Source organism: Edaphobacter aggregans DSM 19364, from assembly GCF_000745965.1.
Classification (GTDB): Bacteria; Acidobacteriota; Terriglobia; order Terriglobales; family Acidobacteriaceae; genus Edaphobacter; species Edaphobacter aggregans.
Window position 1 is genome coordinate 111544 of record NZ_JQKI01000002.1, and the last position, 57671, is coordinate 169214.

A 57671-nucleotide genomic window follows, 5' to 3' on the forward strand; every position below is an offset into this window, starting at 1 on the left:
GGGCTGATTGCGGAGCTGGGGCCGGCGGCCGAGGCGATCAATCGCGCGGCGCTGACCGCGGAACGCACAGCGAAGGCCGCGATCGAGACAGCAGTGGTGGGCATTGGCGGGACGCATGTACGCGGGGTGAACTCGCGCGGCGGCATCAGCCTGGGAAGCAGAATGCGCGAGATTACGCGCGAGGAGGTACGTGCTGCCGTGGACCGCGCGCGCAGCGTTGCGCTGCCACCGGACCGCGAGGTGCTGCACCTGCTGCCGCAGGAGTTCATCCTGGACGACCAGCCGGGGATTCACGATCCGGTGGGGATGGTGGGGAACAAGCTTGAGGTGAACCTGCATCTCTCGACCTGCTCGGGCGGCGTGGCGCAGAGCGTGATTACGTGCGCGAACCGCGCGGGGCTCGAGGTGATAGACACGGTGTACGAGGGCATCGCCGCGGCGGAGTCGGTGTTGAGCGCCGACGAGCGGGAACTGGGCGTATGCATCGCCGACATTGGGTCGAGCACGACGGAGCTGGCGGTATTCTTCGAGGGCTCGGTGGCGCACACGGCGGTGCTGCCGATCGGCGGGGACCACTTCACGAACGACCTTGCCGTGGGACTGCACGTGACGGTGGAGGAGGCCGAGTATCTGAAGCGGACGTATGGTCACTGCGTGGTGACGGCAGTTCCGCAGATGAACGAGATCGAGGTGGGCGGCGATCTGGCGATCTCGGGCGGGCAGCCGGCGCGGATGGTGCGGCAGAGATTCCTGGCGGAGATTCTGGAGCCGCGCGCGCGGGAGCTGTTCACGATGCTGCGCGACAATCTGCGGCACGGAGGCGTGCTGGAGGCGCTCGGCGCCGGATGCGTGGTGACGGGCGGTGGCGCGCTGATCTCAGGACTGCTGGATAACGCCGAGAGCCTGCTGCGTGTTCCGGCTCGGGTGGGGTATCCGGTGCCGCTGTCGCGCATGCCAGAAGATCTGGCGCGGCCGGAGTTTGCGGCGGTGATCGGTATGCTGCTGTACACGCACAGGACGCAGGTGCGGAAGGCCAGCGAGGAGCAGGGGCTGCGGGCGAAGCTGAAGTCGATCTTTGCCGGGAGTTTCTAGGAGCAGAGTTCACTTTTCTTTTTGGGCTCAGGTTGAACCAGCGATGGTACGTGTCAGTGGAAAACGTGGATGATTTGCGTGCGGCGATGATGGGAGAATTGGAGTGAAGGAGCACTGCATCCATGCCGAATCTGCCTGAAGACGACATCCGCATTCACTATCATGACGAGGTCCCGCGCGGGGCGAAGATCAAGGTGATCGGTGTGGGTGGAGGCGGCAATAACGCCGTGAACCGCATGATTGCGGCGAAGGTGGAGGGCGTCGAGTTCATCTCGGCGAACACGGATGTGCAGGCGCTGACGGTTTCGAACGCTCCGGTGAAGCTGCAGCTTGGGGTGAAGCTGACGAGCGGCCTGGGAGCGGGCGCGAACCCCGATGTGGGGCGGAGGGCGGCGCTCGAGGATTCGGACAAGATCATCGAGGCGCTTGAGGGCGCGGACATGGTGTTTGTCACCGCCGGTCTGGGCGGAGGCACGGGAACGGGCGCGGCACCGGTGATCGCCTCGCTGGCGAGTGAGATGGGCGCGCTGACGGTGGCGGTGGTGACGAGGCCGTTTGGCTTCGAGGGCAAGCGGCGCATGATGCAGGCCGAGCGCGGGTTGCAGGAACTGCTGGATTCGGTGGACACGGTGATCGTGATTCCGAACGAGAAGCTGCTGGCGGTGGCCAAGGACGCCGGGTTCTTTGAGAGCTTCCGGATTGCGGACGATGTGTTGCGGCAGGGCGTGCAGGGAATCTCGGACATCATTACAATTCCTGGCGTGATCAATCGCGACTTTGCCGACGTGAAGACGACGATGGCCGGGATGGGCTATGCGGTGATGGGAACGGGCGTGCGCTCGGGGCAGAATCGCGCGGTGGAGGCTGCGATGGCCGCGATGGCCTCGCCACTGCTGGAGTCGGGCGCGATCGATGGGGCGAAGGGAATCCTGATCAACATTACGGGTTCGAGCAGTCTGAAGCTGAGCGAGGTGAACGAGGCCTCGACGATCATCCAGACCGCGGCGCACGAGGACGCAAACATCATCTTCGGCGCGGTGCTGGACGAGACGATGGGCGACGAGGTGAAGATCACCGTGATCGCTACGGGCTTCCGACAGCAGGAGATGCCGGAGCGGAGGGAGCGGATGCTGGCCGAGGCGACGCTACCGACGGTGCGGTACGAGGTTCCGATCGAACCGCGGGTCGTGGCTCCGCGTGCGCAGGCGGCGCAGGTCTCGGCGCCGCAGTCGACGGTGTCGATGCCGAAGTTTCTGAGCGACGCGGAGGCGATGAAGCCTGCGCCAATGTCAATGGAGCGTCAGACGGAACGTCAAATCGAGCGTCACGAGGTGTCAGCGCAGGAGGGCGCGGAGCTGATTCCGGTGCCGGCGTCGGTCTTCGATGACGATTTTTTCCGGGCTGCGCCGCCCCGGGTGGCTCCGGCGCACCTTCCGCACGAGTCGGTGCGATTAGAGACGGGATTGCGGGAACAAGCTTACTTTCAGGCGGTTGAAAGCGTCCAACGTGAGGGAACTGTCGCTGATTCAGGAATTCGGGGTCCGTTTGGCGGAGCGGTTGCGGAGAGTACGGAGCCGGATGAACTTGATATTCCCGCATTTCTCCGTCGCGGGCACTAGAATAGAGATGTAGACGAAAGGGGGATCTCCCTTTTGTCTTGGAAGATCTGAATTTAAGGGCGATCTGCGATTTGCCGGAGAGATTTGGCAGCTCGATTGCATTTGTGTTTTCTGATTTGAGAAGAGGAGTCGCCTGTGTCGAAACTTGTCAGGGTGATTGTGTTATTGGTGGTGGCCTTGATGTTGGATGCCGGCGCGTGGGCGACGACGTCGTCAAGTGCCACAAAGCGCCGGTCCGCGGGGACGGCGCACGTTTCGCCAACTGGAAAGGCCCGCACGGCTAAATCGACCAGGGCAAAGACAAAGACGGCAGCGACCAAGCGTGTCTCGAAGACAACGATCACCAGAAAGCGCGGTCGCGGTGCGAGGACCCAGCTGGCAGTACGGCGGAGCCGGTACCGTGAGCACTTCTCGGCGAGCTCGTTCGCGGACAACCTGACGCTGGGCGACGTGACCGATGGCGAGGATCCGGTGGTTCGCGCGGCGGCGATCGAGGCCCTGGGCAATATGAACGGCACGGCGGTGGCGATCGACCCGTCGAACGGGCGGATTCTGGCGATGGTGAACCAGAAGCTGGCGCTCTCGCGCGGAGCCGAGCCCTGCTCGACGATCAAGCTGACGGTGGCGCTGGCGGCTCTCGAAGAGGGAATCGTCAAGCGCGATACGCCGGTGAACCTGGGCGGACGTTACCGCCTGACGCTGACCGAGGCGCTGGCGCACTCGAACAACGCGTACTTCGAGACGATCGGACGCACGCTGGGATTCGAGCGGGTGAAGCACTACGCGAACGAGTTCGGGCTGGGCGAGTTGGCGGGATATAACATCCAGGGCGAGCAGCTGGGAGTCTACCCGGACGAGGAGCTTCCGGCGAAGCTTGGCGGCGTGGGACGGATGTGCTCGTTCGGCGAGAGCGTCTCGATGACTCCGCTGCAGCTGGGCGCGCTGGTCTCGGCGATCGCGAACGGCGGGACGCTGTACTACCTGCAGCATCCGGAGAATGCGATCGACATCGCGTCGTTTGAGCCGCGGGTGAAGCGGCAGCTGAACATCGCTCCGCTGATTCCGGAGATGCTGGACGGCATGCAGGGCGCGGTGATGTATGGCACGGCGCGGTCGCTGCGGGCGAGCTTCAACGAGTTTCCGGTGATGGGCAAGACGGGAACCTGCTCGAACAACGGAACGCGGTTCGGGTGGTTTGGGTCGTACGCCGATACTCCCAATGGCCGCATCGTCACGGTCTTCTTCCTGGAAGGCGGAAGGCCGACCTTCGGACCGAAGGCGGCGGAGCTGACGGGGCAGTTCTATCGCGCGCTGTGGGACAAGAGCTACTTCACGCCGAAGAGCCAGCAGTCAGCGGGCGTGACCACGCTGGGCGCGTCTGAGTAAAAGTCATTGCGGTTTCGGATTGGCCCTGCGCGACGCAGGGCCTTTTCGTTTTGCAGCGACTCTTCGGTTACGCTTTTTGCCCCGCTGGGCGGAATCAAGTAGAAGGGTGGAATGAGAGTTCTAACCGCAGCGGAGATGGGGGAGACGGACAGGCGCACGGTGGAGGAGTTTGGGGTTCCGCTTGGGGTTCTGATGGAGGCGGCGGGCGGAGCGGTGGCCGCGTTCTGCAAACGGCAGTATCCGGCGGCAAAGCGGGTGCTCGTGCTGTGCGGCAAGGGGAACAACGGCGGCGATGGAATGGTGGCGGCGCGTGTGCTGGCAGGGGTCGGATTAACCGTGAAGGTGGCGCTGCTCGGAAAAATGACTGAGGTGAAGGGGGAGGCGGCGTCGGCGATGGCTCGGCTTCGCAGAGAGGCTCCGGACGTAGCGGTGCTGGAACTGGAGGACGAAGGCGAATTGCGTCCGGCCTTCGAGTGGGCGGAGCTGCTGATCGATGCAGTGGTGGGGACGGGATTTCGGCCTCCGCTGCGCGGGCTGGCGGCGGCGGCGCGCGAGGTCGTGAACTGGGTGGCCGCTCCGGTGGTTGCGGTGGATGTTCCGAGCGGATGGGATGCGGACTCGATGTCGCAGACGGTCGAGGGAGCGTTTCGCGCGGACGCTGTGGTGACGTTCACTGCTCCGAAGCTGGCGCATGTGTTTGGGTATCTGACGGCGGGGCCGGTGGTGGTGGCGGGGATCGGGTCGCCGCATGCGGCGGTTCCGCGGGGCGATGGGCTGAGCTGGACGGGAGGCTCGAAGGTGCTGGCGGAGAGGCCGAGGAATCCCAACTCGAATAAAGGGAAATTCGGGCACGTGCTGGTGGTGGGTGGGAGCTACGGGACGGCGGGGGCTCCGGCGATGGCGTCGCTGGCCGCGCTGCGAACGGGTGCAGGGCTGGTGACCGCGGGGGTTCCAAAGTCCGTCGTGGATGTGGTTGCGGGGGTGACGCCGGAGCTGATGCTACGGCCGCTCGACGAGGGAGCCGAAGGCGCGGTGGCGATGGCGAATGTGCAGGGCCAGAGGCTGGAGGCTCTGCTCCAGCGGATGACCGTGGTGGCGGTGGGACCGGGCCTCTCGCAGCGTGGGGAGGCGCCGGATGTGGTGCGAGAGCTGGTGGCGAAGACGACCGTCCCGATGGTGGTGGATGCGGACGGGCTGAATGCGTTCGACGGCAGAGCGGATCTGCTGGATGGCACCGGAAGAGTGCTGGTGCTGACGCCGCATCCCGGCGAGATGGCTCGGCTGACCGGGATGACGGTGAAGGAGGTTGAGGCGGATCGCATCGGGCTGGCGCGGCGCTTCGCGACGGAGCATAAGCTGACGCTGGTGCTGAAGGGGTGGCGCACGCTGGTCGCGCATCCGGATGGCCGCGTGGCGGTGAATACGACGGGAAATCCTGCAATGGCCAAAGGTGGCAGCGGCGATATTCTGACCGGGATCGTCGCGGCGATGCTGGCGCAGTATTCGGATGACCCGGCGGCGGCGGTGGCAGCGGCGGTATACCTGCACGGGCTGGCGGCGGACTTCGCCGCACGCGCGATGGATGAGCACACGGTACTTGCAACCGATACGGTTACACATCTTTCCGATTCGTTTCGGTACCGGGTGAAGGATGAAGATGGATTGACGTGGGTTTGTGGGTTGCGGTGAGAAGTTCGTCACTGCAAAGCAAAAATACAGGGTCTCTCCACTGCGCGCTTCGCGCTTCGGTCGAGATGACGTCTCGCAGGAAACGCGGTATTGGCTACAGGAGAATGAGTGAAGCAGTTTTCGAGAGAGAAGAAGTTTAAGACGCGAAGTGTGGACGGCACCCTTGCGCTGGGGGAGAGGATCGCGGAGATCCTGCTGCCGGCTCCGAAGCTGGTGGTGCTGCGTGGCGAGGTAGGCGCGGGAAAGACAACGCTGGTGAAGGGAATCGCCGCCGCACTGCACGCGGCGAGTGAAGAGGACGTGACCAGCCCGACGTTCACGCTGGTGCATGAGTATGCGGGGCCGAAGGTGAGGATCTATCACCTCGATCTCTACCGGCTGGAGACAGAGCGCGAACTGGCGACGCTGGGAATCGACGAGATGACCGCGGAGCCCGACGCGCTGGTGCTGGTGGAGTGGGGCGAGCGCTTCGAGAGCATCGTCTCGCGCATGGACGCCGAGATCGCGATGGAGCATGGCGAGGGCAACGAGCGCGGCATGATGGTGCGTTGGGGATAAGTTCAGCTAGGGCTCTCGCTGGTCCGAGAGCCCCGGTTTTTTTTGCGTTTTACGAGATGACGGCACCGCCGTCGATCACGACGATCTGACCGGTGGTGAAGCCGGACTGCATGAGGTAGAGATAAGTCTCTGCGATGTCTTCGGGCTCACCGATGCGACCTGTGGGCAGCTTGCTCGCCGTGTCGGCGTACATCGCCTCGCGCTCACTTTCTGATATTGGTGACCACAGTGGCGTTCTCACCATGCCGGCGCATACCGAGTTGACACGGATGGGGGCGAGATCGAGGGCGAGGCTGCGGGTGAGCGATTCGACGGCACCGGCGACTGCGGCCGTAGCGCTCCAGCCCTTCCAGGGGCGGATTGCAACGATGCCGTTCGTCAGCGTGATGGAGCCGCCGGGACGGATGTGTGGCCCGCTCGCTGTGGCTGCGAGATAGGCTCCCCAGAAACGGACCTCGAAGGCCTGGCGCGCCTGTTGGAGGTTCGGCTGGAAGGCGGGCATGGTATCGCCGGCGGTGACGACGAGGTGATCGAAGCCGTTGAGGCTGGCGAAGAAGCGTGTGAGCGAAGCTTCGTCGGTGACGTCTACAGTGGCTCCCGTGACTCCGGCGGGAAGTTCGGCGAGCGCGTTGTCGACGTTCGCCTGGCTGCGTGAGGCGATGATAACCTGCGCGCCTGCCTGCGTGGCGGCACGTGCAGTGGCGAGGCCGAATCCTGAGGTGCCGCCGAGAATGACGACCTTCTTGCCTTCGAGTTTGTTTCTGAGTGCGGACATGGTTACTGTTCCTTTTCCTCCGGCCCGATCGCTTGGGGAACCGGATGTAGGGTTATAGATGGATTCAGCATGTATGCGAACCATGCATAATGTGCATCATGACCATGCGTTGGATGCAACTGCGGCAGGCGGACCTGAATCTGCTAGTGGCGTTTATGGTTTTCGCCGAGGAGTTGAATGTGAGCGCGGCGGCGAAGCGGCTGTTGTTGAGCCAGCCGGCGGCGAGCCGGACGCTGGACCGGCTGCGCGCGCTATTCAACGACGACCTGATGGTGCGTGGGCCAGGTGGATACCGGCTGACTCCGGCCGGAGAGCGGCTGCAGAGCGAGTTGGGACGGCTGCTGCCGGAGCTCGACGCGGTGATGGGGAGGCCGGCGTTCGATGCGATGACGGAGGAGGCAACGTTCCGGATTACAGGCCCGGACAATGTGTGCGCCGTGCTGGGACCGCTGTTGTGCCGCAATGTGCTGCCGAAGGCGCTTGGCGTGAGGATGTTGTTCGTGCCGTGGAGTGAGAGTGCGTTCGAGGACCTCGACCGCGGGCGTGTGGATGTGGCGCTTTCGAACGATGACGTGCTGGTGCCGGAGCATCTGCGGGCGCAGATGCTCTATCGCGAGCGGTGGTCGTGCGTGGTGGCAAAGGAGAGCAGTCTGCCGGAGCGATTGACGCTGAAGCAGTATCTTGAACAGGAACATATTGTGGTGTCGGTGCTGGATGGCGTGCAATCGATTCCAGACAAGCGACTGGCGGCTCTCGGAGAGGCGCGGCGGTGGTCCGTGCGCATGCCGTACTTTGGCGCGGCGCTGGAGTGCATTCCGCGGACGCAGCTGGTGCTGACGGCGACGTCGGGTGTAGCAAGGGTTGCGAGGGCGCGGCGCGAGCTGAGGGTGATTGAAGCGCCACAGGAGATTACGGGGTTTGGATTCCAGGCGGTGTGGCATCCACGGCTGGACTCGGACCCTGCTCATACCTGGCTGCGCGAGCAGTTGGTCCGATTGGCCGCGGAGTTGTGAGAATCAAGGCAGTGAGAGAGGAGGCAGTGATGCAGAGTGGACCGGGAAAGACGTTGGTGATTGTGGTGTACCGGCCGAAGCCGGGTATGGAGGCTGAGTTGTTGCAGCTTACTCGCGAGCATGTTCCTCTGCTGCGGAGAGAAGGGCTGGCCACGGATCGGCCGGTGGTCGCAGGACGAGCAACGGACGGCACGGTTGTGGAGGTCTTCGAGTGGGCTGAGGGCGGCGTGGAGCGGTCACACTCGAACCCCGTGGTGCTGAAGCTCTGGGAGAGGTACGCCGCTGCCTGCGAGATCGTGCCGCTGAACCAACTGGCCGAATCGTCCACCATGTTTGCATCGTTTGCTCCTTTGGATTTGGGTTAGCGAGTCAGCGAGTCAGCGAGTCAGCAAGTCAGCGACTGGCGACGTGATGCCCGGGCTCTTCTCATGCGAAGAGCCTTTGCTGGGTGGGGCCTTCGGTTCGGTGAGGAGACTTCTTTGCGCCTGCCGGGTTTGGAGGGGTGTCGTCGGCGGAGTCGCTGAAGCGGCGGTTGAGGCCATGTCGTTCGCGAGCCTGGGAGACGAGGCGGCTGAGGTGCAGGGCGTAGTCGCGCGAGGCGAAGTCGGCGTGGTCGAAGCGGCGGTGGTAGTCGGCGACGAGGTGAGGGAAGTGCTCCCGAACGAAGCTCAGGTAGGTAGGACGGGAGCACGGCTTGAGGAAGAGAGGGTTCGCGGTGAAGAAGCTGGCGTTGACTTCTGCGGCGAGCCCGGCCATGCGGTCGATGGCCTCTTCGGTGTCGGTGATTCCGGGCAGTAGCGGCGAGCAGAGAATCCCGGTGGTGATGCCGGCCTGGCGGAGGCGGCGGACGGTGTCGAAGCGGAGGTCGGGGCGCGGGGCGCGAGGTTCGAGCAGGCGGGCAAGAACGGCGTCCGGCGTGGTGATGGTGATGTGGACGACGAGATGGTTGCGGCGGTGAATCTCCTGAAGCAGGTCGGTATCGCGCAGGATGAGGCGGGACTTGGTGACGACACCGATGCGAAGTCCGGCGTGGCGGGCGAAGACGTCGAGCAGGCTGCGCGTGATGCGGGCTCGGCGCTCGACGGGCTGCCATGGGTCAGTCGCGGTGCCGATGGCGATCTCGTCGTACGAGTGATGGCGGCGCAGCTCCTGATCGAGCAGCCAGGCGGCGTTCTGCTTGAGGAAGATGAGCCGCTCGAAGGTGGCGGGGTCGTGGAAGTCGGGCTGATTGGCCTGCTGGGTGGGGAACTGGGGCTTACCGGGAGCCGGAGCCATGAACTCGTGGGTGTAGCGGGCGTAGCAGTAGCGGCAGGCGAACTCGCAGCCCCGGTAGGGATTGATCCCCCAGGCCATCCATGTCATGCGTTTGGACTGGATGCGATTGAGGATGGAGCGGACCTTGAGGGTGCGGAACTCGATGAGGTGTCCGTCGTCGGCGTGGGTGGACTCGAAGGCCATGCGGGCGATGCCGGTTGGGGCGGACGAGGGCTGATTGAGGATGGGGAAGAGGGGTTCGGCGGTTGGTAGTATTTTCGCCATTTGTTCGCCTTCGTGTATCGAGCATAGGCCGGGGCGACGGCGGCGTCAAGCCCGGAGTTCTGAAACAGGCCAGCCGCCTGGAATGGGTGGCCGAGGCCGCTGTTTTCATGTTGTTTGGCTGGACCGGTTTAGTACACTTCGGCCATGAACTTCACTCTCTCAGGGATGCCGGTTCCGCTTCGCTTTCGGCCTGAGACGCCGATGAGCGACGAGGAGCTGATGCGCTTCTGCGCGGAGAACGACGGGGTGCGCGTTGAACGCGAGGCCAATGGAGAGATTCTGGTGATGACACCGGCGGGTAATCGTACGGGACGAATGAATGCAGCCATCATCGCGGCCCTCGGGATCTGGGCGGAAAGAGACGGCCGTGGCTATGTCTTCGACTCGAACACTGGATTCACGCTTCCAGATGGATCGATGCGCAGCCCGGATGCAGCGTGGGTGAAGGCGACGCGTTGGGATGCTCTGAGCGGGGAGGAGAAGGAGCGGTTCTCGCATATCTCACCGGAGTTCATCATCGAGCTTCGTTCGCCGTCGGACCATCTGGATGATCTTGAGGCAAAGATGGTCCAGTGGATTGCGAACGGCGTGCAGATGGCGTGGTTGATCGATCCGGAGCGGAGAGTCGTGGTGATCTACCGACCAGGCGATGGGCCGGAGGTCCTGCATGATCCGAGCTCAGTGCAGGACAGCGGCGTGATTGCGGGGTTTGAGCTGGTGATGGCCAGGGTTTGGAACTGAGGAGAGATTGAGAGAGTGCCTGCTTATATCTTGCAAGAGGGCCAGTTAAACGTATTCAAGATTGGGCGTACCACGGGGAATGTAGAAGACGTCATTCGAGCCCTGCACCGGGGAAACTCCCAGCCTCTCTCCTTATTCGACATCGTTGTGACGGACCAGGAGAGTGTCTGCGAGGCCTTCTTTCACCGGCGTCTCCGTTCGAAGCGAGTGGCGCGAGGCGGTGGACGGGAGTTCTTCGAGCTTGAACCAGGAGAGATGCGCAGAACGATCTCTACCTTTTGGCAGATGTTTGAAGAACTGGAGGAAGCTCAGCGGGCCGTTAGCGATTTGAGCAGGCTGCAGAGTTCCGATCAAATGCTGGAGCCTACCGCTGAAGACGAGCAGCTCCTGCGGCGGCTGATCATGAACAAAGAGGAGCAGGAGTATCTCCGGTTCGAGTGCGAACTGATCGAAAACAAGCTGAAGCAGCGCATCGGAACTGCGGCGGGGCTGCGGGGGGGGGGTGGCGACCTGGAAGACGCAGGTGATCCGTCGGTTCGATGAGAGTTTGTTCCGGTCTTCGGATCGGCAGCGGTACGAGGAATTATTGGAGCGGTATCACCGTCTCGATACTGCGGCATGGGTCTCGATACTGCGGCATGGAAGGATGCTCGGCCGGACGAGTACCGATCCGTCCAGACGACGTATTTCACTCCGGATGTCCGGCGGACGTTCAGGCCAGAGCGATAGAATCTCTATTGCGGCGACGCCCGATCTCTGGCATACTCAAGAGAGCGTCTCAACTCGCCGTTGAGACCAGTCGATGACCACGCCCCGGAGGAACTTCTTCGAGAGGGGTGGGAGATGAGGAAAGATGGCTAGGAAGATCTCCAAGAATCTGGCGAAGGCGCGTGCGCTTGTTGAGTCCCGTCCTTACGTCTTGGCGGACGCGGTTCCGCTGCTCCAAAAAGCAAAGTACGCAAAGTTTGATGAGACGGTCGACCTGACGCTGCGTCTGGGGGTCGACCCCAAGCACGCCGACCAGATGGTTCGCGGCACCGTCGTTTTGCCGCACGGCCTGGGCAAGACCAAGGTTGTGGCTGTAATCGCCTCGGGCGACAAGGTGAAGGATGCCGAGGCTGCGGGCGCTGAGTTCTTCGGCGGCGAGGAGTTGGTCGAGAAGATCCAGAAGGAGAACTGGACGGCGTTCGATGCGCTGATCGCGACTCCCGACATGATGAAGTCGGTCGGTCGTCTCGGTAAGGTTCTCGGACCGAAGGGCCTGATGCCGAACCCGAAGACGGGCACTGTGACCACGAATGTGGCCGACGCGGTGAAGGAGATCAAGGCCGGTAAGGTCGAGTTCCGCACCGACAAGACGGCTCTGGTTCACGTTCCGGTTGGCAAGCTCTCGTTCGATCCGCAGAAGCTGATCGACAACGCGACGACCGTGATCACCAGCGTGGTGAAGGCGAAGCCTGCCGCGGCGAAGGGCAAGTACATCAAGGGCGTGACGCTGAGCTCGACGATGGGCCCCGGGATTCAGCTGGACTACGCGGCGGCTGAGGCTGCCGGCAAGGTCTAAGAGGCCGGTTCGGGATTAGCCGCGGCTGGAGACAGCGGATGCGGCGCACATTTTCAGCTGGCGAATGAGGGCCAGCAGTGAAGGCTAGGATTTTTATGGCACTGTCCAGATCACAGAAGTTGGATAAGGTAAAGAAGCTTGCGAGCGAGCTGGAGACCTCGACCTCGGCCATTATCGGTACGTTTACCGGGCTGACGGCGTCGAAGGACTTCGACCTGCGCAAGGCGGTTCGCGCGGCCGGCGGAAGCTACCACGTGGTGAAGAACAAGCTGGCTGCGAAGTCGGCTGAGGGAACGAAGATTGAGGCGGCTCTCAAGGGCCTGAAGGGCGTCAACTCGGTCGCCTACACCTCGGGAGATCCGGTGGCTCTGGCCAAGGCGCTCTCCACCTGGGTGAAGGACAACTCGGAGTTCACCTTCAAGCTGGGCATCGTTGACGGTAAGGTCATCAATGTCCAGGAGATCGGCGATCTGGCGAACATGCCGGGCAAGGAAGAGCTCTTTGCCAAGCTGCTGTTCCTGATCAACGCTCCGGCTCAGCGGCTGGCAACGGTGATCAACGCGACCGGACGCAATCTGGCCGTGGTGATCAACCAGGGTGTCGAGAAGGAGAAGTTCACTGGTTCGGCTCCTGCTGCGAAGGCTGAGGCAGCGGCTCCGGTCGTTGAGGCTCACGTCGAGGAGTCGGCGGCAGGCGGGCAGCCCTCGGGTGCGGCGCAGCCGGAGAATGCGACGGCGTCGCAGGCTGGCGAGGCGGCTGGTGCGGCTCCGGTCGAGGGGTAAGGTTTCGTCCGGTCTTGTTCGGGTGCGCTGGTCTGGGCGCAACGGAAACCCGAAAGGGGCTGGGCAACGGAGGCGGAACAGGGCTTCCGGAGAGGTAACGGCAGTACAAAGTTCAGAAGTACATGGAGAGAAAAATGGCGGATATTCAGCAGTTGGAAGATCAGATTGTCAGCCTGAGCCTGCTTGAGGCTTCGGCTCTGGTAAAGAAGCTTGAGGAGCGCCTTGGCGTCTCGGCTGCGGCTGCGGCCGTGGCGGCTGCTCCGGCGGCTGGCGGCGGCGCTGCGGCGGCTGCTCCGGCTGAGGAGCAGACCGAGTTCACCGTCATCCTGAAGGATGCGGGCGCGAATAAGATCAACACCATCAAGGCTGTGCGCGAAGTCACCGCCCTTGGCCTGAAGGAAGCCAAGGACCTGGTCGACGGAGCCCCCAAGCCCCTGAAGGAGAACATCTCGAAAGACGACGCTGCTGCAATCGCGAAGAAGTTCGAGGGTGTTGCGACGGTCGAGATTAAGTAATCAGCCGGTCAGTTGCACTTCCGGGCGGAACGAGTTATTCTTGGAAGAGATTCGTTCCGCCTCGTTGTGCTATTGGCGGGCCATAACTTGCAGCGGCGGTTCACTACGCGGTTCACTACTTAGATATACGGTTGTACTCCGGCCCATCCTCTCATGGAAGAGGGGTTAGGGGGCCGGCCATTATGCGTCTCTAGCGGCGGATGCGCATAGTGCCACAGGTTTCAGGCGGACAGCAGCGAATTTGGGGCAAGGCGAGCCTCAAACTGGCGGCAGGCATTCATATTATTTCGATCGAAATAGTGCACAAGTCGACCTTTGCGCTCGCGGGACACGCTGTCCCTTCGAGCGCTTTGCCGCGTTTTCAGTTCGTTTCACCCTGCAGTGCAGGGCTTGAGGCAGAAGCACGCGTTCCTTATAGCAGATTCGGTGAGCGGCAGACGAGTTGGACGCTGTGAAAAGTTTTTGAAAAGTTTTTGAAGAGTTTTTGAAGATCGGAAAAGAGAGAAGTGCCGTCGGCGAGTGGCGGCGAGAGATTTGCGCACGGGATGGCCATCATCGAGGGCGGTCTGAACCGAAGACGACAGAGGCGCAAGAGAAATAACCAGGAGGGCCTAAACCGAGGCTCTCCCCTTCGCGAAGGAGATCCTTCCGAAGGTCCTCGAAAGGTACTGATTCAGGGAGAGAGCATGTCCAGCGAAATGCGCGCGATCCGCAGCCGTCTTGATTTTTCCAAGATTCCAACCGCAATCGAAATTCCCAACCTCATCGAAGTACAGCGCCGCAGCTACGAGCGCTTCCTGCAGATGGACAAGCTTCCGCAGGAGCGTGAGGACAACGGCCTGCAGTCGGTCTTCACCTCGGTCTTCCCGATCACCGACTTCCGCAATGTGTCGGAGCTGGAGTTCGTCGACTACTCGATCGGCAACTGGGAGTGCAAGTGCGGCTACCTCAAGGGGCTGAATCACCTGCGCACGGCCTGCGTCAACTGCGGCCACATGGTCATCACCGACCCGTTCCACCCGGGCGAGGTCCTCTGCAACTTCTGCGGAACCTACAACAAGAACACCCCCGACTTCTGCACCAAGTGCGGCGACCCCGTGGGTCTGCAGCTGAAGTACGACCAGGCCGAGTGCGAGGAGCGCGGCATGACCTACTCGGCGCCGCTCAAGGTCACCATTCGCCTTAAGATCTATGACAAGGACCCGGAGACCGGCGTCAAGAGCCTGCGCGACATGAAGGAGCAGGAGGTCTTCTTCGGCGACATCCCGCTGATGTCGGCCAATGGCACCTTCATCGTCAACGGCACCGAGCGCGTCATCGTCTCGCAGTTGCACCGCTCGCCCGGAGTCTTCTTTGAAACCGCGAACAACCGCACCTACTTCCTCGGCAAGATCATTCCGTACCGCGGCAGCTGGGTCGAGTTCGAGTACGACCAGAAGAACACCCTCTACGTTCGCATCGACCGCAAGCGCAAGTTCCTCGGCACCATCTTCCTCCGCGCCCTCGGTCTGCGCACCGACGAGGAAATCCTCAAGACCTTTTACACGGTCGACACCATCAACGTGAAGGACGGCAAGCTGAGCTGGAAGGTCGCTCCTGAAGGCGTGCACACCAACCTGCAGGGCACGCGTCCCGCGACCGCGATCGTGGTCAAGGGCGAAGAGCTCGCTCCCGCGACCCGCAAGATCTCCGCGCACTCGCTCAAGGGTCTGCGCTCGCATAAGATCGAGCAGGTCGAAGTCGAGACCTCCGAGTTCGATGGTGCGATGACAGCCGCCGACGTCGTCGACCTCACCACCGGCGAGCTGCTCTACGAAGCCAACCAGGAGCTGACCGCCGACAAGCTGCACAAGATTCAGCAGTCGGGCGTGACCCGCTTCGAGGTCTTCTTCCCCGAGCGCGACGACGTGGGCAACATCATCACCAACACGCTGCGCCGCGACTCGGTACGCAAGCCCGAAGAGGCTCTCATCGAGATCTACCGCAAGCTGCGTCCGGGCGACCCGCCGACGCTCGACACTGCGACGGCGCTCTTCGAGGGCATGTTCTTCGATCCGCGCAAGTACGACTTCTCGCGCGTGGGCCGTCTGAAGTTCAACATTAAGCTGTACGAGAACCAGGACGCCACCGGCCTCGACAAGCGCACGCTGACGCCTGAGGACTTCTACGGCACCATCCGCTACCTGCTGAAGCTGCGCAAGAACATCGGCGTGGTGGATGACATCGATCACCTCGGCAACCGCCGCGTCCGCGCCGTCGGCGAGCTGATGGAGAATCAGTTCCGCATCGGCCTGGTCCGCATGGAGCGCGCCATCAAGGAGAAGATGTCGGTCTACCAGGAGATGTCGACGGCGATGCCGCACGACCTCATCAACGCGAAGCCCGTCATGGCCGCCATCCGCGAGTTCTTCGGCTCCTCGCAGCTCTCGCAGTTCATGGACCAGACCAACCCGCTCTCCGAGATCACGCACAAGCGCCGCCTCTCGGCCCTTGGGCCGGGTGGTCTCTCGCGTGAGCGCGCTGGCTTCGAGGTCCGCGACGTGCATCCCACGCACTACGGCCGCATCTGCCCGATCGAGACGCCGGAAGGGCCGAACATCGGTCTTATCTCCTCGCTCAGCTGCTTTGCGCGCATCAACGAGTACGGCTTCATTGAGTCGCCCTACCGCCGCGTGAAGGACGGCCGTGTGCTCGACTACGTCGCAGTCTCGAACGCCGGTGAGAGCGGTCTGCGTCAGGGCGACTACCTCGAGGTAAGCGAGGCCAAGAAGCTCAACGACCAGCTGAAGAAGGACAAGAAGCGCACGATGGACCTGGTTCCGTTCAGCTTCTACCTCTCAGCCTGGGAAGAGGACCGCCACACCATCGCGCAGGCGAATATCGAGCTCGACGAGCACCAGCACATCGTGCAGGACATCGTCGATGCCCGCCGCCAGGGCAACTTCGTCCTCGTCAACAAGGCCGAGGTCGACTACGTCGACGTCTCGCCGAAGCAGCTTGTCTCTGTCGCCGCCTCGCTCGTCCCGTTCCTCGAGCACGACGACGCGAACCGCGCTCTGATGGGTGCGAACATGCAGCGCCAGTCCGTTCCGCTGCTGGTCTCCGAGGCTCCGTTCGTCGGAACCGGCATGGAGGGCGTCACCGCCCGCGACTCCGGCGCCGTCATCCTTGCCAAGCGCAACGGCATCGTGGATTCAGTCGACTCCGAGCGCATCATCGTGCGCGTCGAAGGCGAGCATCACCCCACCCAGCTCTCGCGTGAGGTCGGCTCCGACATCTATCAGCTCACGAAGTTCAAGCGCTCGAACCAGAACACGTGCATCAACCAGAAGCCGGTAGTCCGCAAGGGCGACCGCGTGCTGAAGGGACAGGTCATTGCCGACGGTCCGTGCACGGAGCAGGGCGAGCTCGGCCTGGGCCGCAACGTCCTCGTCGCCTTCATGCCGTGGCGCGGTTACAACTTCGAGGACGCGATCCTCATCTCCGAAAAGCTGGTCCGCGAGGACTATTACACCTCGATCCACATCGAGGAGTTCGAGATCGAGGCCCGTGACACGAAGCTGGGACCGGAAGAGATCACCCGCGATATCCCGAACGTCAGCGAGCACGCTCTGCGTGACCTCGATGAGTCGGGCATCATCCGCATCGGCGCCAAGATCGGCCACAACGACATCCTCGTCGGCAAGGTCACGCCGAAGGGCGAGACGCAGCTTACTCCCGAAGAGAAGCTGCTCCGCGCCATCTTCGGTGAGAAGGCCGGCGACGTTCGCGACGCCTCGCTGACCTGCCCTCCCGGAATCGAGGGAACGGTCGTTGACGTCCGCATCTTCTCCCGCAAGGGACAGGAGAAGGACGAGCGCGCCAAGCAGATCGAGCAGGAGCAGATCGAGAAGCTCGAGCGCAACCTCGCCGATGAGATCCGCATTCTCACCGACGAGCGTCTGAAGCGTCTCGAAGCCATCCTCGGCGGCAAGGAGGTTCAAGCCGACCTCCACGACGAGCGCACCAACAAGAAGCTGCTCTCGAAGGGAGAAGTTCTCAACCGCGACACCATCGAGCTGATCTCGACGCGTAACCTGAAGCGTATCCGCTACGCCGACAAGGATCCGCGCGTCAACGAGCAGATCGACGAGATCGAAGAGATGACCTCGCGTCAGATCGACGTTCTGCGCAAGATCACCAACGAGAAGATCGGCAAGATGTCCAAGGGCGACGAACTCGCTCCTGGCGTCATCAAGATGGTCAAGGTCTACATCGCCATGAAGCGCAAGCTCTCGGTCGGCGACAAGATGGCCGGACGCCACGGGAACAAGGGCGTCATCGCCCGCATTCTGCCGGAGGAGGATATGCCGTACCTCCCGGATGGAACGCCGGTCGAGATCGTTCTGAACCCGCTGGGCGTGCCTTCGCGTATGAACGTCGGACAGATCCTCGAGACGCACCTGGGCTGGGCCGCGCACGAGCTTGGCAAGCAGGTCGCCGAGGCCGCGGAGAAGATGGAGTCGGCCAACGAAGTTCGCGAGCTCTTCAAGGCGCGCTTCGTCGGCACCGCCGCTCTCAACCAGCTCCTCGCTCTCGACGACGAGCAGACCCTGCGCGTCGCCGCCGGCATGAAGCGCGGCATCTGGTTCGGCACGGCAGTCTTCGACGGTGCGCGTGAGACCGAGATCAAGGCGCTGCTCCAGGCCGCTGGTCTTCCCAGCTCCGGCAAGAGCCTTCTGCATGACGGCATGACGGGAGACGAGTTCGAGCAGCCCGCAACCGTTGGCTACATCTACATGCTGAAGCTCTCGCACCTGGTCGACGATAAGATCCACGCCCGTTCGATCGGACCGTACTCGCTCATCACCCAGCAGCCGCTCGGTGGTAAGGCGCAGTTCGGCGGACAGCGCTTCGGTGAGATGGAGGTCTGGGCGCTCGAAGCATACGGCGCAGCCTACATCCTGCAGGAACTGCTCACCGCGAAGTCCGACGACGTCTTCGGCCGTACGAAGATCTACGAGGCCATCGTCAAGGGCGAGGCAGCGATCGAACCCGGCGTGCCGGAGTCGTTCAACGTTCTCATCCGCGAGTTGCAGTCGCTCTGCCTCGACGTCGAGCTGATCAAGCAGGCCGACCAGAAGAAGCAGCCGCTGCCGTCGATCGCAGCAGCCGACTAACCGTACGGAAGCCTGAGGAGGCGCAAACCTCCTCAGGCGCCACTCACCTTATGCAGTGGCAAGACAATCGAAATCGAGCTTCAGATCCAGAACCACCGGTAACGCGATACGCCGAGAGTTATCGCAGAGATTAGCAACCGCAGCACACGCTGCACCCCTGCAAGCGCAGGAAAAGGGAGACGCCAAATATGTTCCGCTCCAGCCCCTTCGAACTGACCGGACCGATCGCTGACTTCGACGCGATCAAAATTCAGCTCGCCAGCCCCGAGAAGATCCGCAGCTGGTCTCACGGCGAGGTCACCAAGCCGGAAACCATCAACTACCGCACCTTCAAGCCCGAGCGCGATGGCCTCTTCTGCGCCCGTATCTTCGGCCCCATCACCGACTGGGAGTGCCTCTGCGGCAAGTACAAGCGCATGAAGCACCGCGGAGTCATCTGCGATAAGTGCGGCGTCGAGGTCACGCTGTCGAAGGTCCGCCGCGAGCGTCTCGGCCACATCGAGCTCGCCTCCCCCTGCTCGCACGTCTGGTTCTTCAAGGGCCTACCCTCGCGCATCGGCCACCTCCTCGACATTTCGCTGCGCGAGCTTGAGGCCGTCCTCTACTTCGAGTCCTACGTCGTCGTCGATCCAGGCGACGCGCCGGTCAAGGAGCGCGAGGTCATCAAGGACGAGACCAAGTTCCGCGAGCTCGACCAGCAGTACCGCCCCACCGGCTTCAAGGCCATGATGGGCGCCGAGGCCATCAAGGAGCTGCTCAAGCGCGTCGACGTCGCCGAGCTGGCGACGGAGCTGCGCGAGCGCATGAAGCAGGAGTCCTCGCTTCAAAAGAAGCTCAAGTACTCCAAGCGCCTTAAGATCGTCGAGGCCTTCCGCAAGTCCGACAACCTGCCGCAGTGGATGATCCTCGACGTGATCCCCGTGATCCCGCCGGAGCTTCGCCCCCTCGTGCCGCTGGACGGCGGCCGCTTCGCGACCTCGGACCTCAACGATCTCTATCGTCGCGTCATCAACCGTAACAACCGCCTCAAGAAGCTCATGGACCTCCATGCGCCTGAAGTCATCGTGCGCAACGAGAAGCGCATGCTCCAGGAGGCCGTCGACGCTCTGTTCGATAACGGCCGCCGTGGCCGCGTGCTGCGTGGCGCCAACAATCGTCCGCTGAAGTCGCTCTCCGACACCCTCAAGGGCAAGCAGGGCCGCTTCCGTCAGAACCTGCTCGGCAAGCGCGTCGACTACTCCGGCCGCTCCGTTATCGTCGTCGGTCCTGAGCTCGCGCTGCACCAGTGCGGTCTGCCGAAGAAGATGGCGCTCGAGCTCTTCAAGCCCTTCATCTATCACCGTCTGGAGCAGACCGGCCACTGCACCACCATCAAGCAGGCCAAGGAGATGGTGGAGCTGCAGGAGCCCATCGTCTGGGACATCCTCGAAGAGGTCATCAAGGATCACCCGGTCCTTCTGAACCGCGCCCCGACGCTGCACCGCCTCGGCATCCAGGCCTTTGAGCCTGTGCTCGTCGAGGGCAAGGCCATCAAGATTCACCCGCTCGTCTGCACCGCCTTCAACGCGGACTTCGACGGCGACCAGATGGCCGTGCACATCCCGCTCTCGCCTGAGGCGCAGATTGAGGCCTCCGTGCTGATGCTTGCATCGCACAACATCCTCTCCCCCGCCAGCGGTCAGCCGATCACCGTCCCCACGCAGGACCTCGTTCTCGGTCTCTACTACCTGACTAAGGCCAAGGTGAATGCGAAGGGTGAAGGCCGCGTCTTCGCGAACATCGAAGAGGTGCTGATGGCGCTCGAGGCCAAGCAGGTCGAGACGCTGACGCCCATCCGCCTGCGCTACACCGGCCCCGTGCTCGACATGACGACGGCCTACGACGACCAGGACATCACCCACACCGAGCCGGTCGAGTTCAACAAGCAGTACATCAACACCACGGTCGGCCGCGCGATCCTCAACGACGCGCTCCCCGAGGGCATGCCGTACATCAACGGCCTGCTCAAGAAGAAGGGAATCGGTCAGCTGGTGAACTTCTGCTACCTGAACCTCGGTCTTGAGACCACGGTGAAGACGCTCGATCGCATCAAGGACCTCGGCTTCCGTTACGCCACGCGCTCGGGTCTCTCGGTCGGCCTCGACGACATGGTCATCCCGGAGTCGAAGTACACCGTCGTCTCCGAGGCCGAAAAGCAGGTCATCAACGTCCAGCAGCAGTACCTTGACGGCGCCATCACCAACGGTGAGCGCAACAACAAGGTCATCCAGATGTGGTCAGCCATCACCGAGAAGGTCGCTGACGAGATGTTCAACAACATGAAGCGCGCGGACAAGGAAGGAGCCATGAACCCGATCTACATCATGGCCGACTCTGGCGCCCGCGGTTCGAAGCAGCAGATCCGTCAGCTCTCCGGCATGCGCGGACTCATGGCCAAGCCCTCCGGCGAAATCATCGAGACCCCCATCACGGCGAACTTCCGTGAAGGCCTCACCGTGCTGCAGTACTTCATCTCGACGCACGGCGCGCGTAAGGGGCTTGCCGACACCGCGCTCAAGACGGCAGACTCGGGCTACCTGACCCGCCGCCTGGTCGACGTAGCGCAGGATGTCATCATCTCGCAGAACGATTGCGGTACGGTTGAGGGCATCTACGTGACACCCATCATCGAAGCCGGCGAGACCATCGAGCCACTCCGCGACCGTATCATCGGCCGCGTATCGCTCGAGAAGCTGAAGGACTATGAGGGCAACGTCATCGTCGAAGTGAACCAGGAGATCGACGAAGAACTGGCCAACGCCATTCAGGCCGCAGGTATCGAGCGCGTCAAGATTCGCTCGGTGCTCACCTGCGAGTCCAAGCGCGGAGCCTGCATCCTCTGCTACGGCCGTAACCTCGGCTCGGGCAAGATGGTCGAGATGGGCGAGGCCGTCGGCGTCATCGCGGCGCAGTCCATCGGCGAGCCCGGAACCCAGCTCACCATGCGTACCTTCCACATCGGCGGAACGGCATCGCGCGTCTCGGACACCTCGCACATCGAGGCCAAGAACGCCGGAGCCGTGCGCTTCATCAACCTCGTCACCGTCCGCTCCAAGAGCGGCGACCTGGTCGCGATGAACCGCAACGGCTCCATCGCCATCGTCGACGAGAAGGGACGCGAGAAGGAGCGTTACGCCATCGTCTACGGCGCCAAGCTCAAGATCGAGGACGGCGCTCACGTCAACCTCGGTGACCGCCTCGGCGAGTGGGACCCCTACACCTTCTCCATCCTCACCGAGATCGCCGGCACGGTCCAGTTCAAGGACCTGCAGGAGGGCGTCACCCTGCACGAAGAGATCGACGAGGTCACCGGCCTCTCGCGTCTCGTCGTCGCCGACTCGGCCGACGAAAAGCGTCAGCCCACCATCGTCATCAAGTCCGCGCAGGGCAACAAGCGCTACCTGATGCCGAGCCGCGCTCACCTCATGGTGGCCGATGGCGACGAGATCTTCCCCGGCGACGTGCTGGCCAAGATCCCGCGCGAGACCACCCGCACCAAGGACATCACCGGCGGTCTGCCCCGTGTCGTCGAGCTGTTCGAGGCCCGTAAGCCGCGCGACCCCGCAATCATCTCGAAGATCGACGGCGTCGTTCGCTTCGGTGAAGTCTCCAAGGGCCAGCGCAAGGTCTACGTCACCGCCGACAACGGGCAGGAAGAGGAGTACTCGGTCCCGCGCGGCGTCTACGTCAACGTGCAGGAAGGCGAACGCCTCCGCGCCGGCGACGCGCTCATCGACGGTCCCCGCAATCCGCACGACATCCTTGAGGTGCTCGGCGAGCGCGCACTGCAGCAGTACCTGGTCAACGAGATCCAGGAGGTCTACCGCCTGCAGGGCGTCGCCATCTCCGACAAGCACATCGAGGTCATCGTCCGGCAGATGCTCCGCTGGGTCAAGATCGAAGAGGTCGGCGACACCACCTTCCTCATCGACCAGCAGACCGACCGCTTCCGCTTCAACGCGGAGAACCAGCGCGTCCTGATGACGGGCGGACGTCCGGCCATCGGCCGCTCGCTCCTGCTCGGCATCACCAAGGCGTCGCTGTCGACCGACAGCTTCATCTCGGCCGCCAGCTTCCAGGAGACCACCCGCGTCCTCACCGAGGCCTCCATCAACGGCTCGATCGACACGCTCCGTGGCCTCAAGGAGAACGTCATCGTCGGCCGCCTCATCCCCGCCGGCACCGGCATGGAGTACTACCGCAATGTCCAGCTCTCACCCGAGCTCGAGGAAGCGGCAGCCCAGGTCCAGGCCGAGGTCCAGGAAGCGCACGACGCCGAAGAGCGTGAGCTCGAGGCGATGCGCATGGAAGGCGAACAGGAAGAGATGGCCGCCGAGTAAGCGAAGCCGGATCCTCAATACCAATGGGCGGACTCCAAAGAGTCCGCCCGTTCTTCTTAACATTGACTGCCATTCCTTATCCCACTACCCTGTGACTATGAACGTGAGCCTCAAGTACGCGGAGACGCATCTTGACGACCTAGTCTCTGCCGCGGACCGCGGAGAAGAGGTTGAGATCACGCGTCCGGAAAAGCCTCCTTTGAAGCTCGTCGTCGTGGCAGAGTCAGCCGCTCGTCCCTCCGGCAAGCGCATTCTCGGCGCCGGCCGCGGCGAGTTTCGCGTTCCCTCCGAAGAGGAGTGGCGCGCGATGGACGAAGAGCTGGCTCGCCAGATGAACGACAATCCGCTCTTTCCATCCTCCAAATCGTGAAGCTGTTATTCGACTCGCACGTCATCCTCTGGACCGTCTACGAACCGGAGCGCCTCTCTCCCCTCGTCACAGAGTTGGTCACCGACGAGGCGAACGAACTCTACGTGAGTCTCGCCACAGTCTGGGAACTCGGCAACAAGGCTGTCGTCCATCGACTCCCCCTGGCGGGTTCTTCGGTGGAACGCATGATAGAACGCATCGAGCAGCTGGGAGTTATCTTCCTGCCCATCACCCGGTCGGAGATCCTCGCCTCAATCAATCTTCCCCATCACCATGCCGACCCCTTCGACCGCGTGCTCATCGCGCAGGCACAAGCCCATCAGCTTCATCTGCTCACCAAAGATGCACACATCGCTCGCTATGACGTGCCCATTCTCTGGCAATAATGCCGACCCGCCGGCATGGAGTACTACCCGCAATGTACAGCTCTCCCCGAACTCGAGGAAGCGGCAGCCCAGGTCCACTCCCTCTGGGAGATTGCCATCAAAATCAGGACCGGAGAGCTCAACGCCATCGGCTCATCCGTCACCTACATCCGCGACGAGATGAACGCCTACAGCATGGAACTCCTCCCCATCCGTTACGAGCACATCCTCCATCTCGAATCCCTCCCGTCGCATCACGGCGACCCCTTCGACCGCCTCCTCATCGCCCAGGCCCTCACCGAGCGACTCCCCATCCTCACCGCCGACCGGGTCTTTCGCAGCTACGGCGCCAAGACCATCTGGTAGCCCAAAGCTCTCAAAACGGCATCCAACAACCCATGACGAACTCTCCCGCAACCTCCAGCAAGGACCACAGACCGGGACCGGCGCTCTTCATCGTCATGCTGATCATCATCGTCGGAAGCATTCTTCTGTTTCTGATACTGCGACCGATACCTTCATGAAGCATGCCCCAACCAGCAAAGCCGGTCTCCCCGTCCCACCCGCGAAAACTCCAGCAAACTGCGTGTCAAGATGCAAGAAGCACAACCGCCGCTGCCCCACCGTCCGCAAGCCCAACAAACAAAACGTTTTTTCCTCCGAAAAACTTTGTTGGCAGAAGCGCCGATCAATTCCACTCAATCTCGTAAACTTTAAATAGTCGGGGAAATTCGAAGAGAGGGACCAGCCAAAAGTGCTGTCCCGTAACTCTTTCAGAATCTAGATTTTGGCCCATAACACCTTTGAATGGAATATTTTGTCCTATGGAAAACGCGTAATCAACTCATTCAAAGTAACTTACCAAAACAAAGGGGAGGGTGTCCCCCAATAAAACATGAAAGGCAGACTCGTCGAGGAGTCTGCCTTCGAAAGTGAGCAGTAACTGCGTATTGCCGGACTTACCGAGCCGGGCTCAGCAGGTCGATCTCGAGGTTTACGGGGAAGGCTACGGGCTGCTTGCTGACCGTGCCCGGCTTGAAGCGGTACTGCGCAACGGCTTCAAGAACATTCTTGCCGAGCTCCGGCCCGACCGAGCGGACGATCTTCAGGTCGGTCGGAACGCCATTGGGATCAACGACCATGCCGACGACGACCGTCTTGTTGATTCCGGTGACGGCCCAGGGCCAGGTGTTATCCGAAGAGACGCTAACCGAGTGGATGAGCTTCGGGATCTCGACTCCGGTCGAGACGCGAAGCGGCTTGGCGGAGGAGGTACCGTGGTCGGATGCGCCGATGGCGGCAGGGGCAGCGAGTTTGGACTCCAGTTGGGCAGGCGAATTTGCCTGAGCGTGAAGCAGGACGGGGGAAAGGGCGAGGGCGGCCAAAAATGCTTTACGCATCGTTTTTCTCCTGACGGATAGAAGTACCCGTCACCAATATACTTTGGGCATTATACGATTGTCAATTATTATTTTGGGCATTCTCATTTCTCCTTTATTTTCAGCTTGTTGGTTTCGAAGGAATACCAGAAAACCCAGGTTCTGCAGTGAGGTGGAAGAAAGTCTTGTCAGCAGACAAAATGCACATTCTTCAGGCGAAGCACCCGCCGAGCCGACGCGGTATGCTTCTCCAAATGCAGAACGTACTCGTCATCGACATCGGAGGCACGCACGTCAAGGTCGCCTCAACGGAGCAGCGCGTGCCGTTGAAGATTCCCTCCGGTCCCACAATGGCCGCGCACCAGATGGTCCAGCAGGTCGTGCTCGCCACCAAGGGGTGGAAGTACGACCGCATCTCTATCGGCTATCCCGGACCAGTCCTGCACGATCGTCCGCTGGCAGAGCCGCACAACCTGGCCGCGGGATGGATCGACTTCGACTACGAGAAGGTCTTCGCCAAGCCCATCCGCTTCATCAACGATGCGGCGATGCAGGCACTCGGAGGCTATCGCGGCGGACGCATGCTCTTCCTCGGCATCGGAACCGGTCTCGGCTCGGCGATGGTCTTCGAAGGCGTCGTCATCCCGCTGGAGCTGGCGCACCTTCCGTATCGAAAGAACCGCACCTACGAGGAGTACTTAGGTAAGGCCGGCCTGGAGCTTCGCGGCAAGAAGCGCTGGACCAAGTCCGTGCTCGATGTCATCGAGCGACTGAAGGCCGCGATGGTCTGCGAGTACGTCCTGCTGGGAGGCGGCAACGCCAAGCTGATGAAGGGTCTCCCGCCGCACGTGATTCTCGGCGCCAACAGCAACGCGATCGACGGCGGAATCCGCCTGTGGCAGAGCCCCGAGGAAAGAAAGATCCTCGTCGCACCGCACAAGGATCTTCCTATCGAAACAACGCCTCTGCGAAAAGGGCATTGGCAGAACATCCCGAGCGAAGTGAAGCCGATTCACTAGCTCGCCGCGCCGGGCAGAGAGACTTCTGCTTTAATCAGAAGAGAGCTACACGCACGACGACAGGAGCCCGCGATGGCCACGCAGACCACCTACGATCTACCGGTTGCACCGCAGACTGCGGCTCCCGTTCTTGCTGCTGCTCCGCCTGCGCCGACTTCGCAGGATCAGATCGTCGCCGCACTGCGTCAGATTCCGCAGCTCGACGGGCTCGCCGACGCCGAGTACCGCTGGCTTGCGACGCACAGCACCGAGCGCGTCGGCCCGGACGGAGCGCTGATCTTTCGCGAGGACGAGCCGTCCTTCCACATGACGCTTATCCTGCAAGGTGAGGTGATGGTGCGCCGACGCAAATCCGGTCCCGTCGCCCGCTTCGTCGGCCGCACATCGCGGGTCACCGGCAAGCTGCCCTTCTCCCGGATGAAGGCCTGGGGAGCGGACGGTTCCAGTGTAGGCTCCATCTGGGTGCTGGACATTCACGAAGACCTCTTCCCGGAGATGCTGCGCGTGATTCCGTCCATGGGGCAGCGTTGTGTGACGCTTCTTCTCGACCGCGTGCGCGACTTTACACGAATGGACGAGCAGGCCGAGAAGCTGCTGGCGCTGGGCAAGCTGGCGGCAAATCTCTCGCACGAGCTGAACAACCCCGCCTCCGCGGCGCAGCGTTCGGCCGCAAGCCTGGCGGCGGAGCTGCCCGAGGGCGACGAGGAGAAGTATCGCCTGGGAAGGCTCTTTGCAACGGACGAGGAACTTGATCGGTATAACTCCTGGGTAAGGCGCGCGCGCGACGAGGTCAGGTCCGCCGCGGGCTTCTCTCCCATTCCGCGCAGTCCGCTCGAGGCAAGCGACCATGAGGCTGAGATCATGCGATGGCTCGAGCAGCGCAGCGTCGATTCGCCGTGGAACATCGCTCCCGCGCTCGCCGAGTCGCGGATTCCTGTCGCGATGCTCGACGATCTTGCGGGCGCTGTGAACCATGCGGTGTTATCGCCGGCGCTTGCTACCTTTGCGGGCTCGCTCCGTGTGGAACGGATGGCCGAGACCGTCGTCGACTCAAGCGACCGCATCTTCGAGCTGATCAGCGCCATCCGCGGCTACTCGTTCATGGATCAGGCCCCCGTGCAGGACATCATGCTGCCGCAGTCGATCGAGCACACACTCGCGATGTTTCGCTCGCGCACCGGCCGCGTGACCATCCGGCTCGACTTCGACCCCGAGCTTCCGCCGGTGAGCGCCTACGGCAGCGAGCTCAATCAGGTGTGGTCTGCGCTGATCGAGAACGCGCTCGACGCGATGCACGACCATGGAACGCTCTCCATCTCTACGCGCCTCACCGGCCAGACCGCCATCGTTGAGGTGCACGACGATGGGCCCGGAATCGACCCGGCGATCCAGTCCCGCATCTTCGAGCCGTTCTTTACCACCAAACCCATCGGTACGGCTCTCGGGCTCGGGCTCGACACGGTGCAGCGCATCGTCAGCAAGCACTCGGGCTCGGTCGCGGTCGACTCGAAGCCACATGCGACCTGCTTTCAGGTGCGCATGCCCATCAATCGCCTGCAGGCCTACTGAGGCGACGCCTCGCCGCGGCGCTCGGTCTCCTCCGCAAGCCCCTTCAGCTAGAGCGCCAGAGTGTACATCGCCCAGCGTACTTTCTTGACGTCGACACCGGCGTGGCGGGAGTATGCTTGTTCGCGCTACTGAATTCGAACCCGGGGGCCGCTATCTAACCAACGCTGGAGGAGGTTCTATGTTTAGCTTGTTGTGGACTGCCCTCATTGGTCTCGTCGTAGGCGCGCTTGCAAAGTTGATCATGCCCGGCAAGGATCCCGGGGGAATGCTCATTACCATGATCCTGGGAATCGCAGGGTCGTTCCTCGGAACGTTTCTTGGGCGGCTCGTCGGCAGCTACCAGGAGGGCGAGAGCGCGGGCTTCATCATGTCGTTGATCGGCGCGATCGTTCTGCTCGCCATCTACCACTTCTTCAAGAAGCGTCAGGTTATCTAGGCGCTAGATATTCTGCAGAACCCCAATGCCGTTCGAGGCGCGGGCCGCGATGCCGAACTCGCTCGCGGGGACTGGGCCGGCGAGGTAGTTTCCCTGGGCCTCATCGCACTTGCGCCGCATCAGGAACCGCAGCTGTTCGTCAGTCTCGATGCCCTCGGCCACAACGCGGATAGCGAGTCCGTGCGACATCGCGATGATGGTCCTCACGACGGCCGCGGCATTCGGGTCGGTTCCCGCCTGTTTCACGAAGCTCTTGTCGATCTTCAGGCGGTCCACCTGGTACTGCAGCAGGTAGGAGAAGCTGCAGAAGCCCGTGCCAAAGTCGTCGATCGAGATGCGCGCACCCAGCTCGCGTATCTTCTGCAGCTTGTCCAGGTTTCCGTCCGAGTTCACCATCAGCATGTTCTCCGTGATCTCGATCTCGAGGTTGCGCGCGGCCAGGCCGCTGGTGGCAAGCGCATTCTCGATCACCTGGACCAGGTTGCGCTGCTGGAACTGTCGTGGCGACAGGTTGACCGAGATCGTCAGGTCGACGCCGAGCTCGTCCTGGAGCGCCTTTCCCTCCCGGCAGGCGGTCATGAAGGCCCACTCGCCGATCGGAACGATCAGTCCGGTCTCCTCGGCCAGCGGGATAAACTGCGACGGCGGAACGCTGCCCATCTTCGGGTGGTTCCAGCGCAGCAGAGCCTCCATCCCCGTGACCAGCCCGGTGGTAAGCGAGACCTGAGGCTGATAGTGCAGGCACAGCTCTCCATTGGCCAAGGCATGGCGCAGCGCATGCTCCATCGAGAGACGGTCGGCCGTCTCCTTCAGCATGTCCTCGCTGAAGATCTGGTGCTGATTGCGTCCGCCCTCCTTGGCGACGTACATCGCTGAGTCGGCGCGCTTCAACAGATGCTTGGCATCGGAGGCGAAGTCCGGATAGACGCAGACACCCACGCTGGCGGTCACATTCACCAGCTGCTCATCCACCTGGATCTCGGGCGAGAGCTTCATCACCAGGTTGGCCGCGCACTGCTCCACGTCGGCGAGGCTGGTGATATCGGGCATGACCACCACAAACTCGTCGCCGCCAACACGAGCGACGATGTCCGTGCTGCGCACCGACCGGCGCAGGCGCGTCGCCGCTTCAATCAGGATCTGGTCGCCCGAAGAGTGACCCAGCGAATCATTGATGCGTTTGAACTGATCGAGATCGATGACGAAGAGGGCGACCTTCGTTCCGTAACGGCGAGCGCGCTCCACGGCTTCCACCGTCTTGTCGCGCAGCAGAGCGCGGCCCACCAGGCCGGTCAGCTGGTCGTGGGTCGCCAGATGCGTGACGTAGTGGAGCATCTGCCGGCGCTCCGTGATGTCGAAGGCGATGCCGACAAAGCCGTTCACCTCGCCGGCCTCGGAAGTGACGGCGCGCATCGCCAGATTGATTGGCGTGCGGCTCCCGTCGCGGCGGACCAGCGTCCACTCCTTCTCCTCCATCTCCCCGGCTGCGGCTCCGGCGGAGAGAACCTCGAAGCCGACCTTCTCGATGGCGCCCGTCTCGTTGATCGCCTCGCCGGACATGGCCGCCAGCTCCTGTTCATCGTGCAGAATCGTCAGCGGAGCCTTGCCGATCAGCTCCTCGCGGCTATACCCGGTCAGCTTTTCGGCCGCCACGTTCATCGCGGTGATTTTGCCGTGCAGATCGGTGGCGACGATGCTGAACGGCGCGTTCTGAAAGACCGAGTCGGTGAACTCCACCAGGTGCTCGTAGCGCACTTGTGTGGCTTTCTCCGCGCTGATGTCGCTGCAGGTGATCGCCAGACCGTCGCCCAGCTTGATGATCTGATAGCGGACCCATCTGGCCTGCAGCAGACTGCCCTGCGGCACCGGGTACTCCTGGTTCAGGGGCTCGCCCGACTCCACGACCTTGCAGCAGTGGTCGAAGACTCCGGTTGCCTTCAGGATCGGCATCGCATCGCAGAGGCTCTGCCCCAGCATCTCGGCGCGCCGGCGCCCCGTCAGCTTCTCGGCGTTCGCGTTGACGTACTGAATTCGGAAATCGACGATGCGTCCCGTTTTATCACGCACCGCATCCAGCAGTGAGAAGGCATCGAGACTCGCCTCGGCGGCAGCCAGAGACTTCGAATGTGCCTCCTCGGCTCCCCAACGCGCCACCTTGCGGTCGTGCTCGCGCATCAGAAACCACAGCCCGACCAAGGTGCCCGCGCTGGCCGCTGCGACCGCGATCATCTCTCCTGCGTACGGTCCATGATGGACCCGCCAGAACTCGCAGAGCGCCAGAGACACAGGCGCGATGGAAAGACCAGCCTTCCACATCCATGGTCGGGGGGAATCAAGCACCCAATCCCTCAAGAAAAAACCCTCTGGAATACAAGAACAGCTGATGGCCTAAATCATTTAATCATCAGCGTAAACGGTTTAGCTGATTAAATTCATTGTTGCAACGTAGCATCTGCCAATTTCTTTTCAAAGCGATTTCCGATGAGATTCATCCTGTGTATTGACGGGTTTGGGTCAAACACTCTGTTTTGTGAGACATCCGGGCAGCTCATCAGCGAAGTCCAGCGGCAATCGATTACGAAGGTCTATAGACTTCCGTTTGAAGCGTGGGCAAGAGCAACCGCCGGAATCGCTGTCTTGATCGAATTCAGTCCGGCCTCGCAACACTCCATGAAAAAGCCGGTCTAACCCGATATGTCTCGCAGTCGTACGTTCAAAAGCATCGTTTGCCTTGCTGCCCTGCCCACTCTGCTACTCTTCGTATACGCCAGCGGCGGATCTGCCAGCACGCAGCAGGCAGCAGCGGTCTCGAATCCTGCGCCTGCCGGCACGGCGCCGACGCTCTCGGTCGATGCCCGCCTCGTCAACCTGCCCGTCGTGGTTCGCGACAAGAAAGGCACGCTCGTCCAGAACCTCAACAAGGACGACTTCTCTCTCCAGGTCGACGGAAAACCGCAGACCATCCGTTACTTCGATATCGACAGGAACCTTCCCCTCACGCTCGGCCTGCTCGTCGACACCAGCCTCAGCCAGCGCCAGGTCATCGACGAGGAGCGCACGGCCAGCAGCGCCTTCCTCGACCAGATGCTAAACGCCGCGAAGGATCAGGCGTTCGTCGTTCAGTTCGCCCGCCAGACGGAGCTGCTGCAGGACCTGACCAACTCGCGGCCAAAGCTCCAGGCAGCGCTCAAGGAGATCGACACACCCAGCCCCAACAGCCCTCCGGCGGACGACTCCAGCGACTCCGGCAACAGCCGAGGCCGCCGCGGACGCACCGCGGGCACGACCCTCTACGACGCCACCTTCCTTGCCTCCGATGAGCTGATGAGCAAGCAGAAGGGACGCAAGGCGCTCATCATCCTCTCCGACGGCGTCGACAACGGCAGCAAGGAGACCCTGGTGAAGGCCATCGAGGCCGCTCAGCGCGCCGATACCATCCTCTACGCCATCTACTTCAAGGGCGAGCAGCCGCAGCAACAGGACGACCGTCCCCACGGCGGTGGAGGCGGACACTTCCCGGGCGGAGGCTATCCCGGAGGCCGAGGCGGCGGTTATCCCGGTGGCGGAGGTGGCTACCCTGGTAGTGGCCGCGGCGGCGGTGGCGGCGGCCGCGGCTCCAGCACGCCTCGTGTTGATGGCAAGAAGATCCTTCAGCAGATGGCCGATGAGACCGGAGGCCGTCTCTTCGAGGTGTCGAAGAAGCAGACCGTTGCCCAGATTTACAACCAGATCGCCGACGAACTGCGCGCGCAGTACCGCCTCGGCTATACGCCGGATCAGGCGACCTCGGCGGACGGGTACCACCAGATCGTGCTCACCGCGCACCGCAAAGACCTGTTCCTGCAAACAAGGGATGGCTACTACACCGGCAAGCCATGAGCGGATCGATCCCAGGCTTTGCGACTTCTGCATAGGTTCGTGCATCATCTATTATTGGCGCTCTATTCCGACGATCCCCGCAAAAGGAAGGCCAGAGACACTATGTTCCTTAAGTTCCGCCCCGTACTCGCAACCGCACTGTTCGCCTTGCTGATCGCTCCCGCTACTCACGGCTCCGGGCAGATGGCTCCGCCCTTCGTGAAGAAGCACCTCTACGATTCCTCCGCAAACCCGAAGGCCGACATCGCCGCTGCTCTCAAACAGGCGAAGGCGGAGAAGAAGCGCGTCATCCTTGACTTCGGCGGAGACTGGTGCGGCGACTGCCAGGTGCTTGACATCTACATGCACCAGAGCCCGAACAGCGAGTTGCTCGACAAGCACTTCGTCGTCGTGCACATCGACATCGGCCGCATGGACCGCAACGTCGACGTCGCCGAGAAGTACAAGGTTCCCATTAGGAAGGGCGTTCCCGCGCTCGCCGTGCTCGATGCCAAAGGTAAACTCCTCTACTCACAGGAGAACAAGGAGTTCGAAAACATGCGCAATATGAACTCCAGCGACGTCACCGCTTTCCTCAATCGCTGGAAGGCCTGATTCGGCAGTCTGATTCCAGGGACGGGCCGTGTATGCTTGCGGGCAGGAACTCTCCGCAGAGTGGCGGTTCCTCTCGACGCCTGTGAGACAGCTGCTTCGCATTCACGTCATTCTCCATCGCGCGTTGGCGCGCGCCTTGGATCATGACGTTCTGAACCTGGCTCAGTCGGCGGCCTATTCGGCCATGGTCGCGCTCTTTCCGGCGCTCATCGTCGCCGCCGCTATCATCGCGCTGCTCCCCGGCACCGCACCCGTCCGCAGCCAGCTCGGAGCATTCTTCGATCGTGTGCTTCCGCCGGATGTCCCCCCGCTGCTGGAGAGCTACTTCAACACCCACAGCGCGAAATCCGCCCAGGCTCTGATCCTTGCCTTCCTGGTCTCCATCACCGGAGCCTCCAGCGTCATCGTGACCTACATGGAAGGATTTCGCCGCGCCAACAATCTCCCTTCCGATTGCTGGACCTTCTGGGGCCGCCGCGCCCGCGCCTATGCCATGGTCCCACTCTCGCTGGTTCCGCTCGGCATCGCCAGCACGCTGGTCGTCTTCGGCCACTTCATCACCGTTTGGCTTGCGCTCCACGTCATGCCGTCCATCCGCACCGAGGTCTACGTCATCGCGCTGATGATCCGATGGCTCGTCGCGCTCGCCGGCTGCGTCGGGATTATCGCCCTCATCTACCACATGGGTACGCCCATCCGTCAGCCATGGCGTCGCGTCCTGCCCGGAGCTGTCGCCGCCACGGCCATGTGGTTTCTCACCACGCTCATCTTCGGATGGTACGTGACCCGCTTTGCCAACTACACACAGGTCTACGGCTCGCTCGGCGCCGGCATCGCGCTTCTCTTCTGGCTCTACATCGTCTCGCTCTGCGTCTTCTTCGGCGCCGAATTCAACCACGAGTTCCATCTCCATGGTCACTCTCAGGGTGCGGCCCTCACTCCGTGAACCGTTTTAGTCTCTGAGAAACCTCCACACGATAGAATGGCGAAACGGAAACGCATCGGTCGTACCATGGAACAATCGACAGAAACGACCAACAGATTCGCCACGATTGAAAAGGAACCCGGCTGCAATCCCCTATGACTACTTCTGCAAAGCTCATCTCCCCCGATGCCTCCTCTGTCGCGGCAAATCGTCTTCGCCGCGCGAAGATCGTTGCGACCCTCGGTCCTGCCTCCAGTTCCATCGACGTCTTCCGCCAGCTCGTTCGTGCCGGGCTTGACGTCGCCCGGCTGAACTTCTCGCACGGCACACACGCCCAGAAGGCCGACCTGATCCGCATGGTCCGCCAGGTCTCGAAGGAAGAGAGCAAGCCCATCTGCATCCTCGCCGACCTGCAGGGGCCGAAGATCCGCACCGGCAAGCTGAAGAACGGCAAGCCCGTGCAGCTGGTCGCCGGCAAGCAGCTCACCATTACGCCGCACGAGATCGCCGGAACCGCCGCCATGGTCGGAACCACCTTCACCACCCTGGCCGAGAACCTCGAACCCGGCTCCCGCATCCTCCTCTCCGACGGCCTCATCGAGCTGCGCGTCGAGCAGGTCAAGGGCGGCGACGTCATCTGCATGATCATCAACGGCGGCATGCTAGGCGAGAACAAGGGCATCAACCTTCCCGGCATCCCGGTCAAGGTCCCCTCGCTTACCCAGAAGGATGAAGAGGACCTCGCCTTTGCGATCAGCCAGGGAGTCGACACCATCGCCGTCTCCTTCGTGCGCACGGCCGACGACATTCGCCACGTCAAGAGTCGCCTCGCCGAGCTCAACTCCGACGCCTGGATCATCGCCAAACTCGAGAAGCCCCAGGCCATCGAGCACCTGGACTCCATCCTTGAGGTCACCGACGCCATCATGGTCGCTCGCGGCGACCTCGGCGTCGAGCTGCCACCCGAGAAGGTTCCCGCCATCCAGAAGCACATCATCCGCCGCGCCGCCGACTATCGCAAGCCCGTGATCACCGCCACACAGATGCTCGAGTCGATGATCGAGAATCCGCGCCCCACGCGCGCCGAGGCCTCCGACGTCGCCAACGCCATCTACGACGGCACCGACGCCGTCATGCTCTCCGCCGAGAGCGCCGCCGGCAAGTACCCCGTCGAGGCCGTCGCCATGATGGCCAAGATCGTCACCGAGACCGAGGAGCAGATCCGCATCGATCCGCCGCCGCTCCATCGTCACGCCCGCATTGCCAGCCTCTCCGTCGCCGAGACCATCTGCGAGTGCATGGCTCACTCGGCCGAGGACCTCGACCTCGCCGCGATCGCCATCTTCACCGAGAGCGGCGCCACTGCGCGTCTGCTCTCCAAGTACCGTCCCGACCCGCCCATCTTCGCGCTCTCGCCGTTCGAGAAGGTCATCAACCGATCCATGCTTCTCTGGGGCACCTATCCGATCCTCTGCGGCCGCTTCCACGACACCGACACGCTCGTCGGCATGGCTGAGGAGATGCTTGAGGCCCACGGCCACGTCCGCGAACGGCAGATCGTCGGCATCGTCGCCGGAACCCGCACCCGCTCCGGCGCAACCAACTTCATGCGCCTGCATATGGTCGGCGATCGCGACACCGATCCCCTGCCCAAAGCCCCAAAGAAGAAGGCCGCAAAGAAGCCGGCAAAGAAGACCGCGAAACGTTAGATTCCACCTCAGAACCACGAAGGCCGCCAACCAAGGATGGCGGCCTTTCTATTCGTCACCAAACTCTTGTGAACACTACGCATTCGCGCTACTCTGTCTCGTAAAGCGAGCGCAACCATGTCTGTTCCTCGCGTCTTTCCGGGCACACAACCTAACGCTGTCCGCACTGCTGCCTCTCAGGAGCTTGTCATGTCACAGCTGTCGACCGATCTCTCCGCCTGTAGCGGTTTTTCGCGCCGTTCCTTTCTTCGCTCCGCCTCGGCTGCCCTCGCCGCTGCGCCCATCCTCACCGAGGCACACTTCGCCCGCGCCGCCAGCATGAGCACCTCCGAAGTCCCGGAGTTCTCGATGAAGGGCATCTACCTCGACGCCAACGAGAACCCGCTCGGCCCCTCCGACAACGCGCGCAAGGCCATCGCCGACATCATCCCCAACGGCGGACGCTACGCCCCGCCTCTCTACTTTGGCGCCATGAAGCTCTTCGCGGAGCGGATGGGCGTTCCCGTCGAACACGTTATGATCTACGACGGCTCCAGCCCGCCGCTGCACTACAGCTCACTCGCCTTCACCTCGCCCACCAGGTCGTTCGTCTGCGCCAACCCCACCTACGAGGCCGGCCAGCGCGCCGCCGAGATCGCCGGCGCAAAGGTCCACGCCATCGCGCTCGCCAAGGACTACTCCCACGACACCGCCGCCATGGTGAAAGCCGACCCCAACGCCGGACTCATCTACATCTGCAACCCCAACAATCCCACCGGCACCATCACCAGCAAGGAGCAGATCGACTACGCCGTCGCCAACAAGCCCGCAGCCGCGGTCGTTCTCGTAGACGAGGCCTACATCCATCTCTCCGACGCCACCTCAGCCATCGACCACGTCAAGGCCGGCAAGGACGTCATCATCCTGCGTACCTTCTCGAAGATCTACGGCATGGCAGGCATCCGCTGCGGCTTCGCCATCGGACGCCCCGACTTGCTCAAGAAGCTCGAGCGCTTCGGCCAGGCGCCCATGCCCATCACCGGCATGATCGCCGCGCAGGCCAGCCTGATGGACCCCGACCTCGTCCCCACGCGGAAGAAGATCATCGCCGACACCCGCAACAAGACCTTCGCCTGGCTGAAGGCCAACAACTACGATTTCGTCCCGTCGCAAAGCAACTGCTTCATGATCGACGTCAAGCGTCCCGGCCCGCAGATTCGCGCGTTAATGGCGAAGGACGGCGTCTACATCGGCCGCAGCTGGTCCGCCTGGCCCAACTACGTCCGCGTCACCGTCGGTCTGCCATCGGAGATGGAGGCATTCCAGCGGTCCTTCAAGAAGGCGATGGACACACCAGCCTCCGCCTTCAACGAACTGCCGTTCAGCCGCACTCACCGCGACGGCCTCTTCGCCTAACCCAGCAAGCACTCCACAAAAGGGAAGCCGCCTCGTTCAAGAGGCGGCTTTTCCGTTCCTGCTGGTTTTGAAGGAGACAGAAACTTATTTCTCTGCTTCAAAGGCCGCGGAGGCCTTGTTCATCTCATCCACGCTCACATCGTGCGACGAGATCGTCACACGGTAGTGAAACGTCGTGCTCGCGCCATTCTCGACCGTGTAGTCCAACTGCGGCTGCTTCGCGTCGAAGATTTTCTGTCCCAGCGGATTCGCCGCAAACAACCCATATCCGCGCGCATGCCAGTACGTCGGATACCCCGGATTGCCGGCGTGGTCGAAGATCGCGATCGTCTCCGTCTTGCCGTCAGCCGTGTGTCCGGTCAGCTCGCACCACTTGCCGCGCGTCGACCAGACCGCATCGCCGGTCACGCCCTCGCTCGTGCGATAGACGCCCGTAGCTCCGGCCGTGCTGCCCTCCACCGGAGTAGGCCGTCCGCTCGCATCCGCAAACGTCCCGCCCTTTTCCGTCGGTGACTCCAGGAAGTGGGCCACGCGAATCCCCAGCACTCCCTCCTTGTCGTCATGGAAGACGACCTTGTCCAGCGCCGTCAGCGTGACGGTCATATCGATTGTCCGCTCATCGCCCTTCTGCCAGAAGACATACTTCGTTCTTTGGTTGAAGATCTTCTCGCCCGCGCCCGTCTCCCACACCGAATCGGTCACAAGCTCGCCTTTCGCTCCGCTCTTCGCCGAGACGATCTTCTCGTGATGGATCGTCCCCATCTTCGGTCGCTGCTCGGGCTTGATCGCGTCCGAGTTGTTCCAGAAGTCGAACCCGTTCGCGTTGCCGTAGTTGAACCACATCCCGGCGTGGTGAGGATGATCCACTCGCTCCGTCTCGCGCGGCGCTAGTGGATAGCCGCGCGTCACCGTCACGCCATCCGCCGAAACCAGCGGAAACAGCACCGGCTTCTTCAAGGTCGTTGGCCACACGTACGCGGTGAAAGGCTGGCCGCCGATCGTCACATCCACTCGGCTGTGCGCTTCATCGACCGCCACCTTCACCGCATTGTCCGCTGCCATCGCCGGCTGCAAACTACCTGCGAGCACCAAAGAGCCCAGCAGCAGACTACGCATACACCTTGCCTCCCGCCATGATCTGCTCCGTCTTCGGGTCGAACGTCACGCGCTGCCCCGTCTGGATCGCCGCCACGTTCATGCACAGCGCCACCGAGTGGCTGTAGCCCGCATCCACGCTCGCGTTCGGCTGCGTGCGCGATCGCACGCACTCCATCCAGTTCCGCATGTTGGCTGAGGTCTGCTTGTCCGCGCCGGTGTTCGCCGCCGTCGAAGTCTCCGCTGGCTCACCCAGCGAGAACGTCCCCAGCTGGTTTGCCTTCATGCCCATCTCCGCCGCAGCCTTCGCCGTCAGGCCTCCCGTCGAGTTCACCACCTGCTTGTCCATATCCAGCGAGCCGCCGTTCGAGTAATAAATCTCCTTCACTCCACCGGCCGAGTTCGTCTGCCGCGAAGAGTACAGCACCTGGAAGCCCTTGTTCGGATCGTCGAACGGGCCGTAGTCAAACACTGCCGTCATCGTGTCCCAGTTCCTGCGGCCGTCGTGCCACTGGTAGATTCCGCCGTTTGCCACCACACTGCGCGGAGCCGGATACCCGCTGAACCAGTGCACCGTGTCGATCTGGTGCACCAGCCACTGATCGGGAATGCCCGACGAGTACGGCCAGAACAGCCGGAACTCAAGATACTTCCGCGCGTCGAACGGCTCATGCGGCTGGTCCATCAGATACCGCTTCCAATCCGTGTCCTGCTCTTTCAGCAGCGGAACGACATCGGGCCTGCGCCAACGCCCGGGCTGATTCACGTTCCACGTCATCTCCACCATGTTGATGTCGCCAAACTTGCCGCTCTTGATGTACTCGTATGCCTTCATGTAGCTCGGCGTCGAACGGCGCTGCGTTCCGATCTGCACAATCTGCTTGTTCGCATGCACCGTATCGCGCATCGCGCGCGCGTCCTTCATCGTGTGCGCCAGCGGCTTCTCCACATACGCATCGCGGCCGGCCTTCACCGCCTCCACGCCGTGTTGCGCGTGCTGAAAGTCTGCGGTCGCAATCAGAACTGCATCGACGTCTTTACGCGCATACAGCTCATCGTTATTTCTAACTGTGTCAACCTTGCACCCGCACAGCTTGTCAATGTAGGCAACACCCTCCTCGCGCCGACGGTTCCACAAATCCGAGATCGCAACAAACTCGAAGTTCATCTCCTTGTTGTGCTGCAGGAACGAAGGAATCAGCGCGCCCTTCATTCGGTCACCGCATCCTACGATCGCCGTTCGCACGCGGTCATTCGCGCCCACAATCTTTGCGTAACTCGTAGCGTTCCACGTCGCAACCGTACCCGCCACCGCCGCGCCCATCTTCACAAACTCTCGCCTGCTATGCTCCGCTGCCATCTCGCTTCCTCCTCGTATCGCTTTTCCCCGGAGGCGCGCGATCTCTCCGCTCGCTTCCGTTACGAAAATCGTTCAGACCTGAATCCTCAGGCGGCGGAAGTGTACAGAAGGATGAAGAGGTTTGACCACTAATAAAAATCATCTCTCGCCGGCAACCCACCCGAGACTACGGAAACATCAACGGAATCATCGTTTACCAGGGATCAACTACGTTTTGGGGCCATCGCCGAGACTGCGCCAAGCCACCAGAACTGCCAGGTGGTATATCCATTCCATTGCAAAAACCTACCGAATGAGCGGCAGATAGGCTCGCGTCGAGCTTCGATACCCCGCAAACATCTCCCCAAACCGCTCCGCCAGCAGACGATCCTCGATCCGCACCCGTATCTCCGTCCCCACAAGAAACACGATCGTTGCCACAACGAACAGCCAAAGCGGCGCAGCCACAAATCCGATCCCCCACAGCAGGGACAGCATTGAGCAGTAGATCGGATGCCGCATCACGCGGTACGGCCCCTCGCGTACCAACTCATGCTGCGAGCCAATCGCTGCATCAAACCGCAGCTGTCGGCCCAGCGCCCGCGTCGCGGTCAACGAGAGCAGCGCCGCCAGTAGAAAGCACGCCGCGGACGCAGCCGTTCTCCAGGTGAGCACGGTTGCGGTCCAGAAGGGACTCTGGAGCATCAGCGCGATCGCAACCACCTCCAGCAGAAGTCCCCAGCGCGCACGCCTATCCACGGCCGCAAGACTCCCCGAGCCGCGCTGCGCAACCAGGAACGGCGCCAGCCATAAAACGATTCCACCGCCGACAAGGAGTGAGCCCAGCACAGATTCACGATGCTCCAGCAAACCAAGTATGTCCGCAAACCGAGCCGTCATCCTGCCTGGTTGCGCTTGAAGTACTGAATCTCGCGTTCGTGCTGCTCAGCCTTCTCGCGTGTGGCAAACGTTCCCAGGTTCTTGCGCTTGCCGGTCCTCGGGTCTGGATGCCGCGAGTAGATCCGGAACTCGCCCGTCCTCAGTTTGCGAATCATCGTCATTCACCTCATTCGGTAGGATGCCGTCCGAATCTTACGCCGTTTTCCGCACCGCGTGCGGCCATACAATCAGAAACATGGGCCGCATTCGCATTCTCTCTGACCTGGTGGCCAACCAGATCGCCGCCGGCGAGGTCGTCGAGCGCCCCGCCTCCGTCGTCAAGGAACTGCTCGAAAACTCCCTCGACGCCGGAGCCACACGCATCCGCATCGAGGTCGAGGCCGGCGGCCGAAAACTTATCCGCATCACCGACAACGGCCACGGCATGATGGCCGACGACGCCCTCCTCGCCTTCGAGCGTCACGCCACCTCCAAGCTCCGAACCTCCGACGATCTGCTCTCCATCGCCACGCTCGGCTTCCGCGGCGAAGCCCTTCCTTCCATCGCCTCCGTCTCCCGCCTTACCCTCGAGACCCGCGCCGCCGAAGACGACTCCGGAACCATCGTTGAGATCGCAGGCGGCAACATTCAGCGCGTCGAGCCCGCCGGCCTCCCCGTCGGAACTACCATCACCATTCGCGACCTCTTCTACAACACCCCCGCGCGCCGCAAGTTCCTCCGCTCCGAACAGACCGAACTCTCGCACATCGCCGCGCTCGTCACCCACTACGCACTCGCCAACCCCACGCGCCACTTCGAACTGCACTCCTCCACCCAGGCGCTCCTCACCGCGCCGGTAGCGCTCTCCGCCTCCGACCGCCTTTTTCAGATCTTCGGCAAAGACTTGAGCTCGCACATGATCCCCTGCGCCGCCGAGATGGACTTCACCCGCGTCGGCATCCCCGAGCCCCCGCCCTGGAAGCGCGAGCCCGACTACGAGCCGCCGACCCCCGGCTTCCTCCGCCTCTCCGGCTTCGTCTCCAAGCCCGAGCTGCAGAAGCTCAATCGCAACTCCATCTACGTCTTCGTCAACGGACGCATCATCCGCGACCGCCTCATCCTCCATGCACTCACCGAGGCCTACCGCAACATCATTCCGCCGACGTCCTATCCCGTCGTCCTCCTCTTCCTCGAGATGCCGCCCGAAGAGGTCGACGTGAACGTCCACCCCGCCAAGACCGAGGTGCGCTTCCGCCAGTCCGCCTTCGTGCACGACTTCGTCCGCGATACCGTCCGCACCGCGCTCATGCACGCGCGCCCCGCCGCCGACTTCCTGCAGGCCCTGCACAACACGCCCCTAGCCTCCGCCTCTCTGCTCGTCGACGTCAGCCCGCTCCCCGGCGGCCCCGAGCCACCCGTCCTCGATCCGCAGTTTCCTCCCACGGGCTTCGGCTCCGAGCCTATCCCCACCGCCGCCGACATCGACTCCTTCACCCTCGCGACCGCGCCCCTCGCGCCTTCACCCGGACGCCTCGCCTTCAACGAAGCCTCCATTCCCGTCGGCTACGACGAACCCACACTCGAGCCCGACGCCGAGGCCCGCACCCTCAACGACCTCGCCACCCTCCGTCCCCTCGGCCAGCTCCGCGACTCCTTCATCCTCGCCGTCAACGATGAAGGCCTCTGGATCGTCGACCAGCACGTCGCCCACGAACGCGTCCTCTTCGAAAAGATCCTCCGCGAGCGGGAGATAGAAAAAGTTCAACGCCAGCGCCTCCTCATGCCGCTTCTTGTCGATCTCCTCCCCGCGCAGATGATCGCCTTCGCCCGCCTCGCCGGCGAGCTCGAGCGCAACGGCTTCGAGGCGGAGCCCTTCGGCCCCCAGACCATCGCCATCAAGGCCGCACCCGTAGGTCTCGAAGGCCGCGAGCTCGAGCGCATGCTCGAAGAGGTCCTCGCCGTTCCCGACCGCGAACAGCAGACGGAAAACTCCGAGGCGCGCCGCACCCGCATCGCCGCCTCCATCGCCTGTCACGCTGCCATCAAGATCAACACCTCGCTCGACCCCGCGAAGATCGACTGGCTCCTCGCCGAGCTAGCCAAAACCGAGCACCCCACCAGCTGCCCCCACGGCCGCCCCATCGCTCTACGCTACTCACTCAAGGATATTCAGCGCGCCTTCCAGCGCATCTAGCGCAAAAAGAAGTAGAGGCGACTCACACGAGTCGCCTCTACTACCAATAACTAAATCTGAAAACTACGCGCGAAGCGGAATCACGTTCAGCGTCAACTTCGTGCCGCTTGCCAGCGACACATTCTCGCCCTTCGCTTCCAGTATTCCCGAGCTCTCAGGAGTATTCGGCGCGCTCAAGAGGATGCTCGGCTTGTTCCCCACCGGCACCTGATCGCCCGCACCCTTCAGCATCGCTCCCTGAGCCACCTGCGTGTCGCTCCCTATCGGTGCCCCCATCGAAGGCGCACTCGGCGCCGCTGTACCAGCCGATCCGCCCGCACCCGCTGAACCACCTGCAGACGCCGGAGGTCCCGACGGCGCGCTCATCACCGCAGCCTCGCTGCTCGTAGCCGGAGCCGTCATCGACGTCACTGCACTCTGAATCGCTACCTGCTTGCCGTCCTTCAGCACCGCGCGGTTCAGAGCGATCACGATCCTCGAGTTCTTCTCCTGCTTCGATTTCAAAGCAGTGACATCCAGAACATTGCCCATGAGCTTCGTACCGCGCGGCAGCGTCGTTCCGTCCGCCAGCTTCGCCTCGCTTGTCGTCTTCGCTTCAATCGCATCGCCAACATGCACGCGCTTTGCGTCAAGATTCTTCGTCAGCTCTGCGCTCACGCTCGCAGGCTCAACCTGCGCCGCTCTCGCGTTCGCCGCTGGAGTCTGCGCATCCGTCGCCGCCGGAGCCTGCGCCCCCGTCTGTGTCGTTCCCGGAGTCATCGAAGGATCCGGTCTATCGGAATTAGGTGTCTGCGCCCCAAGCGTCACGCACATCAGCGCAAGGGAGACTAACGACAGCGTCTTCGTCATAAGCGTTCTCCTTTCCTTCAGAATCAGACGACGCAGTCCCAAAACCGTCGCCTCATAGCAAGCGTATGACGACCACTCCTCCCAACGCGTTGCCCTCTGCCTGCATATTCGCAATCCCATATCCACTCCTATACGCGTCACTTACCGAAACCGACCGCAGCCACTTCAAAAAAAGCAATGCCCCGCATCCATCCCGTCACCGCCCTCTTCCGCATGCGGTATCCTAGTAACTGACGTGCAGCGGCCTGGCGATCGATCTTCACGCTGCTCCCATTCGCATTACGGACCGTCAGTCCACCAGCCCAGGCTCGTGTGGATTTGCCGTCGCGCCCTCCAGCGCGCCCGGCAGGAAGGCATTACCTTGAACACCTCGATAGCCCCCACCGCCGGCCAGCTGGCCGCCACCCGCCTCGTGCACTGGCACCACGACGCCCAGCCTCTCCTCACGCTCGACACTCTGCGCGACTGGCTCAACACCTCCGGGCTCGTCCTCTACACTCTCCGCGCCCAGCAGCTCCCCGTCCCCGCGCCCAGCTTTGCCGAGGTCATCCTCGGCGCCCCCACGCCCGGCCCATCGCCCACCGAGCTCGAGCAGCCCCGCATCCTCCTCGCCCGCCTCGTCGCCGAAGGCGCCGTCATCCCGCTGCATCTCCTCGGCTCGCCCACAGGCGCCGGCTCCGAGACCCCCGACTTCCTCGCCACCCCCGCCGTCCTCCCCTACATCTTCACCCTCCGCGGCGACAAGGCATGGAAGCAGCCCCCCACGACCAGCGGTGCCGGGAAGGTCTCCCCGCTCGCCCTCGCCACCTACAATCTCATCGGCGCCAAAGGCCGCCTCACCGCCTCCGAGCTCGCCACCGAACTCGGCAACGAGGTCACCGAGGCCGCCGTTCTCCGCGCCCTCACCGATCTCTGGCAGCACCTCCGCGTCCTCCCCGTCCCCCAGGCCGACAGAACCCCCACCCTCTGGGAGCTCACCACCACCCGCTACACCAAGCAGCTCAAGTCAGGCGCCAACGCCGGCCTCCCCACCGCCCTCTCCGCGCTCATCTCGCTCTACCTCGGCCAAGCCATCCTTCCCACCGAAGACGAGATCGAGATCTTCCTCTCCCCCCTCGCCTCTCGCTCGCGCATCCGCGAGGTCGTCCGCGCCCTCATCTCCGCGCGCCAGCTTGAGACCATCGTCATCGACGGCAAAAACTCCCTGCACGTCTCCGGCGAGCTCCCCGTCTTCGCGCCCCTTCCTGTCTCCGCGCCCATCGCCCAGCCCACCGCTGCCGACGTCGACGCCATCGTCGTCACGACCGAAGGCGATACCGCCGAAGCCACCGAAGCTCGCTCCACCGAGCGCATCGTCAAGTTCGTCCCCTCAGCACGCAAGCCCTCCGGCGACTTCAAGCCGCGGCGTGACTTCGCCGCCAAACGTGAGAGCGGCTTCGACCGCGAGCGTCGTCCCTTCGACCGTGACCGCAAGCCATCAGACCGCGAGCGCCGTCCGTTCACCCGCCGTGACGACCACCGCCGTGATGACGCCCGCCCCACCAGCTCCCGTCCTCCGCGACGCGACTTCACCCGGCCCTGGGACGAAGAGAAGCGCGCCGCCCGCTCCCCGCGCTCCTTCGACGAAAAGCCCGGCGAAGGCTTCGCCGAGCGCAAGCCTCGCTTCGATCGCGAAGGTTCCCGCCCCGCATTCGACTCCCGCCCTCGCCGCTCCTTCGCAGACAAGGCCCGCACTGGCAGCTTCGATCGCAAACCCTCCTTCCGTCGCGACGAAGGCGACCGCCCCGCCCGCCCTCGCCGCGACTTCAGCGACAAGCCGCGTGAATTCTCCGGCAAACCCCGCGACTTTTCCGCCAAGCCCCGCGACTTCTCCGGCAAACCCCGCTTCGATCGTGAGCGCGGCCAGCGCTCGGCCCCACCGTTCCGCAAGTTCGACGCCCCTCGTGGCGACTTCCGCAAGCCTCGCCCCGAAGGCCTCGATCTTGCCGCCGAATCCGCAAGCGCGGAGACTCGCCCGCGCCGCAGCTTCGGCCCAAAGAAGCCCTACACACCCGGCAGACCGTCCGCAGGAGGAAAGTCCTTCGGCGAGAAGAAGCCCTTCGGCGAAAGGAAATCCTTCGGCGAGAAGAAATCCTTCGCTGCCAAGAAGTCCTATGGAGCCGCAAAGTCCTTCGCCGGCCCCAAAAAGAGCTTCGGCCCGAAGAAGCCCTTCGCCGCCTCAGATGACTCCTCTTCAGAAAGGCCGAGGCGCTTCAGCTCCACCTCTGCACCGAAATCCTTCGGCAAAAAAGCCTACGGTAAGCCCGCCGGAAAATTCGCCAGGAAGACCGACAGGCCCGGCAAGCCCGGAGCATCCAAACCCGGCGCATCACCCTCCGCCACCTCCGGCCCCTTCGACAAGTTCAAGGGCAACAAAAAGCCCTGGGGCAAGCGAGGAGCCCCCGCCCGCAAGAGCAGGGAAGACCGCGAGCAGTAGCTTCGCGGTCTCTCCCTGGATAAACTTCCACCGTAGCCATCTCCCAAACGAGTAAGATTAGCCGCGCATGATCCCGAGCAAGGACGCCGTACCGAACCCAGCCGCGCCGCGCCAGCGCCCCGTCATCGCCATCGACGGCCCCGCCGGAGCTGGCAAAAGCACCCTCGCTGCCCACCTCGCCCGCCGCTTCGGCTTCCTCAACCTCGAGACCGGCGCCATGTACCGCGCCCTCGCCCTCAAGGCCATCGAGCACGACCTCGACTTCGACGACGAGCAGCCCCTGCTCGATCTCGCCCAGGAGACCCGCATCGACCTCGAACCCCAGCTCGAGGGCAATCGCGTCCTGCTCGACGGCGTCGATGTCTCCCGCCGCATCCGCGACACCGATGTCACCGCTGCCGCCTCCCGTGTCTCCGTCCATCCCCACCTCCGCGCCTGGATGGTCTCCCAGCAGCGAGCCCTCGGAGCCCGCGGCGGAGTCGTCATGGAAGGACGCGACATCGGGACCGCAGTCTTCCCCGACGCCGAGGTCAAGATCTTCCTCGACGCCTCACCCGAGGTTCGCGGCGACCGCCGCTACCGCCAGGTCTCCCTCCCCCCGCACCCCGACAACGAGCCCCCAACTCCCCACGCCCTCACTCCCGACGAGATCGCCGCCCAGCTGAAGATCCTCGCCGAGCTTAAAGAGCGTGACGAGCGCGACCGCAACCGAGCCCAGTCCCCCCTGCGGCCCGCCGCCGACGCCATCATCCTCGATTCCACCGCCCTCACCCTCGACCAGGTCCTCGAGCAGGCCGAGCAGATCGTCCGCTCCCATCTCCCACCCGAGTAGCATCCACTCTCTCTGCGGCGTCATTCCGAGAGAAGCGAGGAACCCCAGCATTTCGCCTGTAGCAGCACCAGGCTTCAGAAGAGCGCTTTCTCCCCAACGCAAACCGAATTTCCAAACCGAAAATTCTTCCCCCACACCATCTCATCCGCCTTTTCCTCACCCTCATCTGCACCAGAAGCAGTGCAAACAAAAGATTTCTGAAAAAAAGTTGCGGAATATGCTAACCTTCTCACATCGTTTGAAACAGATTGGTTTTCTGCTCAATGTACGTCTGCGCGAACCCCGATTTGGATCTACGGAATTCAATTAGTTGGAAACGAAGGAAAGAAACAACATGGAACAGGGAACAGTAAAGTGGTTTAATGACGCGAAGGGGTTTGGCTTCATTAGCCGCCAGAACGGCGAGGACGTGTTCGTACACTACTCGGCGATCAATTCCAGCGGCTTTAAGAGCCTTCAGGAAGGCCAGGCAGTACAGTTCAATGTGGTAAAAGGACCCAAGGGCTGGCAGGCATCGGACGTTCAGCCTCTGTAAGCCTTCTGTATCGGACGCGCGTGGCTTTTGCGACCAGTTTTGCGAAAGGGATAGCCTAGGCTATCCCTTTGCGCGTCTCTGAGCGGCCGCCAGCGCCACGACGGGTTTGTGCACACCGCAGAGCTGTGCGACGTCCTGTGGAAAATCTTGTCAAGAGGTAAAAATTGTAAACCTATTCATTGCAATAGGTTACATGTGCCGATTAATTACCTCCAATATGCTCTGCTCTTAGCAGATCGAAAATCACGAGCAAGGCGCCGAGACGTTCTCGGGGCCCTTGTCCTTTAGAATCAAGATTTTGATGGTTTGCAAGATAGGGTAGGGGGAGGGGTCAGTTCTCTCCCGCTGTTCCCAGCGCTAGGTCGATCAGGGTCTTCTCCTCAATGTCGTGCGCCTTGGCCGAACCCGTCGCCGGAGTCGCGCTCGCGCTGCGCTTCACGCTCAGCACCGCACGATCACGAGCCACACGCCGCAGCAGAGGCATCACGTAGGAGTAAGCGCCCATATTCGCCGGCTCCTCCTGGACCCAGAGGATCTCGTCGGCGTTCGGATGCTGATCCAAAGCCGCCTGGATCTCGTCCTCTGGCCACGGATACATTTGCTCGAGGAAGATGATTCCGACGCCCTTCTCCTTGCGCTTCTCGCGCTCGACGCGAAGGTTGTGACCGATCTTGCCGCTGCACACCAGCAGCCGCCGCGGATTCTCAACCTCGTTGTCCGGAAGCACGTTCAGGAAGCGGTCGCGACCAAACTCCGCGATCGGCGACGAAGCGTCCGGATGCCGCAGCATGCTCTTCGGCGTAAACACGATCAGCGGCTTCCGCCACGAACGCATCGCCTGTCGCCGCACCAAGTGGAAGTACTGCGCCGCCGTCGAAGGCTGGCAGATCTGGATGTTGTCGTTCGCTGCGAGCTGCAGATATCGCTCGATGCGAGCGCTCGAGTGCTCCGGACCCTGACCCTCATAGCCGTGCGGAAGCAGCATCACGACGCCCGAGAGCAGGCCCCACTTCGCCTCGCCAGCGGCGATGAACTGGTCGATGATGATCTGCGCGCCGTTGGCGAAGTCGCCGAACTGCGCCTCCCACATCACCAGCGCCTCAGGATAGTCGCGCGCAAAGCCGTACTCGAAGCCCAGCACCGCGGCCTCTGACAGCAGCGAGTTATAGACCTCAAACCTGCCCTGCTTCTCCGCCAGATGCGACAGCGGAGAGTAGCGAGCCTCGGTCTCCGTATCGACGACGACCGCGTGACGCTGGTTGAACGTTCCGCGCTGCGAGTCCTGTCCCGTAAGCCGAACCGGCGTTCCGTCCTCCAGCAGCGACGCAAACGCAACCAGCTCCGCCATTCCGTAGTCGAATGGCTTCGCGCCCGAGCCCATCTCCTGCCGCTGCTCGAAGAGCTTCTTCACCTTCGGGTGAATATGGAAGTCCTTCGGAACCGTCGTCAGCTGCTGCACCAGCTCGTTGACCCGCTCCGAGGAAAGTCCCGTGTTCACCTCATCGGCCGAATCGAACTCGCAGCCCTTGTAGTTGTCCCAGTACTCGGGAAGCTCCGAGAGCTTCGGAATCTCACTCGCCTTGGTCGCGGCCTTCTGAGCATCCAGCAACTCCTGCTGAATCTGCTCGGCTTCCTTCGCCGGATTCACGCCAATCTTCTCAGCGTAGAGCTGATAGAGCGGCTTGCGGTCCTTGATGATCGCATAGCGCCGAGGCTGCGTCACCGTCGGATCGTCCACCTCACTGTGTCCATGCTTGCGATAGCCGACCAGGTCAACGACGATGTCGGAGTGGAAGCGCTGGCGCCACTCCGTAGCGATCGCCGCCACGCGAACGACTGCATCCGGATCCTCCGCGTTGACGTGGAAGATCGGGATCGGCAGACGCTTCGCAATGTCGGTCGAAAAGCGCGAGGAGTTCGACTCCTCCGGATTCGCCGTAAAGCCCAGCAGGTTGTTCACGATCACATGGATCGTGCCGCCGATGTTGAAGCCATGCAGCGCGGCCATATTTAGCGCCTCGGCGGTAACGCCCTGACCTGCAAACGCGGCGTCGCCGTGCAGGATGATCGGCAGCACCTGCTTCTTTCCGTCCTTGCCGATGCGCTCCTGCTTGGCGCGCGTGCGACCCATCAGAACAGGATTCACGGCCTCGAGATGGCTCGGGTTCGAAGCAAGATGCAGGTTGACCACCTTGCCGTCCGGCGACGTGTAATCGCCCGTCGCGCCCATGTGGTACTTCACGTCGCCGCCACCCATCGTGCTGCGCGGATCGACGTCTTCAAACTTGGTGAAGATGTCCGACGCAGGACGTCCCACTGTGTTCACCATCACGTTCAGGCGTCCGCGATGGCTCATCGCCAGCATCGCCTTGGTGACGCCGAGGCTGGAGCCGACCTCGAAGAGGTGATCGAGGAAGGGAATCAGCACTGTCAAGCCTTCAAGTGAGAATCGCTTGGTTCCGAGATAGCGCGACTGAATCACTTGCTCGAAGAGATCGGCGTGAATCAACTGTGTGAGAATGTGCGCCTGGTTCGCCTTCGGAGCCTTCTGCTCCATCTTCTCCTGCAGCCACTGGCGCTGCTCCGGGCTCGGAATGTGCATGAACTCCGCTGCGATTGTTCCGCAGTAGAAGCTGCGAGCCTCAGCGGCGAACTCGCCTTCAGGAACAGGTGTAGGAAACGGCTCCGGTGGAAGATACTGGCCCAGCGGATCGAGTGAGGTCTGCAGGTACCCCCAGCGGCGAAAGATATCGAAGACTGTTTCGCGTTCGTGTTGATCCTTGCCTGTTGTTGACTGGAGTGCCTCTACCTTCGTGGCCATTGCTTCCTCGGTGTTGAAATATCGGCGCGCAGCGTGGCGCGCGGTGTCCTCTACTATGCTAGACCTTTCGTCGTTCGCTCGCACGTCAATCGCCTGCAACTTCCGTGAGCTAAGGACTAAAGAGTGGCACTCTGGAGCCATGGCTGGAACTCCTCTTCACCGAAGCCGAGGACCTCGCTCCGCGTCGGCTTGCCTGAGGCAACAGCCAGAGTCTCCGCGAAGATAGCGGCACCGGCCTCTTCCACGGTCTGGCTGCCGTCGATGATGGCCCCGCAGTTGATGTCGATGTCATCGGACATCCTCTCAAACAGTGCGGTATTCGATGCAATCTTCACCGAAGGCGTCGGTTTGCAACCGAATACCGAACCGCGGCCAGTGGTAAAGCAGATCATGTTCGCCCCGCCTGCCACCTGTCCGGTCGCCGAGACCGGATCGAAGCCGGGAGAATCCATGAAGACGAGGCCGCGCTCGCGCACCGCTTCGGCGTAGAGATAGACCTCGTTGAGATTCGTCGTGCCGGCCTTCGAGACGGCGCCGAGCGATTTTTCGAGGATGGTTGTCAGACCACCGGTCTTGTTGCCAGGCTGCGGATTGTTGTCGATCGAGCCCTTGTGGCGCGCGGTGTACTCCTCCCACCAGCGAATCCTCTCGATCAGCCGTTCGGCGACCTCAGGCCGCGCAGAGCGTCGCGTGAGCAGGTGCTCCGCGCCATAGATCTCAGGCGTTTCTGAGAGAATCGCCGTTCCTCCGTTGCGAACCAGCAGGTCGACAGCAACGCCGAGAGCAGGATTGGCGCTGATGCCCGAATAGGCATCTGAGCCACCGCACTGCAGGCCGAGAACGAGGTTCGACGCCGCAACCAAAGTGCGCCCCGCCCTGTTCGCCTGCTCCAGCATCTCGTAAACGCTGACGATTCCGCTGCGGATAGTTGCTGTCGTGCCTCCCTGCTCCTGGATCGTCGAGGTGCGAAGCGTGTCGGATGCTCCGGTGAGCGCGACGAGGTGATCGATCTGGTTGGTCTCGCAGCCCAGGCCAAGCAGAAGCACGGAGGCGAAGTTCGGGTGCGTCGCGTATCCAGCGAACACTCGGCGCAGAAGGTCAGCAGGCTCGCCATGCTCCGCCATGCCGCAGCCCGTGCCATGCGTGATGGCGACCACGCCGTCGACGTTCGGGTAGGCGCTGAGGACCTCAGCAGTGAAGTGGGCCGCGATGCGGCGCGCTACGGTCGCTGAGCAATTCACCGTGGTCAGAACACCAACATAGTTGCGCGTTCCGACACGGCCGTCCGGTCGTCGAAAGCCCAGAAAGGAAGCAGCCGCTGCCGGATTGAGAAGGTTCGCAGGACGAGCGTCCGAACCGATGGAGTAATCCCGGTCGAAGTCGCCGACCATCAGGTTGTGGGTATGAATGTGCTCACCCTGAGCGATCTGCTGCGTAGCAAAACCTATGATCTGATTGAACTTGCGGACAGGATGGCCTATTTGGATCGCTCGCAGCGCCAGCTTGTGACCGGCCGGAATCTCGGAGATCGCGGTTAAGGAAAGGCTGGGAATATGCTCGCCCACACGAACCGGCAAAAGGACTACTGCGACGTCATCCTGTGCCCCGAGCTTGAGAACGCGTGCCATTAATTTTCCGTCTGCCATCCGCAGTCCCGAAAGAACGGCTTGCAAGTGGTATGACCAAATGTACTCCCTAACTCCTGTTTCCACAAAAGCGAAAGTGCACAGGAAGGAACCGTGGCACGATCCGCACAGCGGAGCGCCGCGCTACTGAGGCGCGGCAGAGGTTGCGCCGACAGGTTGTGGCGTTGTGCTCTCCGGTGCAGAGGGATCGTTCACGGTCGCGACTCCCGGCAGGATCGTCGAGGTCGCCTTGAACTTGCGGTAGTCCGAATCGGTGATGTGGATGGATCCGTTCAGGCTAACGAAGAGCATGACGCGCGCCGCGCCCTGTCCTTCGATGCGCGAAGGCAGCCAGACCTCCCCGTTGATCTTGCGCTGCTCGACAAGGAAGGACGTGTCCTTCTTGATGTTCATCACCAGGCCGGCGCCGATCTTGAAGCTATTGACAAAATGGCCTTCGAGACGAGTGATGGTGCGGTCCTCTTCGTCGACCCAGATGGTTCCAGCCAGGTTGCGAACGAAGTCCTCGCTGCGGTTGCGGGTCTTCGCCTTCGGATCGCCAATGTAGTCGATCGCGATGGTGTCCCGGCCAACGAGCTGCACGCGCCGCGGATTAGCGAAGCTGCCGAGGGAGAGAAAGCGCGAGACGGTGATCTCTTCATGGCCATGCGAGTCGGTCTCCTGGCCCTTTGCCTGGGCCTTGCTCTTGCGCTCCTGCGCCTTGGCTACTTCCTTGTCGATGCGCTCGTTTTCCTTCTTCTTCTCGTCGTCGGTCAGGTTTCTGCCGTTTTTGCGGGTGAGTTTGTGGACCTCGACTCCGTTGAGCCAGAAGACGTCGTACTCGCGAGTCTCCGTCTTCTTGTCGTTGTCCTGCACGGTCGCAACCTCGTGGTAGAGATAGTCCTTCTGGATCGCTTCGGAGGCGCGCTGATGCTGTTCTACCTCGTGCATGAGCGTCGGAACATCAGGCAACGGGCGGGTTGCGGACTGGTCAGATTGGACCTGCGCAAGCGCGAACGGCACAGTGGCGAGCGAGGCGGCAAGAAACAGCGAGCTGAGCGGGGAGAGAATCATCGTCGCCTGCTCCTACTATAGACGCGGGCGAGAGAAGCCCGTCTTTACGGTTTCTCTACGCAGACGTGGTTTGCTGCACGGATTCTGAGCTGAGGTGATTATGTGTCTGCTTCTTCGTCGGTTGCATAGCTGGTCTTTCTCGGGGCGTTGGCGTTCACTCCGATGGCCTTCGCGCAGAATGCTGATCCTGCGAGGGCCGACGAAGTGGAAGAGCTTCGGCAGATGGTGCGCGAGTTGTCAGCGCGAGTAGCGGCATTGGAAGAGCAGGCGCGCCACCAGCTGCCACAAACGGCGAATGCGTCAGCAAAAGTGGAGGCGGCATCTGCGATTCCTGCGACCACGCCAGCGAGCGCGGCAGCGCCGAGCAGTCCTGCTCCATCGGTGGCAGACTCGTCCGTAATCTCCAGCAGCGCCGCCGCAGAGGGAGCCGTCACATCCGCTCCGCGCTCCGCGTCGACGACCGCGCAGAGTACCTCATTTCCGGGAGTGCTTCCGGGCGGGGCGACGCTGAACTTTCTCTTCGATGGCTACTACGGCTACGACTTCAATCATCCCTTAGGCAGGGTGCAGTATCTGCGTGCCTACGATGTGTTGAGCAATGCCTTCAGCATCAACCAGACGGGCATCGTGCTCGCCCTCGATCCGAACGTTGATGAGGGAAGGCGCTATGGCGTGCGTCTGGATCTGCAGTTTGGCCAGGCGACGGATACGCTGCAGGGAAATCCGGCAACGAGCCCAGGCCGGAGATCTATCGGAATATCTTCCAGGCGTATGGCACCTATGTGTTTCCGCTGGGCAAAGGGCTGACGGTCGATGTGGGAAAGTGGTCGAGCTCAATCGGTATCGAGGGGAACTATACGAAGGACCAGATGAACTATTCGCGGTCGTACTTCTTCGACTACCTGCCGTTCTATCACATGGGCGTACGGGCGAATTACAGGATCAACGATAAGATCGGCGTGAACTACTGGCTGGTGAACGGAACGCAGCAATCTGAGCCGACGAACTCGTACAAGGATGAGCTATTCGGACTGTCACTTCAGCCGGCGAAGAATCTGTCCTGGACGGTGAATTATTTCGTAGGCCAGGACCATCCGGATTCAGTGCACGCGGCCGACTGCGGGAGCGCTCCGATTCAGCCTGGCCTGTGCCTGACGCCGGTGTTGCCTGCGCCGGATGGCAAGCAGCACATCTTTGACAGCTACGCGACATGGAACGTTACGCCGAAGGTGACGCTGGCGCTCGAGGGCGACTGGGTCATCTCGCGCCTGTGGGCCAACGCTGCGCCGGGAGAGTCTTCGGCCCCTTCGCATGTGTGGGGCGGGGCAGGTTATGCCCGCTACCAATGGACGAAGCGAAATGCGTTTGCCGGACGCGCCGAATACTTCTCCGATCGCGACGGACTCTTCAGCGGGACCTCGCAGGCTCTCAAGGAGTTCACCGGTACCTATGAGTTCAAGGTCGCTGACGGGATGCTGACGCGCCTGGAGTACAGGCGCGACTGGTCGAATGTTCCGTTCTTCCTGACCGACAAGGTTGGCGTGCTCTCATCGCATCAGGACACGCTGACGGTTGGGATGGTCTGGTGGTATGGCGGCAAGCAGGGAGCGTGGTAGCGCTTAGGATTTAGGTGGTTTGCCGTTGGGTGACTCCGGCGGTTCGTGCGGCGTAATCTCGCGGGCGTAGATCTGGTAAGAGATCCGCGGGGCATCGTCTCCCTGGTGCAGCGCGCGGACGCGTGCGCGAATGGCCTCATCGGCGGCGGTGATGCGCTCGCGCGAACGCAGGTAGTCGAGCCATGACTCCATCAGGAAGGTCTCGTTGAGGTGTTCGGGGTCGATCGCGTCGCGATAGATGCCCCAGCGAATCGCGCCGTCACGCAGACGCACACCGCGGAGCTGGTGAATCGCATGCGTGAACTCGGCGTAGCGTTCGATGGGCACGCGATAGTCGATCGAGATGCGAACGGGACCGGCATGGAGCGGGTCCTCCGCTTCCTCAGAGTCGGCCAGCGGGAAAGGAGTAGGCAGCAGCGCGGGACGCGAAGAACGGTGCGGCGTATGGTCGGGAAGAGGGCCCTGCAGGATGTGGAAGCGGCGAATGAAGGGATAGGTCATCGCGAGGCCGACTGCCGAGGCAGCCAGCGCGATCGGCGTCGAGAGATGCTCCGCGACGAAGCCCCAGAGGATGGAACCGAAGGCCATGCCGCCCTGAAAGGTCATCAGGTAGGTTCCTAGCGCGCGAGCCTGCACCCAGGCCGGAACCGAGAGCTGTACCGATGTGTTGAGTGTCGACATGGTGCTGGTCCAGGCGAAGCCGGAGAGGATAAGCACGGGAATGATGATCGCAGGATAGTGCACGTAGGCGAGGATCAACAGCGTCACGACATCGTAGAAGGTGCTGGCCGCGATGATCTGGTCGGCGGTGAATCGCCTCCGGATACGCGGAAGTTGAGTGGCGCCGATGACAGCGCCCAGCCCGAGTGAGCCATTCAAAATGCCGTAGCCGAGAGCACCTTGGCTCAGGTCGCGCTTGGCGACGACGGCCAGCAGCGCCCAGATGGCGGAGACAAAGAACGTGAAGATGAAGGCACGTGCGAGCGATGCTTGCAGCTCCGGCGCGTAGCGGACGTAGCGCAGGCCCGTCATGATGGAGCCAGCGATGCGTTCGGAAGGAAGCGCTGATTTGAACAGCGGCGTGCGCTTCCAGTTGTAGAGCACCCAGATGACTCCGGCAAAGGACGCAGCGTTGAGGAAGAAGACCCAGCCGGCGCCGGTGTGGACACTTGCGAAGGCGGCCACCATGAGTCCGCCGAGCGCAGGACCGACGGCGCGGGCGAGGTTGTTCGAGGCGGCGTTCAGCGAGACGGTATCGGGAATCAGCTCGCGGGGAACCAGCTCAGGAACGATCGCCTGCCAGGCAGGATTGTTCATCGCCGAGCCGATGTTCAACAGGAAGGTGAAGGCAAGCAAGGCCCATGGAGAGATGTGGCCCAGAAAGGTGAGCACCGCAAGGATCGCGACCGAACCGAGCATCCATGCCTGCCAGAAGATGAGGAGCTTGCGGCGGTCAAAGATGTCTGCGGTCGCTCCCCCCAGCAGGCCGAAGAGCAGCACGGGAAGCGAGGCCGCCGTCTGCATCAACGCGATGAGCAGCGGCGAGCCGGTCAGCACTGTCATCAACCAGGTGCCGGCCGTATCCTGCATCCAGGTGCCGACCGAAGAGATCGTGGAGGCGATCCAGCGGTCGCGGAAGAGTTGTATGCGGAGTGGAGCGAACCCGCTGGGTGCGGGGTCTGCCACGGAGACGAGTGGACCGGAGTTGGGCGTCTCTAAGGGCATCGCTCAGCTCTAGTTTACTCAGTCGGAGGCTCAGTCCGGAGAGAGTTGCAAAATCGTGAAGGAAATCAGCGACACAATACGCGCCCTGCTTCGTCTCGCTGTACCGAATGCTGCGGTTAGAAGAGAAGCTTGAGGCCAAATTGAATCTGACGCGACGTGGCTGCGGTTGCTGTGATGACGCCGGCTGTGGGGCTGGCCACGACTGCAGTGGTTTGATTGGCTGCATTGCCCTGCGTCGGCCCGGAGGTGAAGACGACAGGATTGGGCGTTGCGAAGTTCGTTCGGTTCAGGACGTTGAAGAACTCGGCGCGGAACTGCGCGTGGATGCGTTCGCTGATCTGCGTGCCTTTGAGCAGCGAGAGGTCGGCGTTGGCGAGTCCGGGGCCGGTGAGCGTGTCGCGCCCCAGATTGCCCACGGTGCCGAAGGCCGGCGCGATAAAGGCGGCGGGATTGAAGAACTGCTGCGGCGTACGCGGATAGAGATTGCCGTGGAAGTTCGGATTGATATCGGGGCGAACCGGGTTGCGGGTGTCGCCCGATCCGGTCGGGTTGTAGCCAAGCTGCGGCGAGAAGGGGAAGCCCGACTGCAACGCGATGATGGTGCTGATCGTCCAGCCGCTGACGGCCTGGTTGGCGAGGCCGCTGAGATTTGAGCCAATAACATGTCCGCGACCGATCGGCAGGTCGTATGTTCCATTGATCGCGACGAGATGACGGATGTCGGTGGCCGCGGGACCGTAGTCGATGCTGGGATCAGCGGGATAGGAAACGAATGCCGGCGTGTTCGCACTGACGCTGGTGTTCCATGCCGAACCGTTATCGAGGTTCTTCGAAAAGGTGTAGTTGCCGCGAATCTGCAGGCCGCGGGCGAGGCTGCGGCGGAGGTCGACGACCAGACCGTTGTAGTTACTGATGCCCTGCGATATCCACGAGGTCGTGTTCGCGACTGCCGGGTTCGCCTTGGTGGTCGTCGGGTAGTAAATGACACCGTTGACTACAGTAGCGGCGGGCTCGTTCAGATCAGCCGAGAGAATCTGATGGTAGCCGTGTGATCCTATGTAGCCGATCGTGAGCGCCGTATCAGGTGCGAGCTGCTGCTCGATGTGCAGGCTCCAGGAGACGACTGTCGGGGTGGCGATGTCGGTCTGCACGCTTGAGGGCGAGACGAGTGTGCCGGGCGAGGGCTTCGTCGACGAGGTGATGTTCAAACTGGAGAAGGGAACGTTCGCCAGAGAGAGCGTTGTGTTGAACGGAGCGGCCTGATCGAGGCGATAGTCGAGGGTGTCAAGCAGCGAGTAGTGCATGCCGAATCCTGCGCGGATGCTGGTGCGACCGTCACCACGTACGTCCCAGGCGAGACCCACGCGTGGCGCTGGAAGGAACTTCGCGCGATTGCTGGTGAGAGGAGTGGAGCCAATGGTGGGGTTCGTATCGATCACACCGTTCGTGAAGCGATAGTTGGAGGCGCGTCCGTGCGACTCGTTGAAGCCGTTGGTGGACTCGATGCGGATTCCGGCGCGAAGCTCGACACGAGGCGTAAGTCGGATGGTGTCTTCGAGGTAGCCTGCACCCATCCACGAGCGCCATCCCAGTGCCCTGGGATCAGGCACCACCGTGAAGGTCTTCACCGTTCCCTGAAGAAACGTGGTGAGCGAGGCGAAGGAGGCCTGGCCGAACTGGTTCTGCGCGAGGTTATCGTTGGACTGCAAGCGTTGCACCCATCCTCCGGCCTCGATCTGGTGGCGGCCACGCGTCCAGAAGATGTGGTCGTCGAAGGTGAAGAGGTTGCGCGTGGTGGCGTTGTTGGAGCCGACGTTCGCACCTGCTCCCGTAATCTGTGACGAGCCGTTTGATGCCGTGGAACCGGCGATGACGATCGCTCCCACGGGCTTGCCTGCAACCCATCCGGGGACTGTAGCTCCGTTGAGCGGGGACGATGAGCCGAGGAAGAAGAACGAGGCGCGTGAGAAACCGAAGCGCGCAGTGTTGAGCAGGCGTGGTGAGAAGACATGCTGCTCCTGCAGGCTCGCAACCTGCTCGCGCAGGTCCTCGTTGATCGAAGCGAACGGGTTCTGCGTAGGAGTGTCAGCAGTAGAGTCGTCGATGGTGTAGACGGCGAAGAAGAGATCGTTAGGGGTGATGTTGTAGTCGAAGCGTGTG

45 protein-coding genes (2 of these 45 only partly in view) are annotated in these 57671 nt (G+C 62.3%); 31 read left to right on the forward strand and 14 right to left on the reverse strand.

Going from position 1 to position 57671, the window contains the following annotated elements; translation table 11 throughout:
- From ftsA to tsaE, 5 genes are all read left to right on the forward strand, one after another.
- Positions 1–1092, forward strand: the 3' portion of a protein-coding gene (ftsA, locus tag Q363_RS03275) for a cell division protein FtsA (RefSeq protein WP_035347884.1). The gene continues 141 nt to the left of window position 1, outside the view; only the last 1092 of its 1233 coding nucleotides appear in the window; its start codon lies off the left edge, out of view; its stop codon occupies positions 1090–1092.
- Between the two features lie 122 nt (positions 1093–1214).
- Positions 1215–2711, forward strand: a complete 1497-nt coding sequence (gene ftsZ / locus Q363_RS03280) for a cell division protein FtsZ (RefSeq protein ID WP_035347885.1) — start codon at positions 1215–1217, stop codon at positions 2709–2711.
- A gap of 135 nt (positions 2712–2846) precedes the next feature.
- Positions 2847–4097 (forward strand): penicillin-binding transpeptidase domain-containing protein, encoded by a 1251-nt coding sequence (locus Q363_RS03285; protein WP_035347886.1) that lies wholly within the window; start codon positions 2847–2849, stop codon positions 4095–4097.
- A 111-nt stretch (positions 4098–4208) separates the two neighbouring features.
- Positions 4209–5786 (forward strand): bifunctional ADP-dependent NAD(P)H-hydrate dehydratase/NAD(P)H-hydrate epimerase, encoded by a 1578-nt coding sequence (locus Q363_RS03290; RefSeq protein ID WP_035347887.1) that lies wholly within the window; start codon positions 4209–4211, stop codon positions 5784–5786.
- 108 nt (positions 5787–5894) lie between these two features.
- Positions 5895–6344 carry a tRNA (adenosine(37)-N6)-threonylcarbamoyltransferase complex ATPase subunit type 1 TsaE gene (gene tsaE, locus Q363_RS03295; RefSeq protein ID WP_035347888.1) on the forward strand — a complete coding sequence of 150 codons (450 nt, stop codon included), beginning with the start codon at positions 5895–5897 and terminating at the stop codon, positions 6342–6344.
- Positions 6345–6393: 49 nt separating this feature from the next.
- Here the strand turns inward: tsaE and Q363_RS03300 are convergent, their stop codons facing one another.
- On the reverse strand, positions 6394–7119 hold the full coding sequence (locus Q363_RS03300; RefSeq protein ID WP_035347889.1) for an SDR family oxidoreductase: 726 nt from the start codon (positions 7117–7119) through the stop codon (positions 6394–6396).
- Between the two features lie 98 nt (positions 7120–7217).
- Here Q363_RS03300 and Q363_RS03305 point away from each other — a divergent pair, with 98 nt between their 5' ends.
- Together Q363_RS03305 and Q363_RS03310 are read left to right on the forward strand one after the other, a co-directional pair.
- Positions 7218–8132, forward strand: coding sequence for a LysR family transcriptional regulator (locus Q363_RS03305; protein WP_245632012.1), 915 nt, complete (start codon positions 7218–7220; stop codon positions 8130–8132).
- Positions 8133–8161: 29 nt separating this feature from the next.
- Positions 8162–8497, forward strand: a complete 336-nt coding sequence (locus Q363_RS03310; RefSeq protein WP_035347890.1) for a hypothetical protein — start codon at positions 8162–8164, stop codon at positions 8495–8497.
- A gap of 61 nt (positions 8498–8558) precedes the next feature.
- Here Q363_RS03310 and Q363_RS03315 read toward each other — a convergent pair whose 3' ends face one another.
- Positions 8559–9671, reverse strand: coding sequence for an SPL family radical SAM protein (locus tag Q363_RS03315; RefSeq protein ID WP_035347891.1), 1113 nt, complete (start codon positions 9669–9671; stop codon positions 8559–8561).
- Positions 9672–9815: 144 nt separating this feature from the next.
- On the opposite strand from Q363_RS03315, the gene Q363_RS03320 reads away from it, so the two are divergent.
- The 10 genes from Q363_RS03320 (at position 9816) to Q363_RS03365 (ending at position 23912) form a co-directional block, all read left to right on the forward strand.
- On the forward strand, positions 9816–10412 hold the full coding sequence (locus Q363_RS03320) for a Uma2 family endonuclease (RefSeq protein WP_084079926.1): 597 nt from the start codon (positions 9816–9818) through the stop codon (positions 10410–10412).
- 15 nt (positions 10413–10427) lie between these two features.
- Entirely contained in the window at positions 10428–10955 is a 528-nt protein-coding gene (locus tag Q363_RS03325; RefSeq protein ID WP_035347894.1) for a GIY-YIG nuclease family protein, read from the forward strand.
- 310 nt (positions 10956–11265) lie between these two features.
- Complete coding sequence (gene rplA, locus Q363_RS03330; protein WP_035347895.1) at positions 11266–11976, forward strand: 50S ribosomal protein L1; 711 nt, start codon at positions 11266–11268, stop codon at positions 11974–11976.
- 95 nt (positions 11977–12071) lie between these two features.
- On the forward strand, positions 12072–12758 hold the full coding sequence (gene rplJ / locus Q363_RS03335; RefSeq protein WP_035347896.1) for a 50S ribosomal protein L10: 687 nt from the start codon (positions 12072–12074) through the stop codon (positions 12756–12758).
- A 134-nt stretch (positions 12759–12892) separates the two neighbouring features.
- Complete coding sequence (rplL, locus tag Q363_RS03340; protein WP_035347897.1) at positions 12893–13273, forward strand: 50S ribosomal protein L7/L12; 381 nt, start codon at positions 12893–12895, stop codon at positions 13271–13273.
- Between the two features lie 686 nt (positions 13274–13959).
- Positions 13960–18432: a DNA-directed RNA polymerase subunit beta gene (rpoB, locus tag Q363_RS03345; protein ID WP_035348011.1), complete on the forward strand. Its 4473-nt coding sequence runs from the start codon at positions 13960–13962 to the stop codon at positions 18430–18432.
- 188 nt (positions 18433–18620) lie between these two features.
- The gene (gene rpoC / locus Q363_RS03350) at positions 18621–22811 is read left to right on the forward strand and encodes a DNA-directed RNA polymerase subunit beta' (protein WP_035347898.1); all 4191 of its coding nucleotides are present in this window, start codon (positions 18621–18623) and stop codon (positions 22809–22811) included.
- Positions 22812–22914: 103 nt separating this feature from the next.
- Positions 22915–23181 carry a type II toxin-antitoxin system Phd/YefM family antitoxin gene (locus tag Q363_RS03355; protein ID WP_157466499.1) on the forward strand — a complete coding sequence of 89 codons (267 nt, stop codon included), beginning with the start codon at positions 22915–22917 and terminating at the stop codon, positions 23179–23181.
- Positions 23178–23567 (forward strand): type II toxin-antitoxin system VapC family toxin, encoded by a 390-nt coding sequence (locus Q363_RS03360; RefSeq protein ID WP_035347900.1) that lies wholly within the window; start codon positions 23178–23180, stop codon positions 23565–23567. Before Q363_RS03355 ends, Q363_RS03360 begins: the two co-directional genes overlap by 4 nt.
- 15 nt (positions 23568–23582) lie before the next feature.
- Positions 23583–23912: a type II toxin-antitoxin system VapC family toxin gene (locus Q363_RS03365; RefSeq protein WP_051978297.1), complete on the forward strand. Its 330-nt coding sequence runs from the start codon at positions 23583–23585 to the stop codon at positions 23910–23912.
- Positions 23913–24505: 593 nt separating this feature from the next.
- Here Q363_RS03365 and Q363_RS03370 read toward each other — a convergent pair.
- Positions 24506–24946 carry an energy transducer TonB gene (locus Q363_RS03370; protein ID WP_035347901.1) on the reverse strand — a complete coding sequence of 147 codons (441 nt, stop codon included), beginning with the start codon at positions 24944–24946 and terminating at the stop codon, positions 24506–24508.
- 179 nt (positions 24947–25125) lie between these two features.
- Here Q363_RS03370 and Q363_RS03375 point away from each other — a divergent pair, with 179 nt between their 5' ends.
- From Q363_RS03375 to Q363_RS03385, 3 genes are all read left to right on the forward strand, one after another.
- On the forward strand, positions 25126–25944 hold the full coding sequence (locus Q363_RS03375) for an ROK family protein (RefSeq protein WP_245632013.1): 819 nt from the start codon (positions 25126–25128) through the stop codon (positions 25942–25944).
- A 72-nt stretch (positions 25945–26016) separates the two neighbouring features.
- Complete coding sequence (locus tag Q363_RS03380; protein ID WP_035347902.1) at positions 26017–27513, forward strand: sensor histidine kinase; 1497 nt, start codon at positions 26017–26019, stop codon at positions 27511–27513.
- Between the two features lie 178 nt (positions 27514–27691).
- Positions 27692–27949, forward strand: a complete 258-nt coding sequence (locus Q363_RS03385; protein WP_035347903.1) for a GlsB/YeaQ/YmgE family stress response membrane protein — start codon at positions 27692–27694, stop codon at positions 27947–27949.
- 3 nt (positions 27950–27952) lie between these two features.
- Here the strand turns inward: Q363_RS03385 and Q363_RS03390 are convergent, their stop codons facing one another.
- Complete coding sequence (locus tag Q363_RS03390; protein ID WP_169746911.1) at positions 27953–30178, reverse strand: sensor domain-containing protein; 2226 nt, start codon at positions 30176–30178, stop codon at positions 27953–27955.
- Positions 30179–30643: 465 nt separating this feature from the next.
- Between Q363_RS03390 and Q363_RS03400 the strand changes: the two genes are divergently transcribed.
- The 5 genes from Q363_RS03400 (at position 30644) to Q363_RS03420 (ending at position 36451) form a co-directional block, all read left to right on the forward strand.
- Complete coding sequence (locus Q363_RS03400; RefSeq protein ID WP_035347905.1) at positions 30644–31828, forward strand: VWA domain-containing protein; 1185 nt, start codon at positions 30644–30646, stop codon at positions 31826–31828.
- Positions 31829–31930: 102 nt separating this feature from the next.
- Positions 31931–32422, forward strand: a complete 492-nt coding sequence (locus Q363_RS03405; RefSeq protein WP_035347906.1) for a thioredoxin family protein — start codon at positions 31931–31933, stop codon at positions 32420–32422.
- Between the two features lie 82 nt (positions 32423–32504).
- Positions 32505–33368: a YihY/virulence factor BrkB family protein gene (locus Q363_RS03410; RefSeq protein ID WP_035347907.1), complete on the forward strand. Its 864-nt coding sequence runs from the start codon at positions 32505–32507 to the stop codon at positions 33366–33368.
- Between the two features lie 134 nt (positions 33369–33502).
- Positions 33503–35056 (forward strand): pyruvate kinase, encoded by a 1554-nt coding sequence (pyk, locus tag Q363_RS03415; protein ID WP_051978299.1) that lies wholly within the window; start codon positions 33503–33505, stop codon positions 35054–35056.
- A gap of 189 nt (positions 35057–35245) precedes the next feature.
- A complete protein-coding gene (locus Q363_RS03420) occupies positions 35246–36451 on the forward strand; it encodes a pyridoxal phosphate-dependent aminotransferase (RefSeq protein ID WP_051978300.1) in 1206 nt (401 codons plus the stop codon).
- 84 nt (positions 36452–36535) lie between these two features.
- Here Q363_RS03420 and Q363_RS03425 read toward each other — a convergent pair whose 3' ends face one another.
- The 4 genes from Q363_RS03425 to Q363_RS41965 all read right to left on the reverse strand — a co-directional run bounded on the left by Q363_RS03425 (position 36536) and on the right by Q363_RS41965 (position 39940).
- Complete coding sequence (locus Q363_RS03425) at positions 36536–37567, reverse strand: DUF6807 domain-containing protein (RefSeq protein ID WP_035347908.1); 1032 nt, start codon at positions 37565–37567, stop codon at positions 36536–36538.
- A complete protein-coding gene (locus Q363_RS03430; RefSeq protein WP_035347909.1) occupies positions 37560–38906 on the reverse strand; it encodes a Gfo/Idh/MocA family protein in 1347 nt (448 codons plus the stop codon). Before Q363_RS03430 ends, Q363_RS03425 begins: the two co-directional genes overlap by 8 nt.
- A gap of 285 nt (positions 38907–39191) precedes the next feature.
- Positions 39192–39785: a methyltransferase family protein gene (locus Q363_RS35630; RefSeq protein WP_051978301.1), complete on the reverse strand. Its 594-nt coding sequence runs from the start codon at positions 39783–39785 to the stop codon at positions 39192–39194.
- Positions 39782–39940 carry a hypothetical protein gene (locus Q363_RS41965; protein ID WP_169746912.1) on the reverse strand — a complete coding sequence of 53 codons (159 nt, stop codon included), beginning with the start codon at positions 39938–39940 and terminating at the stop codon, positions 39782–39784. Before Q363_RS41965 ends, Q363_RS35630 begins: the two co-directional genes overlap by 4 nt.
- A gap of 80 nt (positions 39941–40020) precedes the next feature.
- On the opposite strand from Q363_RS41965, the gene mutL reads away from it, so the two are divergent.
- Positions 40021–41958 (forward strand): DNA mismatch repair endonuclease MutL, encoded by a 1938-nt coding sequence (mutL, locus tag Q363_RS03440; protein WP_035347910.1) that lies wholly within the window; start codon positions 40021–40023, stop codon positions 41956–41958.
- Positions 41959–42021: 63 nt separating this feature from the next.
- On the opposite strand, the gene Q363_RS03445 is transcribed toward mutL, so the two are convergent.
- Positions 42022–42807, reverse strand: a complete 786-nt coding sequence (locus tag Q363_RS03445) for a hypothetical protein (RefSeq protein ID WP_035347911.1) — start codon at positions 42805–42807, stop codon at positions 42022–42024.
- Between the two features lie 361 nt (positions 42808–43168).
- Between Q363_RS03445 and Q363_RS03450 the strand changes: the two genes are divergently transcribed.
- The 3 genes from Q363_RS03450 to Q363_RS03460 all read left to right on the forward strand — a co-directional run bounded on the left by Q363_RS03450 (position 43169) and on the right by Q363_RS03460 (position 46650).
- Positions 43169–45283 carry a chromosomal replication initiator protein DnaA gene (locus Q363_RS03450; RefSeq protein ID WP_035347912.1) on the forward strand — a complete coding sequence of 705 codons (2115 nt, stop codon included), beginning with the start codon at positions 43169–43171 and terminating at the stop codon, positions 45281–45283.
- A 67-nt stretch (positions 45284–45350) separates the two neighbouring features.
- Positions 45351–46115: a (d)CMP kinase gene (cmk, locus tag Q363_RS03455; RefSeq protein ID WP_051978302.1), complete on the forward strand. Its 765-nt coding sequence runs from the start codon at positions 45351–45353 to the stop codon at positions 46113–46115.
- Positions 46116–46449: 334 nt separating this feature from the next.
- Complete coding sequence (locus Q363_RS03460) at positions 46450–46650, forward strand: cold-shock protein (protein WP_022845525.1); 201 nt, start codon at positions 46450–46452, stop codon at positions 46648–46650.
- Positions 46651–46981: 331 nt separating this feature from the next.
- On the opposite strand, the gene Q363_RS03465 is transcribed toward Q363_RS03460, so the two are convergent.
- From Q363_RS03465 to Q363_RS03475, 3 genes are all read right to left on the reverse strand, one after another.
- The gene (locus Q363_RS03465) at positions 46982–49471 is read right to left on the reverse strand and encodes a 2-oxoglutarate dehydrogenase E1 component (protein ID WP_035347913.1); all 2490 of its coding nucleotides are present in this window, start codon (positions 49469–49471) and stop codon (positions 46982–46984) included.
- A 116-nt stretch (positions 49472–49587) separates the two neighbouring features.
- On the reverse strand, positions 49588–51099 hold the full coding sequence (locus Q363_RS03470; RefSeq protein WP_211256109.1) for a UxaA family hydrolase: 1512 nt from the start codon (positions 51097–51099) through the stop codon (positions 49588–49590).
- 141 nt (positions 51100–51240) lie between these two features.
- On the reverse strand, positions 51241–52170 hold the full coding sequence (locus tag Q363_RS03475) for a hypothetical protein (RefSeq protein WP_035347914.1): 930 nt from the start codon (positions 52168–52170) through the stop codon (positions 51241–51243).
- 162 nt (positions 52171–52332) lie between these two features.
- Here Q363_RS03475 and Q363_RS45310 point away from each other — a divergent pair, with 162 nt between their 5' ends.
- Both Q363_RS45310 and Q363_RS45315 read left to right on the forward strand, forming a co-directional pair.
- Entirely contained in the window at positions 52333–52977 is a 645-nt protein-coding gene (locus Q363_RS45310) for a porin family protein (protein ID WP_035347915.1), read from the forward strand.
- Complete coding sequence (locus tag Q363_RS45315; RefSeq protein WP_342667380.1) at positions 52929–53786, forward strand: outer membrane beta-barrel protein; 858 nt, start codon at positions 52929–52931, stop codon at positions 53784–53786. Before Q363_RS45310 ends, Q363_RS45315 begins: the two co-directional genes overlap by 49 nt.
- Before the next feature lie 3 nt (positions 53787–53789).
- Here Q363_RS45315 and Q363_RS03490 read toward each other — a convergent pair whose 3' ends face one another.
- Positions 53790–55511: an MFS transporter gene (locus tag Q363_RS03490; RefSeq protein ID WP_035347917.1), complete on the reverse strand. Its 1722-nt coding sequence runs from the start codon at positions 55509–55511 to the stop codon at positions 53790–53792.
- Between the two features lie 116 nt (positions 55512–55627).
- Positions 55628–57671, reverse strand: partial view of a carboxypeptidase-like regulatory domain-containing protein gene (locus Q363_RS03495; RefSeq protein ID WP_035347918.1) — the 3' portion only. The gene runs 1223 nt beyond the window's last position; only the last 2044 of its 3267 coding nucleotides appear in the window; its start codon lies beyond the right edge, outside the window — the gene reads right to left on this strand; the stop codon is at positions 55628–55630.

Excerpts from the sequence above, each read along its gene's own strand:
- ftsZ (WP_035347885.1), top strand. The coding sequence starts at position 1,215 with ATGCCGAATCTGCCTGAAGACGACATCCGCATTCACTATCATGACGAG.
- Q363_RS03290 (WP_035347887.1), top strand. The coding sequence starts at position 4,209 with ATGAGAGTTCTAACCGCAGCGGAGATGGGGGAGACGGACAGGCGCACG.
- Q363_RS03300 (WP_035347889.1), bottom strand. The coding sequence starts at position 7,119 with ATGTCCGCACTCAGAAACAAACTCGAAGGCAAGAAGGTCGTCATTCTC.
- Q363_RS03305 (WP_245632012.1), top strand. The coding sequence starts at position 7,218 with ATGACCATGCGTTGGATGCAACTGCGGCAGGCGGACCTGAATCTGCTA.
- Q363_RS03310 (WP_035347890.1), top strand. The coding sequence starts at position 8,162 with ATGCAGAGTGGACCGGGAAAGACGTTGGTGATTGTGGTGTACCGGCCG.
- Q363_RS03315 (WP_035347891.1), bottom strand. The coding sequence starts at position 9,671 with ATGGCGAAAATACTACCAACCGCCGAACCCCTCTTCCCCATCCTCAAT.
- Q363_RS03320 (WP_084079926.1), top strand. The coding sequence starts at position 9,816 with ATGAACTTCACTCTCTCAGGGATGCCGGTTCCGCTTCGCTTTCGGCCT.
- rplA (WP_035347895.1), top strand. The coding sequence starts at position 11,266 with ATGGCTAGGAAGATCTCCAAGAATCTGGCGAAGGCGCGTGCGCTTGTT.
- rplJ (WP_035347896.1), top strand. The coding sequence starts at position 12,072 with ATGGCACTGTCCAGATCACAGAAGTTGGATAAGGTAAAGAAGCTTGCG.
- rplL (WP_035347897.1), top strand. The coding sequence starts at position 12,893 with ATGGCGGATATTCAGCAGTTGGAAGATCAGATTGTCAGCCTGAGCCTG.
- rpoB (WP_035348011.1), top strand. The coding sequence starts at position 13,960 with ATGTCCAGCGAAATGCGCGCGATCCGCAGCCGTCTTGATTTTTCCAAG.
- rpoC (WP_035347898.1), top strand. The coding sequence starts at position 18,621 with ATGTTCCGCTCCAGCCCCTTCGAACTGACCGGACCGATCGCTGACTTC.
- Q363_RS03365 (WP_051978297.1), top strand. The coding sequence starts at position 23,583 with ATGGAGTACTACCCGCAATGTACAGCTCTCCCCGAACTCGAGGAAGCG.
- Q363_RS03370 (WP_035347901.1), bottom strand. The coding sequence starts at position 24,946 with ATGCGTAAAGCATTTTTGGCCGCCCTCGCCCTTTCCCCCGTCCTGCTT.
- Q363_RS03375 (WP_245632013.1), top strand. The coding sequence starts at position 25,126 with ATGCACATTCTTCAGGCGAAGCACCCGCCGAGCCGACGCGGTATGCTT.
- Q363_RS03380 (WP_035347902.1), top strand. The coding sequence starts at position 26,017 with ATGGCCACGCAGACCACCTACGATCTACCGGTTGCACCGCAGACTGCG.
- Q363_RS03385 (WP_035347903.1), top strand. The coding sequence starts at position 27,692 with ATGTTTAGCTTGTTGTGGACTGCCCTCATTGGTCTCGTCGTAGGCGCG.
- Q363_RS03390 (WP_169746911.1), bottom strand. The coding sequence starts at position 30,178 with ATGATCGCGGTCGCAGCGGCCAGCGCGGGCACCTTGGTCGGGCTGTGG.
- Q363_RS03400 (WP_035347905.1), top strand. The coding sequence starts at position 30,644 with ATGTCTCGCAGTCGTACGTTCAAAAGCATCGTTTGCCTTGCTGCCCTG.
- Q363_RS03405 (WP_035347906.1), top strand. The coding sequence starts at position 31,931 with ATGTTCCTTAAGTTCCGCCCCGTACTCGCAACCGCACTGTTCGCCTTG.
- pyk (WP_051978299.1), top strand. The coding sequence starts at position 33,503 with ATGACTACTTCTGCAAAGCTCATCTCCCCCGATGCCTCCTCTGTCGCG.
- Q363_RS03420 (WP_051978300.1), top strand. The coding sequence starts at position 35,246 with ATGTCACAGCTGTCGACCGATCTCTCCGCCTGTAGCGGTTTTTCGCGC.
- Q363_RS03425 (WP_035347908.1), bottom strand. The coding sequence starts at position 37,567 with ATGCGTAGTCTGCTGCTGGGCTCTTTGGTGCTCGCAGGTAGTTTGCAG.
- Q363_RS03430 (WP_035347909.1), bottom strand. The coding sequence starts at position 38,906 with ATGGCAGCGGAGCATAGCAGGCGAGAGTTTGTGAAGATGGGCGCGGCG.
- Q363_RS35630 (WP_051978301.1), bottom strand. The coding sequence starts at position 39,785 with ATGACGGCTCGGTTTGCGGACATACTTGGTTTGCTGGAGCATCGTGAA.
- Q363_RS41965 (WP_169746912.1), bottom strand. The coding sequence starts at position 39,940 with ATGATTCGCAAACTGAGGACGGGCGAGTTCCGGATCTACTCGCGGCAT.
- mutL (WP_035347910.1), top strand. The coding sequence starts at position 40,021 with ATGGGCCGCATTCGCATTCTCTCTGACCTGGTGGCCAACCAGATCGCC.
- Q363_RS03445 (WP_035347911.1), bottom strand. The coding sequence starts at position 42,807 with ATGACGAAGACGCTGTCGTTAGTCTCCCTTGCGCTGATGTGCGTGACG.
- cmk (WP_051978302.1), top strand. The coding sequence starts at position 45,351 with ATGATCCCGAGCAAGGACGCCGTACCGAACCCAGCCGCGCCGCGCCAG.
- Q363_RS03460 (WP_022845525.1), top strand. The coding sequence starts at position 46,450 with ATGGAACAGGGAACAGTAAAGTGGTTTAATGACGCGAAGGGGTTTGGC.
- Q363_RS03465 (WP_035347913.1), bottom strand. The coding sequence starts at position 49,471 with ATGGCCACGAAGGTAGAGGCACTCCAGTCAACAACAGGCAAGGATCAA.
- Q363_RS03470 (WP_211256109.1), bottom strand. The coding sequence starts at position 51,099 with ATGGCACGCGTTCTCAAGCTCGGGGCACAGGATGACGTCGCAGTAGTC.
- Q363_RS03475 (WP_035347914.1), bottom strand. The coding sequence starts at position 52,170 with ATGATTCTCTCCCCGCTCAGCTCGCTGTTTCTTGCCGCCTCGCTCGCC.
- Q363_RS45310 (WP_035347915.1), top strand. The coding sequence starts at position 52,333 with ATGGCCTTCGCGCAGAATGCTGATCCTGCGAGGGCCGACGAAGTGGAA.
- Q363_RS03490 (WP_035347917.1), bottom strand. The coding sequence starts at position 55,511 with ATGCCCTTAGAGACGCCCAACTCCGGTCCACTCGTCTCCGTGGCAGAC.